The 57,671-nt window shown below is 69.4% G+C and carries 50 protein-coding genes (2 of these 50 only partly in view); 19 read left to right on the top strand and 31 right to left on the bottom strand.

What is annotated here, in order from left to right; translation table 11 throughout:
• The 6 genes in view from MARPU_RS05255 to MARPU_RS05230 are tightly spaced (at most 45 nt apart) and all read left to right on the top strand, a layout consistent with a single transcriptional unit that may run on beyond the window.
• A protein-coding gene (locus MARPU_RS05255; protein WP_025275122.1) for a TIGR04063 family PEP-CTERM/XrtA system glycosyltransferase crosses the window boundary here: on the top strand, positions 1-318 show its final stretch. Its footprint begins 897 nt before the window's first position; only the last 318 of its 1,215 coding nucleotides appear in the window; the start codon falls outside the window, past its left edge; its stop codon occupies positions 316-318.
• A gap of 39 nt (positions 319-357) precedes the next feature.
• A complete protein-coding gene (locus MARPU_RS05250) occupies positions 358-1,236 on the top strand; it encodes a protein of unknown function NKWYS (RefSeq protein WP_005220502.1) in 879 nt (292 codons plus the stop codon).
• 45 nt (positions 1,237-1,281) lie between these two features.
• Complete coding sequence (locus tag MARPU_RS05245) at positions 1,282-2,334, top strand: glycosyltransferase family 2 protein (protein WP_005220501.1); 1,053 nt, start codon at positions 1,282-1,284, stop codon at positions 2,332-2,334.
• On the top strand, positions 2,318-3,274 hold the full coding sequence (locus tag MARPU_RS05240; RefSeq protein WP_005220500.1) for a sulfotransferase family protein: 957 nt from the start codon (positions 2,318-2,320) through the stop codon (positions 3,272-3,274). The genes MARPU_RS05245 and MARPU_RS05240 overlap by 17 nt, the downstream gene beginning before the upstream one ends.
• Complete coding sequence (locus MARPU_RS05235) at positions 3,258-4,160, top strand: glycosyltransferase family 2 protein (RefSeq protein ID WP_005220499.1); 903 nt, start codon at positions 3,258-3,260, stop codon at positions 4,158-4,160. The genes MARPU_RS05240 and MARPU_RS05235 overlap by 17 nt, the downstream gene beginning before the upstream one ends.
• Positions 4,157-6,229, top strand: coding sequence for a sulfatase family protein (locus MARPU_RS05230; RefSeq protein WP_005220498.1), 2,073 nt, complete (start codon positions 4,157-4,159; stop codon positions 6,227-6,229). The genes MARPU_RS05235 and MARPU_RS05230 overlap by 4 nt, the downstream gene beginning before the upstream one ends.
• A gap of 9 nt (positions 6,230-6,238) precedes the next feature.
• Here MARPU_RS05230 and MARPU_RS05225 read toward each other — a convergent pair whose 3' ends face one another.
• The 21 genes from MARPU_RS05225 to leuA form a co-directional block, all read right to left on the bottom strand.
• A complete protein-coding gene (locus MARPU_RS05225; RefSeq protein ID WP_005220497.1) occupies positions 6,239-7,165 on the bottom strand; it encodes a glycosyltransferase in 927 nt (308 codons plus the stop codon).
• Positions 7,166-7,167: 2 nt separating this feature from the next.
• Entirely contained in the window at positions 7,168-7,938 is a 771-nt protein-coding gene (locus tag MARPU_RS05220) for a polysaccharide deacetylase family protein (RefSeq protein WP_043762492.1), read from the bottom strand.
• The gene (locus MARPU_RS05215; RefSeq protein ID WP_005220495.1) at positions 7,935-8,891 is read right to left on the bottom strand and encodes a glycosyltransferase; all 957 of its coding nucleotides are present in this window, start codon (positions 8,889-8,891) and stop codon (positions 7,935-7,937) included. The genes MARPU_RS05220 and MARPU_RS05215 overlap by 4 nt, the downstream gene beginning before the upstream one ends.
• Before the next feature lie 24 nt (positions 8,892-8,915).
• Positions 8,916-10,010, bottom strand: coding sequence for a glycosyltransferase WbsX family protein (locus tag MARPU_RS05210; RefSeq protein ID WP_025275120.1), 1,095 nt, complete (start codon positions 10,008-10,010; stop codon positions 8,916-8,918).
• 99 nt (positions 10,011-10,109) lie between these two features.
• Positions 10,110-11,168, bottom strand: coding sequence for a glycosyltransferase (locus MARPU_RS05205; RefSeq protein WP_005220493.1), 1,059 nt, complete (start codon positions 11,166-11,168; stop codon positions 10,110-10,112).
• Positions 11,169-11,301: 133 nt separating this feature from the next.
• Positions 11,302-12,156: an ABC transporter permease gene (locus MARPU_RS05200; RefSeq protein ID WP_005220492.1), complete on the bottom strand. Its 855-nt coding sequence runs from the start codon at positions 12,154-12,156 to the stop codon at positions 11,302-11,304.
• Complete coding sequence (locus tag MARPU_RS05195) at positions 12,153-12,581, bottom strand: hypothetical protein (RefSeq protein ID WP_005220491.1); 429 nt, start codon at positions 12,579-12,581, stop codon at positions 12,153-12,155. The genes MARPU_RS05200 and MARPU_RS05195 overlap by 4 nt, the downstream gene beginning before the upstream one ends.
• Positions 12,582-12,588: 7 nt before the next feature.
• On the bottom strand, positions 12,589-13,401 hold the full coding sequence (locus tag MARPU_RS05190) for a formyl transferase (RefSeq protein ID WP_005220490.1): 813 nt from the start codon (positions 13,399-13,401) through the stop codon (positions 12,589-12,591).
• Positions 13,398-14,636: a prenyltransferase/squalene oxidase repeat-containing protein gene (locus MARPU_RS05185; RefSeq protein ID WP_005220489.1), complete on the bottom strand. Its 1,239-nt coding sequence runs from the start codon at positions 14,634-14,636 to the stop codon at positions 13,398-13,400. The genes MARPU_RS05190 and MARPU_RS05185 overlap by 4 nt, the downstream gene beginning before the upstream one ends.
• Positions 14,633-16,036: a phenylacetate--CoA ligase family protein gene (locus tag MARPU_RS05180; RefSeq protein WP_005220487.1), complete on the bottom strand. Its 1,404-nt coding sequence runs from the start codon at positions 16,034-16,036 to the stop codon at positions 14,633-14,635. The genes MARPU_RS05185 and MARPU_RS05180 overlap by 4 nt, the downstream gene beginning before the upstream one ends.
• Positions 16,036-17,178: a glycosyltransferase family 4 protein gene (locus MARPU_RS05175; RefSeq protein ID WP_005220485.1), complete on the bottom strand. Its 1,143-nt coding sequence runs from the start codon at positions 17,176-17,178 to the stop codon at positions 16,036-16,038. Before MARPU_RS05175 ends, MARPU_RS05180 begins: the two co-directional genes overlap by 1 nt.
• Positions 17,175-18,398: a hypothetical protein gene (locus tag MARPU_RS05170; protein ID WP_005220480.1), complete on the bottom strand. Its 1,224-nt coding sequence runs from the start codon at positions 18,396-18,398 to the stop codon at positions 17,175-17,177. Before MARPU_RS05170 ends, MARPU_RS05175 begins: the two co-directional genes overlap by 4 nt.
• Positions 18,395-19,669, bottom strand: a complete 1,275-nt coding sequence (locus tag MARPU_RS05165) for a putative O-glycosylation ligase, exosortase A system-associated (protein WP_005220478.1) — start codon at positions 19,667-19,669, stop codon at positions 18,395-18,397. The genes MARPU_RS05170 and MARPU_RS05165 overlap by 4 nt, the downstream gene beginning before the upstream one ends.
• On the bottom strand, positions 19,666-20,781 hold the full coding sequence (locus tag MARPU_RS05160; protein WP_043762488.1) for a glycosyltransferase family 4 protein: 1,116 nt from the start codon (positions 20,779-20,781) through the stop codon (positions 19,666-19,668). Before MARPU_RS05160 ends, MARPU_RS05165 begins: the two co-directional genes overlap by 4 nt.
• On the bottom strand, positions 20,774-22,531 hold the full coding sequence (locus MARPU_RS05155; RefSeq protein WP_043762486.1) for an asparagine synthetase B family protein: 1,758 nt from the start codon (positions 22,529-22,531) through the stop codon (positions 20,774-20,776). Before MARPU_RS05155 ends, MARPU_RS05160 begins: the two co-directional genes overlap by 8 nt.
• 196 nt (positions 22,532-22,727) lie before the next feature.
• Positions 22,728-25,853: an efflux RND transporter permease subunit gene (locus tag MARPU_RS05150; protein ID WP_005220471.1), complete on the bottom strand. Its 3,126-nt coding sequence runs from the start codon at positions 25,851-25,853 to the stop codon at positions 22,728-22,730.
• Positions 25,850-27,082, bottom strand: a complete 1,233-nt coding sequence (locus tag MARPU_RS05145) for an HlyD family secretion protein (RefSeq protein WP_005220470.1) — start codon at positions 27,080-27,082, stop codon at positions 25,850-25,852. Before MARPU_RS05145 ends, MARPU_RS05150 begins: the two co-directional genes overlap by 4 nt.
• A 227-nt stretch (positions 27,083-27,309) precedes the next feature.
• Complete coding sequence (bioA, locus tag MARPU_RS05140; RefSeq protein WP_005220469.1) at positions 27,310-28,599, bottom strand: adenosylmethionine--8-amino-7-oxononanoate transaminase; 1,290 nt, start codon at positions 28,597-28,599, stop codon at positions 27,310-27,312.
• Between the two features lie 96 nt (positions 28,600-28,695).
• The gene (locus MARPU_RS05135) at positions 28,696-30,132 is read right to left on the bottom strand and encodes a GTPase/DUF3482 domain-containing protein (protein ID WP_005220467.1); all 1,437 of its coding nucleotides are present in this window, start codon (positions 30,130-30,132) and stop codon (positions 28,696-28,698) included.
• Positions 30,132-32,912 carry a DUF2868 domain-containing protein gene (locus tag MARPU_RS16525; protein WP_005220466.1) on the bottom strand — a complete coding sequence of 927 codons (2,781 nt, stop codon included), beginning with the start codon at positions 32,910-32,912 and terminating at the stop codon, positions 30,132-30,134. Before MARPU_RS16525 ends, MARPU_RS05135 begins: the two co-directional genes overlap by 1 nt.
• Before the next feature lie 180 nt (positions 32,913-33,092).
• Positions 33,093-34,760, bottom strand: coding sequence for a 2-isopropylmalate synthase (gene leuA, locus MARPU_RS05125; protein WP_005220465.1), 1,668 nt, complete (start codon positions 34,758-34,760; stop codon positions 33,093-33,095).
• Between the two features lie 421 nt (positions 34,761-35,181).
• Here leuA and MARPU_RS05120 point away from each other — a divergent pair, with 421 nt between their 5' ends.
• Together MARPU_RS05120 and MARPU_RS05115 are read left to right on the top strand one after the other, a co-directional pair.
• Positions 35,182-35,646 carry an Lrp/AsnC family transcriptional regulator gene (locus MARPU_RS05120; protein WP_005220463.1) on the top strand — a complete coding sequence of 155 codons (465 nt, stop codon included), beginning with the start codon at positions 35,182-35,184 and terminating at the stop codon, positions 35,644-35,646.
• 322 nt (positions 35,647-35,968) lie between these two features.
• A complete protein-coding gene (locus MARPU_RS05115; RefSeq protein WP_232229501.1) occupies positions 35,969-36,220 on the top strand; it encodes a hypothetical protein in 252 nt (83 codons plus the stop codon).
• Positions 36,221-36,236: 16 nt separating this feature from the next.
• On the opposite strand, the gene MARPU_RS05110 is transcribed toward MARPU_RS05115, so the two are convergent.
• Complete coding sequence (locus MARPU_RS05110; RefSeq protein WP_005220457.1) at positions 36,237-37,139, bottom strand: patatin-like phospholipase family protein; 903 nt, start codon at positions 37,137-37,139, stop codon at positions 36,237-36,239.
• Between the two features lie 19 nt (positions 37,140-37,158).
• Positions 37,159-37,902 carry a CDP-diacylglycerol--serine O-phosphatidyltransferase gene (gene pssA / locus MARPU_RS05105; RefSeq protein WP_005220455.1) on the bottom strand — a complete coding sequence of 248 codons (744 nt, stop codon included), beginning with the start codon at positions 37,900-37,902 and terminating at the stop codon, positions 37,159-37,161.
• A 168-nt stretch (positions 37,903-38,070) separates the two neighbouring features.
• Here pssA and hoxE point away from each other — a divergent pair, with 168 nt between their 5' ends.
• From hoxE to MARPU_RS05070, 7 genes are all read left to right on the top strand, one after another.
• On the top strand, positions 38,071-38,613 hold the full coding sequence (hoxE, locus tag MARPU_RS05100; protein ID WP_005220453.1) for a bidirectional hydrogenase complex protein HoxE: 543 nt from the start codon (positions 38,071-38,073) through the stop codon (positions 38,611-38,613).
• A 158-nt stretch (positions 38,614-38,771) separates the two neighbouring features.
• The gene (locus MARPU_RS05095) at positions 38,772-40,382 is read left to right on the top strand and encodes a NuoF family protein (protein WP_005220451.1); all 1,611 of its coding nucleotides are present in this window, start codon (positions 38,772-38,774) and stop codon (positions 40,380-40,382) included.
• A 17-nt stretch (positions 40,383-40,399) separates the two neighbouring features.
• Positions 40,400-41,131, top strand: a complete 732-nt coding sequence (hoxU, locus tag MARPU_RS05090; protein ID WP_005220449.1) for a bidirectional hydrogenase complex protein HoxU — start codon at positions 40,400-40,402, stop codon at positions 41,129-41,131.
• Positions 41,128-41,670 carry an NADH-quinone oxidoreductase subunit B family protein gene (locus MARPU_RS05085; protein ID WP_005220448.1) on the top strand — a complete coding sequence of 181 codons (543 nt, stop codon included), beginning with the start codon at positions 41,128-41,130 and terminating at the stop codon, positions 41,668-41,670. Before hoxU ends, MARPU_RS05085 begins: the two co-directional genes overlap by 4 nt.
• Positions 41,671-41,693: 23 nt before the next feature.
• Complete coding sequence (locus MARPU_RS05080) at positions 41,694-41,984, top strand: hypothetical protein (protein WP_005220447.1); 291 nt, start codon at positions 41,694-41,696, stop codon at positions 41,982-41,984.
• A gap of 28 nt (positions 41,985-42,012) precedes the next feature.
• Complete coding sequence (locus MARPU_RS05075) at positions 42,013-43,449, top strand: Ni/Fe hydrogenase subunit alpha (protein WP_005220445.1); 1,437 nt, start codon at positions 42,013-42,015, stop codon at positions 43,447-43,449.
• Positions 43,437-43,904, top strand: coding sequence for a hydrogenase maturation protease (locus MARPU_RS05070; RefSeq protein WP_005220444.1), 468 nt, complete (start codon positions 43,437-43,439; stop codon positions 43,902-43,904). The genes MARPU_RS05075 and MARPU_RS05070 overlap by 13 nt, the downstream gene beginning before the upstream one ends.
• 301 nt (positions 43,905-44,205) lie before the next feature.
• On the opposite strand, the gene MARPU_RS05065 is transcribed toward MARPU_RS05070, so the two are convergent.
• The 7 genes from MARPU_RS05065 to MARPU_RS05035 all read right to left on the bottom strand — a co-directional run bounded on the left by MARPU_RS05065 (position 44,206) and on the right by MARPU_RS05035 (position 53,889).
• Positions 44,206-45,669: a glycogen synthase gene (locus tag MARPU_RS05065; RefSeq protein WP_005220443.1), complete on the bottom strand. Its 1,464-nt coding sequence runs from the start codon at positions 45,667-45,669 to the stop codon at positions 44,206-44,208.
• A gap of 3 nt (positions 45,670-45,672) precedes the next feature.
• Positions 45,673-46,503 (bottom strand): hypothetical protein, encoded by an 831-nt coding sequence (locus MARPU_RS05060; RefSeq protein ID WP_005220440.1) that lies wholly within the window; start codon positions 46,501-46,503, stop codon positions 45,673-45,675.
• A gap of 6 nt (positions 46,504-46,509) precedes the next feature.
• On the bottom strand, positions 46,510-47,739 hold the full coding sequence (locus MARPU_RS05055; protein ID WP_005220437.1) for a polysaccharide deacetylase family protein: 1,230 nt from the start codon (positions 47,737-47,739) through the stop codon (positions 46,510-46,512).
• A 212-nt stretch (positions 47,740-47,951) separates the two neighbouring features.
• Positions 47,952-50,048 (bottom strand): glycogen debranching protein GlgX, encoded by a 2,097-nt coding sequence (gene glgX, locus MARPU_RS05050; protein ID WP_005220435.1) that lies wholly within the window; start codon positions 50,046-50,048, stop codon positions 47,952-47,954.
• A 114-nt stretch (positions 50,049-50,162) separates the two neighbouring features.
• On the bottom strand, positions 50,163-51,317 hold the full coding sequence (locus MARPU_RS05045; protein ID WP_005220433.1) for an MFS transporter: 1,155 nt from the start codon (positions 51,315-51,317) through the stop codon (positions 50,163-50,165).
• Positions 51,318-51,355: 38 nt separating this feature from the next.
• Positions 51,356-52,462 (bottom strand): chorismate synthase, encoded by a 1,107-nt coding sequence (aroC, locus tag MARPU_RS05040; protein ID WP_005220431.1) that lies wholly within the window; start codon positions 52,460-52,462, stop codon positions 51,356-51,358.
• Between the two features lie 77 nt (positions 52,463-52,539).
• Positions 52,540-53,889: a TolC family outer membrane protein gene (locus tag MARPU_RS05035; protein ID WP_005220430.1), complete on the bottom strand. Its 1,350-nt coding sequence runs from the start codon at positions 53,887-53,889 to the stop codon at positions 52,540-52,542.
• A 221-nt stretch (positions 53,890-54,110) separates the two neighbouring features.
• On the opposite strand from MARPU_RS05035, the gene MARPU_RS05030 reads away from it, so the two are divergent.
• The gene (locus MARPU_RS05030) at positions 54,111-55,070 is read left to right on the top strand and encodes a hydrolase (protein WP_005220428.1); all 960 of its coding nucleotides are present in this window, start codon (positions 54,111-54,113) and stop codon (positions 55,068-55,070) included.
• Positions 55,071-55,162: 92 nt separating this feature from the next.
• A complete protein-coding gene (locus MARPU_RS05025) occupies positions 55,163-55,573 on the top strand; it encodes a hypothetical protein (RefSeq protein ID WP_005220426.1) in 411 nt (136 codons plus the stop codon).
• A gap of 55 nt (positions 55,574-55,628) precedes the next feature.
• Here MARPU_RS05025 and MARPU_RS05020 read toward each other — a convergent pair whose 3' ends face one another.
• Complete coding sequence (locus MARPU_RS05020) at positions 55,629-56,645, bottom strand: DUF2333 family protein (RefSeq protein WP_232229500.1); 1,017 nt, start codon at positions 56,643-56,645, stop codon at positions 55,629-55,631.
• Between the two features lie 682 nt (positions 56,646-57,327).
• Between MARPU_RS05020 and MARPU_RS05015 the strand changes: the two genes are divergently transcribed.
• Both MARPU_RS05015 and MARPU_RS05010 read left to right on the top strand, forming a co-directional pair.
• A complete protein-coding gene (locus MARPU_RS05015) occupies positions 57,328-57,636 on the top strand; it encodes a DUF485 domain-containing protein (RefSeq protein ID WP_005220421.1) in 309 nt (102 codons plus the stop codon).
• Positions 57,633-57,671 carry the 5' end (the start) of a cation acetate symporter gene (locus MARPU_RS05010; RefSeq protein WP_005220420.1) on the top strand. 1,695 nt of this gene lie beyond the right edge of the window, so 39 of the gene's 1,734 nt are visible here — the first part of the coding sequence; the start codon lies at positions 57,633-57,635; its stop codon lies off the right edge, out of view. The genes MARPU_RS05015 and MARPU_RS05010 overlap by 4 nt, the downstream gene beginning before the upstream one ends.

Genomic DNA, 57,671 nt, shown 5'->3' with positions numbered 1-57,671 from the left:
CCCCGTCACTCGATCCGTCTCACCGAGCTGGTCACCCCGCTCAAGCCGCTCGAGGCGATGGCCCAGGGACGGCTGTTCGTCGCCTCGGACGTCGGCGGACACCGCGAGCTGATCCGCGACGGCGAGACCGGCCGACTGTTCCGCGCCGGTGACGTCGCAGCGCTCGCCACCGTGGTCGTGGAGATGCTCGAGACGCGCGAACGATGGCCGGCGATGCGCGCGGCGGGACGACGCTTCGTCGAGCAGACGCGCAACTGGCGCGCCAGCATCGCCCACTACGGACCAGCCTATGCCCAGGCACTCGGCCGCCAGGCCTGATCACGACGCGCGGCCGACGGCGACCTTTCGGGAGAGATGATGAAACTGAACCTGGAGCAGGCGCGCCAACGCCTCTACACCTGGCACACCCGCCACAAGAACCAGCGCAGCATCGCCGCGCTCGAGGCACACCTGGCCACACAGGAGCCGGCGCTGCTGGTCCATCAGATGGGCCGCGCCGGCTCGATGACCACGGTCAACACCCTGCGCGCCGCCGGACTGACGATGCCGGTGTTCCACACCCACTGGCTCAACCCGGCCAACATCCGCAAGCGCCTCGACCGTTTCGCCGGGGTGGCGGACCGGCGCATGCCGCTGAACGTGCGCGTCGCCCGCCGCGTCGGCGAAGAGCTGCAGCGTCACGGTCCTTGCCACCGCCCCTGGCACCTGGTCACCGTCTTTCGCGAGCCGGTGGCGCGCAACCTCTCGGTCTACTTCCTCAGCATCGAGGAGTTCATCCCCGACTTCTTCGCCCGCCACGCCCGCGGCGAACTCGACGACGCCGAGATCCTCACCACCTTCCTCGAGCGCTTCCCGCACGAGGAGCCGGTGCGCTGGTTCGACGAGGAGATCCGCGACACCTTCGGCATCGATGTCTACGCCCACCCCTTCCCCGCCGGGCAGGGCTATCAGATCATCCGCGCACCGGGCATCGAGCTGTTGCTGATCAAGGTCGAGCGTCTCAACGACTGCTACGCCCCGGCCTTCGCCGAGTTCCTCGGGGTCGACATCCCCGGGCTCGAGCAGACCCATGTCACCGAGGAGGATCCGGCCTACTCGATGTACAAGGACTTCATCGCCAATGTCCGGCTGCCGGCGGACTATCTCGACCGACTCTACGACACCGCCTTCGCCCGCCACTTCTACGGCGAGGCCGAGATCGCCCGACTCAGACACAAGTGGGGCGGCGATGACTGAGCGCAACCGCACACGGCAACCCCGCCGTCACCCGGGACGGGCACAATGCCGTCATCGCAACCCCCAGGCGCGACGCTCCAGGTGAACGCCCAGCAGAGCCGACACTACCCGTCACGGCCGGCGCTCGAGGTGCTGATCTGCACCCATCAGCGCGCCCGGCTGCTGGCGCGCGCGCTCGACTCGCTGGAGGCGGCGACGCGCCCGACGGACTGCCCGCTCGGCGTCTTCGTGGTCGCCAACGCCTGCAGCGACGACACCCCCAGACTGCTCGCCGAGCGCGCCGCCACGACCGACACCGCGCGGCTGCCGCTGCGCTGGATCGTCGATCCGGTCCCGGGCAAGAGCCACGCGCTCAACCTCGCCCTGCCACAGGCGCGCGCCCCGCTGATCGCCTTCGTCGATGACGATCACCGACTCGATCCCGGTTATCTGCTCGCCCTGGTCGAGGCCGCCCGCACCCAGCCCGAGGCCGAGCTCTTCTGCGGTCGCATCCTCCCCGACTGGGACGGCAGCGAACCGGCCTGGGTCCACGACCAGGGGCCCTACCGCATCTACCCACTGCCGGTGCCGCGCTTCGACCTCGGCGCCGAGCCCCATCCGGTGGTCCCCGGCAGCGCCACCCCGGGCGGCGGCAACCTCGCCATCCGTCAGGGGCTGTTCGCGCGCATCGGTCCCTTCCGCCTCGAACTCGGACCGCACGGTCACAACCTCGGTGGCGCCGAGGACATCGAGTGGGTCAAGCGCGCCGTGGCCAGCGGTGCGCCACTGCACTATGTCCCCGGGATGTGTCAGTACCACTATGTCGAGGCCGACCGCATGACCCTCGGCTATGTGCTGCGCAAGGCCTACGAGCGCTCCGCCTCGACCCTGCGCATCGCGCCGAGCGCGCACCCGCGCCGCTGGCCGCCGCGCTACATGCTGCGCAAGGTCGTCGGCTACGGGCTGCGCGCCCTGTTCGCCCTCGGCTGGCCGGCGCGACGCTTCTATCTCACCCGGCTCGCCGCCGCGCTCGGCGAGATCAAGGGGTTCAGCCAGCAGGTGCGTGACCCCCGCCCGGAATCACCGTCAGGGAGCGATCCGGATGCGCCCACTCGCTAAGCTCGCCAAACTGCGCGACCCCGAGATCCGCGCCAAGAACTGGCGCGCACTGCGCCTCGGCGCGCGCGGACGCTGGTGGGACCTGACCCGCCCGCGGGTGCCCGACCCGGTGTTCCTGGTCGGCTGCTCGCGCTCCGGCACCACCGTGACCTACGAGACCCTGGCCGCCGCGTCGCAGCTGCTGAGCCTCGGCTACGAGGTGCCGCGACTGTGGAACGGATGCCATGGGCCGCTCAACAACGGCTGGGCCTCGGAGGCGGCGGGCCGTGCCGACGCCCGCCCCGAACACCGCGACGCCGCGCTGCGCTTCTTCTACCAGCACCTGGGAGGCGGCTGGGTGCTCGACAAGACCTGCATCAACACCCTGCGCCTGCCCTATCTCCACGCCCTCTTTCCCGAGGCGCGCTTCGTCTTCATCCATCGCGACGGGCGCGACAACATCAGCTCGATGATCGATGGCTGGCGCCAGGGCCGCACCGATGGGGGCTTCGGGCTCGACCAGTTCTTCGGCCCATCCCCCGAGCCGGTGGCGATCAACGACGGCGAGTTCACCCAGTGGCACTTCTTCCTGCCCCCGGGCTGGCGCGACTACAACCACGCCAGCCTCGAGGAGGTCTGCGCCTATCAGTGGCTCAGTGCCAACCGCATGGCGCTCGACGCCGCCGCCGAGATCCCTGCCGAGCAATGGATCCAGATCCGTTACGAGGACCTGGTGGCACGACCGGAAGCGGTCTTCGCCGAGGTCTTCGCGCGACTCGGCATCCCCTTCGACGAACCGCTGCGCGCGCACTGCCGCGCCCTCGACCAGCGCCCCACCAGTATCGTCTCCGGCCCGCCCCAGCGGGCCAAGTGGCGCACCCGCAACCCCGAGGCGATCGCGCGCATCCTGCCGCGCATCCGCCCGCTGATGGAGGAACTCGGCTATGACTGCGACGCCTGAGACCCCGCGGGTGAGCGCGGTGATCCCGGCCTACGACGCCGCCGCGCACATCGTCGGCGCGGTCGAGAGCGTGCTCGCCCAGACCCTCGCGGGGGTCGAGGTGGTAGTGGTCGACGACGGCAGTCGCGACGCCACCGCCGAGCTGCTCGCCGGGTTCGGCGAGCGCATCCGGGTGATCCGCCAACCCAACGGCGGTCTGTCGAACGCCCGCAACCGCGGCATCGCCGAGGCCCGTGGTACCTTCGTCGCCTTCCTCGACGCCGACGACCGCTGGCACCCCGACAAGCTCGCCCGCCAGCTCGCGCGGCTCGAGTCCGACCCCGCGCTCGGCTTCTGCTCCACCCGTACCCGGGTCGAGGACCCGGCGGGCAGGCTGCTCAATCACTGGGACTGCCCCGGCGACGAGGCACTGCTCGAGACCCTGTTCCTGCGCAACGGCGCCGTCCCCGGCAGCGGCTCGGGGGTGATGGTCAGGCGCGACCTGTTCGCCCGGGTCGGCGGCTTCGACGAGAGCCTGCGCAGTCTCGAGGACATCGACATGTGGATGCGCCTGGCCGCGGTCAGCGGCTATGCCTGCATCGACGAGCCCCTGACCCTGGTGGTCAAGCACCCCGGGAGCATGAGCCGCAACCTCGCGGTGATGCGCGCGGCCGCGCTGAGGGTGATGCGCAAGAACCGCCACCTGCTCCCGCAGGCGACGCGCGGGCGGCTGTGGCGCGCGGGCTATGCCAGCGTGCTCGCCGACTTCGCCAAGTGGGAGTACCGTGCCGGTCAGCGCGGCCGCGCCATGCTGCACCTCGCCCAGGGGCTGGCGCTGGCGCCGCTGAGCCGGGGACGGATGCTGCTCGGGCTGCTCGCCGCGATGGGTGCGGGACGGACGCTTTGACCCCGACGCTCGCGCAGCTCGCCGCGACCGTCCACGGCGGCGCCCTGCTCGCAGCGCTGGCCTTCACCCTGGCGCTCACCCTCAAATCGGTCCGCGACTACACCACCGCCGGTCCCATGCTGCCCGCCGAGGTGGTGCGCCGCTTCCGCGGCTACGCCGTCTGGGCACTGGCACGGCTGGCCGTCTGGGCGCTGCTGGTCGCCGGCTACTGGGCGCTGGCCGGGGCGCTGTGGTGGCAGGGGGTCGCCACCCTGCTCGGTCACCAGACGGGGCTGCTCGGCGGGGCGATCGCCGCCGCCCTGGCGATCGCCGGCGCCACCCTGTGGCGCTTCGTCCACGCCCTGCTGCACAACCCCGGGCTGATCGTCGCCTCCTCGCACTATCGCATCAGCCGCTTCTATCCGTTGTGGTCACGACTCAGCCCGGCGCGGCTGCGGCGCATCGAGTGGGGACTGCTCGTCGCCGGGCTGGTGCCGATGCTGCTCGGGACGCTGGCCCCGGCGCGCGCCGGCGACCGGGCCGGGACCCTGCTGCTGCTCGCCACCCTGGCGCTGCTGCTCGGTCTCGCCGCGCTCGCCAGCCAGCGGCCACGCGCCCCGGCGCGCCGGGGGCGCGCCGGCAGCCGCGAGCGCCCCAACCTGCTGCTGATCGGCTGCGACACCCTGCGCGCCGACTGGCTCGGCTGCGCCGGACACCCGCGGGGTCTGACCCCCAACATCGACGCGCTCGCCGCCGCCGGCACCCAGTTCGCGCACTGCTACGTGCCCTGCGGGCGGACCGCACCGAGCCTGATCTCGTTGCTCACCGGCACCTGGCCGCAGACCCACGGGATCCGCGACAACTTCGTCGCCGACGCCGCAACCCAACTGCGGGTGCCGAGCCTGCCCCGGCTGCTCGGCGCGGCGGGTTATCGCAGCGAGGCGATCAGCGACTGGTGCGGCGCTGATCTCGGCAAGTTCGACTTCGGCTTCGACCGGCTCGATCTGCCCGACGACTCCTGGAACCTGCGCTATCTGCTGCGCCAGGGCCCCAAGGACCTGCGACTCTTCCTCTCGCTGTTTCTCCACAACCGGCTCGGTAAGCGGCTGCTGCCCGAGGTCCATGCGCTCGGCGGGGTGCCCTCGACCGACGCGCTCGGCGCCGAGGTACGCGCCCGGCTCAGCCGGCTGGCCGAGGACGAACACCCCTTCCTGCTCAACGCCTTCTTCTCCACCACCCACCCGCCCTTCGCTTGCGAGCATCCCTACTACACGCGCTATGCCGAGCCCGGCTACAGCGGGCCGTCGAAGTTCGCGATGGCGCGCCTCACCGACCCCTTCGAGATCATCCGCCGCCAGGGCGAGCCGAGACGCGAGTTCGACCTCGACCAGATCCTCAGACTCTACGACGGCTGCGTGAAGCGCTTCGACGACGAGGTCGGCGCCATCCTCGATCATCTCGGGCGCTGCGGACTGGCCGATCGCACCCTGGTGGTGATCTACAGCGACCACGGCATGGAGTTCTTCGAGCACGACACCTGGGGCCAGGGTAACAGCGTGCTGAGCGACCACAGCGCACGCATCCCGCTGATCGTGCGCGACCCGGGCGAGCGCGGCGGACACCGCGTCGAGGGGATCGTGCGCAGCGTCGACCTCGCCCCCACCCTGCTCGAGCGCTGCGGGCTGCGCCCGCCGCCGGCGATGGACGGGGTCTCGCTCGCCGCCTGTCTCGGCGGCGCGCCCGCACCCGCGCTCACCGCCTATACCGAGAGCGGGATCTGGCTGACCGACCTGCCGGGGATGCCCGAAGGCCATCTGCGCTACCCCGATCTGCTGGGTCTGCTCGACGTGCCCAATCACCGCAGCGGCACCCTCGCCATCCGCCCCGAGTACGCCGAGCTGGTAGTCCGTGCCAAGGACCGGATGGTGCGCGAGGGGCGCTGGAAGCTGACCTATCAGCCACTCGTCGAGGGCGCAATCTGGCAGCTGTTCGACCTCGAACACGACCCAGACTGTCGCCACGACCAGGCCGCCGCGTACCCCGAGGTGGTTGCGCGCCTCAGGGCGAGGCTCCAGCCCTGGCTGCACTGAGCGTCGCGCTCACTCGTGGCCGCGCGCGCGGGTGTCGTAGAGCCCGTGGATGGTACCGAGGAAGTGGTGGATCAGGATCTCGCGCCTGAAAGTCTCGTCGGCCGGCGCGGTGGCCAGCGCCAGCAGCCAGCGACCGACCGCGCGCGCGAGCTGCGGCAGCACATAGAGCGGCACGCCGAGCAATCGACGACGCCCGGGCAGGCCCCGCGCCTGGGCGAGGTTGCGACTGTTCTGGTAGCGCCAGCGGCGGAAATAGCGCCGCTCGAGACGGAAGGCCTCGACCTTGTGATGGACCCGCGCACGCGGCAGCCACACTACCCGCATCCCGGCGGCCAGCACCCGCTCGAACAGCTCGCCGTCCTCACCGCTGGCGAGCACCGCACCCTTGCGACCGCGGTTCACGTCGAACCCGCCGACGCGCTCGAACACCGCGCGGCGGAAGGCCATGTTGGCGCCATAGGGGGGCGAGTCGCCGGGGGTGAAGACGAAGGGGCCTCGCTCGTCCATGCGCACCGCGAGGAAGCCGTGGAAACGCGCGCTCAGCCAGGGCGGCGGCGGGCGCTCCCAGATCGGCGCGATATAGCCGCCGCAGGCGTCCGCCCGCTCGCGCTCGAGCCCGTCGAGCACCTGCTCGAGCCAGTCGGGCTCGGGCAGCACATCATCGTCGGTGAACAGCAGCACCTCGCCCCGGGCGCTGGCGATGCCCTGGTTGCGCGCATGGGAGAGCCCCTGACGCAGCTCGCTGACCGCACGCAGCCGCGACCAGCCCGCTGCGCGCGCGCGCAGCAACGCGGCGGTGTGGTCGGCGGAGTTGTTGTCGACCACCACCACCTCCCAGTCGCACCCCGGCGGCGTACGCAGTGCCGCCAGGGCGTCGAGGGTCTCGGCCAGGGAGTCGGCGCGGTTGTAGGTACAGACGATGATCGAGGCGTCCATGATCAGACCTTGCCGAGTAGACGGCGCAGATAGTAGCGAACCAGGGGCATCAGCCCGCCGTCGTTGGTGCCGAGGCGGATCTTGCGCAGTAGCATCCGCGGGCTGTCGTCGCCGTGGACATCGATGCGCCGCAGCCTCCAGCGATCCTCGCCGCGACGGTTGAAACCGCTGCGGGTGGAGAAGGCGAGACAATAGCCGGCGGCGCGCGCGGCCTCGGCGACCCGCTCGTCGACTGCGCCGAAGGGATAGGCGAGCGCCTCGACCGGCTCGTCGAGCAGGGTCTCGAGCCGCGCGCGCGAGCCCGTCAGCTCCTCGGCGAGCGCCGTCGCGTCGAGCGCGGTGAGCCGCGGATGGGTGCGCGAGTGCGACTGGAAGCTCACCCCGTGGGCACGCAGCGTGGCGATCATCGCGGCATCGAGCAGTGGATAGACTGGCCGCGCCTCATCATCCGTCGCCCAGCGGCTCTCGCCGCCGATCCAGTCGCTGACCAGGAACACCACGCCGGGCCAGTCGAGTTCGCGCAGCACCGGCAGGACATGGTGATGGAGGTCGCGATAGCCGTCATCGAAGGTCAGCAGGAAATCCCCCGGCTCGAGCCGCGCCTCGCCCGCCAGCCAGGCGGTGAAGTGCTCCAGGGTGACGGCATGGAAACCGGCGCGGGCCAGCGCGCGCAGCTGCGCGGCAAAGCGCGCCGGGGGGACGCAGAATCGCGACCCGGGCAGATCGACCCGGTGATACATCAATACCGGGCAACGCCCGGCCCCTGCGCTCACGACTCACCCCCGGGCGCCGGCTGCCCCCGGTCACGCGCCCCGATCAGGGCGCGATAAAGCGAACCGGGCAGTAGCGCGCCGAGGGCATGGACAATATCACCGCGCCCCAGCGCGCCGACCCGCAAGGCATGGCGGAACAGCCGCTGTGCCGAGACCAGATCGCGCCGCCACAGTGCGCGATAGGCCTGGTCGCGCAACTGACCGTCGATCAGCGCGCGCAACCGGCGCGCCGGGATCCAGTCGAGCAGCCCCGGGTGCTCGGCGACGAAGCGTCGCTGAACCTCCCAGGCATCGAGCACCTGACGCCACTTCACCGCGGAGATCTGGCCGCTGTCGTGCCAGCGATAGAAGGCGAGCACCTCGGGTACCCGCACCACTCGGTCGGTGAGTCCCAGCAGACGCAGCCACAGGTCGTAGTCCATCGCGGTACGACGGCGCTCGGAGAAACCGCCGACCCCCTGCACCAGCGCGCTCCGCACCAGCACGCCATGGATCGGCCAGGGACAGCTGCGCACCGCGTGCTCGAGCAGCGCGCGACGATCGCGCTCGGGCGGCACATGGGGCGCGGCGCGTATCCCCTCACCGACGTTCTGCCAGCCGCAGTAGGCAATATCCGCCTCGGCCTCGCGCAGCGCGCGATGGAGCCGCTCCAGGGTCTCCGGCAGCCACCAGTCATCGGCGTCGAGAAAGGCCAGATAACGCCCCTCGGCATGACGCAGGGCGAGATTGCGCGCCACATAGGGCCCGCGATTGGGTTGGCGCAGCAACCGGATGCGCGCCCCATAGCCCTCGAGGATGCGCAGCGAGTCATCGCTCGAGCCGTCGTCGACCACGATCAGCTCCACCGCCGGGTGGGTCTGGGCGAGCACGCTGTCGACCGCCTCGGCGACGAAGCGCGCGCAATTGTAGCAGGGCATGATCACGGAGATGCCGTCAGGCGCGTTCGGCTGCATCGCTCGGGGCTCCAGGGTCGGGGTTCAGGTCGCGGACGGCGCCGCGAGCTCCTCGCGGATCACCTCAAGCCAGCCGGTACCGAAGCGCTGGTCGGGTTCCACGTGGTTGCCCTCGGCCCATTCGTTCCAGGCCTTGAGGAAGACGATGCGTTCCTCTGGCGGATGCTCGGCGACCCGCGCGATGGCCTCGCGCAGGTGCGGGCGGAAACGCTCCGGGGTCGCCCCGTGGAGCACCAGACCGCGCATGCCGGAGCGCGGCGTGTTGTCCCAGTTTGGCAGCACTAGCGGATAGTCGCGCCAGGGCGCAGGACGGCTGCGCAGCAGGCTCGGGCGCATCTCCTCGTAGTCCCAGATGGTCAGCTGGTGACGGTTGCCGCGCAGCGCCAGACGCAGCTTGAGTCCGAGATAGCGCCGCGGGATGCGCCCGTCGCGCTGCGGCAGCACCTGCATGGTCGAGGCGTCGAGCCCGCGCTCGCGCGGGTCCCAGCGCTCGCTGCGGTGCGACACCCCGATCAGGTGCAGCCCGGGCAGCCCGGCGCGCTCGGCACGCTGGCGCCAGAAGGCGATCACCGCGGCGACGTCGGGGATCAGGTCGGGCTTGTAGATGACGAAGATCGGCTTGCCGTCGACCTTGAGATAGCGCGGATCGGTGAAGGCGCGCAACAGCCAGTCGAAGTGCGCGGCATGGTCGTCCCAGCCGGGATAGACCTGCTCGATCAGGGTCGAGTCGGTGCCCTGCCAGGCGGTGTTCCAGCTGTGGTTCGCCCAGCACAGACAGAAGGGGAAGTCGGGCTCGCCGGAGGCGAGGATGGCCTCGACCGGGCGCTCGAGGATACGCCGTCCACCGAACCAGTAGTGGTAGTAGCAGAAGCCCTCGATACCGTGGGCGCGAGCGAGATCGGCCTGGGCCTGGCGCGCCTCGGGCAGACGCAGGTCGTAGAAGCCGAGGTCGGCGGGCACGTGCGGCTGGTAGTGGCCGGGGTAGAGCCGCTCGGCGCGGGCGACATTGGTCCACTCGGTGAACCCCTTGCCCCACCAGACGTCGTTCTCCGGGGTCGGGTGGAACTGCGGCAGATGGAAGGCGATCATCCGCGCCTTCATCGCGCCCGCCCCCGGCATCGCTCGGTGCTGCTTGCTGGCCTCATCGACATCGACTCCTTGGCGCCCGTCACCACGGGCGCGGATTGCGGGTCGCGCGGCACACGCCGACACGACGACTCATGCCCCGCCCACCTGTCCGGCGCGCTCGAGGATCGCGCGCCAGGCGCCGAGCACCTCGGCGCCCTCACGCTCCGGGGCGTAGTGCGCATGGATGAACTCGGAGGCCGCGCGCCCCTTGGCGGCGAAGGTCTCGGGGTCGCGGTCGAGCCCCTCGATCACCCGCTCGACGGTGCGGGCGAAGCCGAGGATGTCGCCCTGCTCGATCGGATAGGAGAACTCGGGGCGGAAGAACTCGCGCCCGCCGCCGCCGTGGAACCCGACCACCACGCAGCCACAGGCCATCGCCTCGGCCGCCGGCAGACCGAAGCCCTCGGGGTAGCCGAAACTCAGGAACAGCGCCGAGTCCTGGTAGATCCGCGCCACCTCCTGCTGCGGCCGGTTGATGAAGGGCACCACCTCGAAACCGCGCAGCGCGTCGCGGAACTTGAGGATGTTGATCACCTGCATCGCGTCGGCGCGGTTCTTGATGCAGGAGAAGCAGAGCTGGCGTCGCTTCTCGCCGCGATAAGCGAAGCGCTCAGGATCGATCGAGAGGCGGAAGCGGTGCAGCGCAAGCGCGGGGAAGGCGTGGCGGAGATAGTCCTCGCCGTCCTCCGAGTTGACCAGGGTCGCCAGCACGTCGGGGTGCTGGTAGGGGGTGATGCGCCGCCCCGGATCGAGCGAATAACCGTTGAAGGTGAGATAGCAGTTCTGGTTGAGCACCACCTTGGGGATGCCGCGCCCCTGGGCGGCGGCCAGGTCCGGGCCGTAGATCTCCGGCACCACCAGGATGTCCCCGGCGCCGATCCTGGCGGCGCGCCCGCCACGGATCGGCAGCTCGATCACCGCCTCCGGGAGCAGCCGACGGCGCAGCCGCGCCAGCAGGCGCTCGACGCGGGTCTCGCGCCAATAGACGATGGCGGTGTCGTTGTCGAACCAGTCGGTGCGAAAGCCCGGGGTGCGATGCACCACGTAGGCCGGGATGCCGTGGGCGTTGAGGATGTCGACATGGCGATAGATCACCCGCACGCCACCGACCGGGTGGCGGTGCTCAGGACAGAGATAGTAGATGGCCATGTGGGTCCACGAGGTCGTCCGCGCCGCGGCCGTGCCGCGGCGCCTGGATGGCAAGGGAGTGCCCCGCGCAGCGCCGCTCGGGGCGCGCGTAGGATGGGTGCCGGGTGATGATGATCTGAGGGGCCTGCATGGCTCAGATCACGTCGGCGAAGCGCGACTCGGCGCGCTTGAACAGCCGGTAGGAGAGCGGCAACAGCAGCGCCGTCAGCAGCATGCCCGGCCACAGGCTGGCGAGGTCGGGGGCCTGGCCGTGGAGCATGGTGCGCTGGAAGGCGTCGATGATCCCGGCCAGCGGATTGAGGGTGTAGATCAGATAGAGCCAGTCCGACCAGGCCCCGGCGGCCTGGTCCTCGAGCAGACGCTGCTTGACCAGCGACAGCGGATAGATCACCGGCGAGAGATACATCGCGATCTGCAGCAACACCGGCAGCGCCACCCCGATGTCGCGGTAGTAGACGTTGATCGCCGAGCCGACCAGGCTGATGATCAGCGCCGCGAGCAGGGTATAGGCGATGATCAGCGGCACCCACAGCACCTGCCAGGTCGGGGCCATCTGGTAGTAGGCCATCAGCGCGGCGAGGATGGCGAAGCTGATCAGCAGCTCGATGAGCTTGGTCAGGGTCGCGGTGATCGGGAAGATCTCGCGCGGGAAGTAGATCTTGCGGATCAGCGCGGCGTTGCCGACCACGCTGTTGACCCCCTCGGAGGCCGACTCCTGGAACAGGATCCAGGGCATCAGCGCGGCGAAGGCGAGCACCGGATAGGGGATACCGCCGGTCTCGATGCCGACGAACCCCTTGACCACGCTGAAGATCAGCATCAGCAGCAACGGCTTGAGCACCGCCCACACCAGGCCGAGATAGGCCTGCTTGTAGCGCACGATGACGTTCTTCCAGGCGAGGGTCAGCATCAGCTCGCGATAGGCGTAGAGTTCGCGCCATACCGACACCCGTGCCGGCCCTCCAGGATGCCCCGCCGTCTCGCTCATGGCAGCTCCAGCATCTGCGCCAGCGCCTTCTGCCCCTGGGCCTCGGCATAGAGCGCCGAGGTCGGTGGCCAGCGCTTGAGCACATAGTCGAATTCGTTGATCGCCTGATTGATCAGATAGCGCCGCTTGCGCTGCTCGAAGGTCTGGTTGACCCGGTTGATGTAGACCAGCCCGGTGCAGTAATGATGGATGTGCAGATAGGTCTCCTTGCCGAGCGCCGCGCTCCACTGCTCCATCGCCGCGCGATCGCGGCTGAGCCGCGCCTGACAGTAAGGCGGCAGCATCGCGATCTCCAGCGCCGTCGGCTCAGCAGCGCGCGCCGGGGACGGCGCCAGCAGCACGGCGCCGAGCAACAGCAACCCCGCGCCGAGCAGCGCCGCGGCCCGCCCCCGACTCGTCTCGCTCACCTGATCGATCCTCTTCATGACATCCTCACTGTTCACTGGACGCGGCGGCCTCGAACCAACGAACCCGCGCCGGCAACGCCGGCAGCGGCGCGCGCGCCAGGCGGCGCGCCAGCGCGCGCTCGGCCCTCCAGCTGCGATCGCGCACCTGATAGAGCCGCCCCCGCCCCGGCTGCACCGCCCCCGGCAGGGTGCCGGCGCGCCAGCGCGAGAGCGCCTCGCAATAGACCTCGGCGCTGTCGCGCACCCCGCGCCAGAACAGCGTCAGCTCGTCGTCGTCGGGACGGACCTCGGGGCTGACATGGGCGATCAGCCGTCCGGTGTCGATCCCCTGGTCGATGAAGTGCAGGGTACAGCCGACCTGCTCGGGCTCGCCGTTGTGCAGCGCCCAGAAGGTACAGTCGGCGCCGCGATACTCCGGCGAGAGCCCGCCGTGGAGGTTGATCAGCGGGTAGCGCTCGAGCAGCGGGCCACGGATCAGGCTGGTGCCGAAGACACAGATCAGCTCGGGCGCCAGCCGCTCGGCGAGCGCGAGCAGCGCCGGGTCGCTGACGCTCGGCACCTCGTGCGCCAGCTCGGGCCGCGCGAGCGCCGGGGTGGCCTCGCCGAAGAAGAAGCGTGCCTCGGGGTTGCCGCTGTAACGACGACGATCGCGCAGCCAGCGCCACGCCTTGCGTCCGGCCACCGCCGGGCGCAGGTTGCGCAGCAGCTTCTCGCGCGTCCACTGGGTCGGCGCCTCGTGGACCACGGCGCAGACCTCGGCGCAGGCGCACAGCCGGTTGGCCAGATGGAGGTGGCGCGGCGAGCGCCCGCAGAGCACCATGACGCGCGGCCCGCTCATGCCCCGGCCTCCAGCGACGCGCGCTCGGGCAGCGGCGGCACGACCTCGTCGGAGCAGGCCATGATCAGCGCGTCGGCGAGGAACTTGGTCGCCCAGTTGGGGTACTCGAAGCGCGAATAGCGCCCCCAGATCGGCAGCGAGCCGGCCAGCGCGCCGTCATCCGGTGCGCCGTCGCCGCGCAGACGCTGGTTGCGCGCGAGGAACCCCAGCGAGCGCTCGATCGGGTCGCGCCACGCGCCGACGACCCCGAGCTGCTCGAGCCGCTGCCAGTTGAGCACGATCTGCGCAACCCCGGTCAGACAGCTGTAGCGCGCCGCCGGTCGCCAGTCCTCGGCGAAGGCGCCGGCGATCCAGCCATCGGCGCGCTGCGCCCGCACCAGCGCCCGTGCCGCACAGGCCGCCGACTCGACCAGCTCGGGGGCGTCGGCGAGCACCCCGCCCTCGAGCAGGCCGCGCATGGCATAGGCGATGTTGTGGATGAAGGGCGCCTCGCCGCGCCGGAAGGCGTTCTCGCGCCACCAGCCACTAGGGGTCGCCTGCGAGCGCGCCCAGTGCAGGTTGGCCAGCGCCGCATCGACCAGCCCCGGCTCGCCGCTGGCCAGCCCGGTGCGCAGCAGCGCCCAGGCGGCGCGGGTGTTGTAGACGTGGGGGATGGCGTTGTGCACGCTGCGCCGCCAGCAGCCATCGGGGTCCTGACGCGCGACCATCCAGTGCGCCGCGCGCACCGCCGCGGCGAGACAGTCGTCACGACCGAGCTGCTGATGACCGGCGAGCAGGCCGTGCATGATCTGTCCGGTGTTGAAGATCACCGGGGTGCTGCCGGGCTCGCCGAAGTGTCCGGGGAAGGCGCCGTCGGGCAGCTGCAGCCCCAGCTCCCAGTCAAGGATGCGCCCGGCGCGCGCGGTCAGCTCGGGGCGATCGAGCACCCGCGCGGCGGCGAGCAGGGTCTCGACGATATAGCCGCTGGTCTCGGGATAGCTCGGCAGCCAGCCGTCCTCGAAGCTCCACCCGGCCGAGACCCCGCCGGCATCGGCGCACCCGTCGCGTCGGTCCTGGGCGCGGCACAGCCAGTCGATCGCCGCGCTCAGGTGCGCGCGCCGATCGCCCGGGGACTGGGCGGCGGGGCGCAGCAGATCGGCGGCGATCAGGCGCAGATGGGTCGGGCGCCACAACCGGTAACGCCTGGGCAGCCCCAGCAGGGTGAGCAGGGACGGACCCTGCGGACGGGACGTCATCGACTGGACTCCTCCTTCTCCTCGGCCCCACCGAGCGGCGGCGAGACCCGACTGACGACATAGCGATGCTTGCCCGAGGCCTCGGGGGCGATCGCTGCGACCTGCTCGATATCGACCCGCACCGTCGCGCCGAGCCGCTCGGCGAAGGCGGCGAGGATGGTCTGGCGCGAGGCCTCGCGCCAGCGCGCGTTGGTCACCAGCTGGACCTCGACGACATCGAGCGCGTGCTGGATGACCTTGAACTCGGCCACCCCCTCGACCGCGCGCAGGATGTAGATCACCGCCAGGGCGTGCATCACCGTGCCGTCGGGCTTGACCACGAAGTCGGTCGAGCGTCCCAGCACCGCGTCGATGACGTGCAGTCCGCGCCCGGCGCGACAGGGCTCGGTGCTCAGCCGCACCCGGTCGCCGGTGCGGTAGCGGATGAAGGGCTGGGCCTCGGAGCAGAGCCCGGTGATCACCGCCTCACCCGCCTCGCCCGGGGCCACCGCGCGCCCGGCGTCGTCGAGCACCTCGAGGATCAGCCCCTCGCTCAACAGCAACAGCTGACCGGCGGGCGTCTGGTGCGCGGTGAAGCCGATATCGCGACTTCCGAACTCGTTGGCCACGGGCACGCCGAACACATCGCGTATGATATCACGCTGATGCGGATAGAGCGGCTCACCGGTGGCACAGACCACCCGCAGGGCGCGCAACCGGGGGATGCGACGCCGCGCCCGGGCATGCTCGGCGAGCAGCGCCAGGCTGCTGGCATAGCCGTAGATACAGGCCGGGTCGAAGCGTTCGAGCGCGCCGAGATAACGGTCCATGTTGGCCGTCGACATGGCGAAGGCGTCGAGCACCAGCTGGTTGAGCAGACGATCGCGCAGCTGCTTGACGTGATCGGTGCGCGAGAGTTCGACCGGCGCGCCCCAGAGATAGACCTCGGGGTCGCCGACCTCCACCCCCCACCAGCGTCGCGCCCGCATCCGCCCCGCCGCGTCGGCGGCCTGACGCGCGCGACCGAACACGAAACGCAGCGGCGTACCGCTCGACCCACCGGTGTTGTAGGGTTGAGCCCCGCCCGGCACCTCGGCCCAGCGCATCCGCTCGCCGGCGAGCTGGGCATCGCGCTTGTCCATCGTCGGGATGCGCGCGAGGTCCTCGGGGGCGAGTTCGGTGGCGGCATCGACCGCGCCGAGACCGACCGCCGCCAGCCGCTCGGCGTGCCACGGACAGTGGGCGTTGGCGATGCCGAGCAGCCGTGCGAGCCGGCGCCGCTGCACAGTCTCGATGGCCTCGCGCGACAACCACTGGCTCTGCTCCAGCTCATCGAGCATGGCAAAGGTCGGGCGCCCCAACAGCCGCTCCTGGAGCGGATAGACCAGGCGGCGCGAGAGTGCAGCGGGTGTCTTGATCATCACAGTGTCCGGGTCAGCTCGGCGACCCGCTCCCAGGAGAACGCGGCATGGGCGCGGGCGGCCGCCGCCTCGCCCATGCGCGCGAGCAACAGCGGGTCGCCGAGCAACCGCGCCAACGCGGCGCTCACCGCCTCGGCGTCGGCGCCCTCGACCCTGAGGCCGGTCTCGCCGTCGAGCACCGCCGCACCGGTGCCACCGGCGCGCCCGGCGAGCGCTGGCGTGCCGCAGGCGGCAGCCTCGAGAAAGACCATGCCGAAGCCCTCGGTGTCGCCGTCGATCTCGCGGTTGGGCATGGCGAACAGATCGGCCGCGGCGTACCAGCACGGCAGCGCCTCGGGGGCGACGTGACCGAGCAGATGGACGCGCTCGGCGCAGCCGTGACGCGCGGCGAGCGTCTCCAGATAGTGCTGGTCCTCGCCGATGCCGATCACCGCGTAATGGACGTCGAGCCCCTGCGCGCACAGCGCGGGCAGCGCCTCGATCACCCGATCGAAGCCCTTGCGCCGGCTCAGCCGCCCGACCGAGAGGATCAGCCGCGCGCCCTCGCCGAGCCCCAGCTCGGCGCGCTCCGGGCGGGCGTCGATCGCGGTGTGGAAGCGCGCCAGGTCGACACCGGGATGGATCAGCCGGATGCGCGTCGGGCGCACCCCCAGCTCGAGCAGGCGCTCACGGGTGAAGTCACTGTTGGCCACCACCCGCTCGGCGCGGCGATAGACCCAGCGCATCGCCCACAGCCGGCGCGGATAGCGCGACCAGGTGGTGATCTCCTCGCCGTGGGCGTAGACCACCAGCGGGCGGCGGATCAGTCGCGCCAGCAGCCAGGCAACCAGCCCCTCGGGCAGCACCCGACCGGCATGCACGGCGCTGAAACGCGCGCGCGCGATCGCCGCCAGACCGCCGCGCAACAGCCCCAGATAGCGCGGCAGCGAGGCCGGGCGCAGCCAGCGCGACTCGCGCATCGTCACCCGATGGACGCTGTTGGGCTGGGTGCGGTCGTAGTCCGCGTCGCCCGGCACCCGCGCGGTGACGATATGGGTCCCGGCGCCACCGAGGCGGCGATAGACCTCGGCGAACCACACCGCCGTGCCCCCCTTGGTGGGCATGTACAGCTCGCTCAGTACCAGATAGCGTGCATCCGTCATCCGTGCTCCTCTCCTCGGCGCCACGCGCCCAAGACCGCCAGCAACGCCCAGGCCGGCAGCGCCAGCCCGCTCAACCAGGCGAGCTTGCGCAGCCGGTCGACGCGCGCGGCGCGGCGCAGCCACACCTCGAGCCGGCGCGCGCGATCGCGCACCAGCCACTCCGCGCCCGTCGCCTGTCCAGCGGCGAGCGCCTCGGCGGACATGAAGCGCAGCCCGGGCCAGCGCGCGCGCGCCTGCTCGAGCAGCGTTTCGAGCGCGGCGTAGGCGCTCTCGGCCTGCTCGCCGGTGAAGTTGAACCTGTGGGTCTCGATCAGCGCCGGGCGTCCCAGCGCGAAGTGGCGCGCAAGTTCGTCGCACAGCCGCTCGGGGCGGTGACCGAGAGCGGGCTCGAAATAGAGATCGCGCACCAGATAGCGCACCCCGCCGGCGCCGCGCTCGCCGTTGAGGATGTCGCGATCGCAGCCACCCGGCTGTCCGGCGCGGTCGCGCCCGGTGAGACGCCGTCCCGGGGTGATGATCACCCGCACCCCGGCCTCGGCCCAGGCGCGCTCGACCTGCTCGGTCCAGACGAAGGTCGGCGGCACCGCGACCAACGGACGCGTGCCGAAGCTGGTCTCGAAACAGGCGACCTCCTCGGCCACCGCCGCGCGGATCTCGGCCTCGGGCAGCGGGCGCGAGGGCAGCGTGGTGACATCCGTCCAGCGGCTCTGCAGCGCCGAGGGCAGGCGCTCGGTGTCGCTGCCGGCGGCCGTCTCCAGCCAGTCGCGGACCTCGGCGTCGCGGCGCGCGGCCGTCAGCAGGCTCTGCGGCCAGTAGTGCTCCATGCCGTGGAGCTGGAGCGCGAGCACCCCGCGCGCGCGCCCGGCGAGCAGCACCTCGCGCATCGCCACACCGTCGCTGTCGCACAGCCGCTGACGTCGGTAGCAGCTGATCTCGCCGGCGCGGATCGCGGCGGTGTCGGCGATCGCGAGCACTGCGCCGATGGTCATCACCGCCGCACGCCCCCAGGCGTCGCGATGGCGCGCGAGCAACTCGATGAGACGTTCGAGCGCGGCGACATGGGACGCCGGCCCCGGCCCCCAGTCGTCGCTCTCGATGATCAGCACCGGGGCGGCGAGCATCGGCTCGCGCCACAGCCGCAGCAGACGCCGACGATAGACGAGGAGGATGGCGCACCAGGCGCAGAGCAGCAGCACAACCAGCGTCGACACCAGGCTCATCGGTCCAGCCCCCGTGCCAGTGTCGGCGCGCGCCGGCCGAGCGGTGGCGCACGCGCCGGCCCATCGGGCTCGAGCGCACGGCGCACCAGGATCTTGGTCATCACCACGATCACCACCAGGTGATAGTACATGTCGAAGTACTGCAGCCCGAGGAAGGCGCCGGCGACCATGTAGCCGATCAGGCTGACCTGGATCATCGCCGCGAGATCACGCGCCCACCGAAGTTCGGGCTGGCGCTTGGCGTTGCGGATGATCCAGCTCGCCGAGCGCCAGGTGAGCAACAGCAGCAGCAGGAACAGCCCAAGCCCCACCCAGCCGTGCTCGCCGAGCATACCGAAATAGATGCTGTGCGAGTCGCGCCCGCCCCAGACCACCAGCGCGCGCATGCCGCCACCGATGAAGCGGTGCTGGGCGAGATCGATGGCGTTGTGCCAGGCGCGCACCCGCTCCGAGGCCGACTCGTCCTCCTCCCAGTGCTCGATGGTCTCCATGCGCTGGAACCACTCCTCGGGCATCACGTAGAGCAACACCAGCGCCAGCGGGATCATCGCCAGGATGGCGGCGAACTTCTGTCGCGACTTGAGCAGGAAGAACAGCATCATCGCCGCCAACCCGAGCAACGCGCCGCGCGAATGGGTGCCGACGATGGCGATCAGGGTGAGCACGATACCGACCAGCAGCCCTATCCGCGCCCACACATGCGTCATCTGCGCACGCATGTAATAGAGCAGCGGCACCGTCATGATCATCGCCAGACCGAGCGAGTTGCGATCCTCGATGAAGCTACCCGTCGGGCCGAGCACCGAGTTCGAGCTGCCGCCGGTGAGCACGAAGACCCCGCCCTTGAAGCCGTAGAAACCGATCGAGAGTGCGATCACGTAGATCAGCAACCGCACCCGCTGCGGATCGTTGATCAGCATCAGGGTGACATAGGTCATCAGCATGATCCGCCAGACCTTGTCCCACTGCGGCCAGGCCAGCCAGGGATAGAGCGAGAGCGCCGTGGTCATGAACATCCACAGCACCAGGATCAGCAACACCACGGTCTCGCGCGACCAGGGCAGCGGGTGGCGCTCCTTGGAGGCGATCATCGCGGCGAAGGTCGCCAGCGCCACCATCATCGCGAAGGGCATGGTGGTCGAGAACCCCCAGGCGAGCCGGTGCGGGTTCATGTAGCCGAGCCAGGACCACACCAGGATGCCGACATAGGGGCGCGAGAGGATCACCGGCAACAGGCCGAAGATGATCAGGGTGATGGCGATGTCTCTCACTCGCCGCACCCCTCCCCACCGGCGACCCGGCGATAGAGCGCGAGCCACAGCGGCCGCACCGCCGGCCAGGAGAAGCGCTCGGCCGCACGCTGCCCGGCGGCGACCAGCGCGGCGCGGCGCGCGGGGTCGGCGAGCAGGGCGCAGGCCGCCTCGGCCAGCGCCTCGGGATCACCCGGGGCGACCAGCACGGCATCGACCCCGTCCTCGACCAGATAGGGCAGCCCGCCGACCCGGGTGCTGACCACCGCCACCCCGCTCGCCCAGGCCTCGAGCACCGAGTTGGGGGTGTTGTCGACCCGACTGGGGTTGAGCATCAGGTCGGCCTCGGCATAGAGCGCGGCCATCTCCGCGCGCTCGAGCCGACCGCTGAAGGTCACCGCCGCGGCGATCCCCAGCGCGCGCGCCTCGGCGGCCAGCGCCGCGGCCTCGGGCCCGGTACCGGCGATGGTCAGGCGCGCCGCCGGCCAGCGCGCGCGGATGCGGGCGAAGGCGCGCAGCGCGGTGGTGTTGTCGTAGATCGCCTCGAGGTTGCGGGTGACCACCAGGTGCGGCGCCTCGGGGTGGCGCACAGCGGCGGCGCGCACGGCGAAGCGTTCGAGATCGACGATGTTGGGCACCACCTCGGTCTCCAGGCCGTAGGGCGCAAACACCGCGCGCAGATAGCCCGAGGGCACGGCGATGGCCGCGGCGCGACGCATCAGCGGCACCACCCAGCGCGCCTGGGCGCGCAGGAAGGTCTGTGCCTCGCCGCCGCGATAGTTGATCACCGCCGGCAGCCCGCGGACACGGGCGATCAGCAGCGCCGGGGCGGCGAAGAGGTGCCAGGACCAGCCGGAGTTGGCCATCAGGTGCACCACCCCGCCAGCGCCCATGGCGCGCCACAGCCGCCACAGATAGGGCACCAGGCGGAACAGCGCGCGCACCACCGGCAGCCGTCCGGCCCAGACCGGACGGTAGGGGGCGTTGACCTGCACCAGCTCGACCGCCAGCCCCTCGGCGCGCAGCAGCTCGGCGAGCTGGCGGGTCTGGTTGGCCATGCCGCCGGCCGGCGGCGGCAGCGGCCCGACCAGGACGATGCGCGCGGGACTGTCGGCCCCGGACGGCTCAGTCATGGAGCCGCACGACCCGGTCGGGCTGGGCATCGAGCCACTCCTCGAGCGTCACCAGCACCCACAGCATCTTGCCGAAATAGGTCGCGTGCTCGGCCTCGTGGGCGCGGCGCAGCCGCTCGACATAGCCCGGCTGCAGCCAGCCGCGACGCTGGCTGTCGGCGAGACGATCGGAGACGCGCTCGCGCAGCGGTCCGTGCTCGCGCACCCAGACCCCGAACGGCAGGCCGAAGCCGTGCTTGCTCTTGTCGATGATGGCATCGGGCAGATAGCCCTTGAGCGCGCGCTTGAAGAACCAGCGCAGATAGCCCCGGCGCACCTTCCAGTCGGGCGGCACCTCGCCGGAGAACTCGACCATGGCGTCGTCGATCAGCGGATAGCGCACCTCGACCCCGGCCGCGGCGGCCATCGCCGAGACCTTGCGCAGGTCGTTGTCGGCGAGGGTGAACTTGAGGTCGAGATGGAGCATGCGATTGATATAGCTGTCACTGGCCGCGCGATTGTAGGGATCGCGCAGCAGCGCCGCCGGCGCCTCGGGGTCGATCGCGGCGAGGAAGTCGGCGGTGAACATCTCGGCGAGCGGCTGGCGGTGGACGAAGTTGTAGGACTCCATGCGCTCGGGCAGCGGGATGCGCGCCTGGCGCACATAGCTCTGCAGCTTGCGCCCGCCCCACCAGGCTCCCATCCCCGGCAGCGCGGCGAGCGGGTCGATCAGCCCGCGACGCAGCGGCGCCGGCAGCGCGGCGTAGAGCTCGAAGACGCCCTGCTTGGCGTAGCGCTCGTTGCCGCCGAAGATCTCGTCGCCGCCATCGCCGCCGAGCATCACCCGGTAGCCGTCCGCCGCGGCCAGACGCGCGCAGTGATAGGCCGAGACCGCCGATTCGTTGGCAAAAGGCTCGTCGTAGGTGGTGGCGATCAGCGGGATGGTGGCGAGGACGTCGTCGGGGGTCAGGTAGTACTCGCGCGCGTCGAGCCCGAAGTGGCGGGCGGCGAGCCGCGCGTACTCCATCTCGTCGAAACCCTCGGCGGCGAAACCGATCGAATAGGTGCGCGCCGGCGTGCCCTGCAGCTCGGTGAGCACCCCGGCGACGGTGGAGCTGTCGGTGCCGCCGGAGAGGAAGGCGGCGACCGCGTCCTCGCCCCGGGCACGCGTCATCGACTCGCGCAGCAGCCCGTGGAAACGCGCGCGCTGCGCGGCGAAGTCGTGGCGGGGCGCGTCGCGATAGGCCAGACGCCAGTAGAAGCCGCGCGCCACCCCGCCACAGGCGTCGATCTCGACCCACTCGGCCGGCAGCAGCTTCTCGACACCGTGGAACACCGTCCCCGGCGCCGGCACCTGGTAGAAGTAGAGATAGTGAAACAGCCCCTGGGGCGAGAGCGCGGCGGCCACCTCGGGGTGGGCGGCGACCCGGTCGGCGCGGGTGGCGAAGACGGCGCCCCGAGGCCCGACGGCGAAGGCCAGGGAATGGATACCGAGCCGATCGATCGCCAGGGTCAGGGTGCGGCGGCGGCGATCGAGCACGGCCAGCGCGAAGGGGCCGTGCAGCTCACCGAGCAGCGCCCTGCCCCGCTCCTGCCAGCGCGCGAGCAGCGCGCGCGCGGTGACCGGAGCGGAATCATGCGCACTGCGTGGACGACCGACGATCAGCACAAGCAGGCCGTCCGACTCGGCCAGATCGGCCCCGGATCGACCCGCAAACCCACCCTCGGCAACACAGCGCTGCGCCACCTCGGCGGCACTGCCCTCGAGCATGGCTGCAAGACATCCCTGAATCTCCGCCACCGGCCGTTGCTCGGCCGGCATCCAACCGCAACACTGCTGCATGGTTCGATCCCTTCGCATCACCTGAGCGCTTCACCCCGAATCCCCAGTCACGCCGCAACCGGCGGCACGGGGCTGATGGCCGAAGCCTACTGCCCTGGCCTCGTCCTTGGCAAACACAGCGTGCTCAGGCGGGCCGCACGCGCAGCGCCTGCAACCGGGCATGGATGCTCTCGTGCACCGACAGCAGCGCCGGGATCACCAGCAACACCAACAGGGTCGCGAAGGCCAGACCGAAGGCGATCGAGGTCGCCATCGGGATCAGGAACTGGGCCTGGACCGAGGTCTCGAAGAGCAATGGCATCAGCCCGGCGACCGTGGTCATGCTGGTCAGCAACACCGCGCGCAGACGCTGACAGGCGGCCTCGACCAGCGCGTCCTGGCGCCCCAGCCCCTGACCGATCAACTGCTGGTAGAACTTCACCAGGATGATCGAATCGTTGATCACGATCCCGGAGAGGCCGAACATGCCGAACAGCGACAGGATGGTGACGTCGATGTCGATCAACCAGTGCCCGAACAGCGCCCCGGTCAGACCGAAGGGGATGGCGGCCATCACCACCAGCGGCCAGCCGTAGGAGGCGAACACCCAGGCGAGGATGATATAGATCAGGATCAGCCCGAGCAGCAGCCCCTTGCGCATATCCCCCAGGGTCTCGCGCTGATCGGCCGAGCGTCCCTCGAACGAGTAGCTGATACCGTGTAGACGCTGCAGCTCGGGCAAGGGCCCGGCAGCGAGCGACTCGAGCACCGCGCCGACCTCGCTGACCTCGGAGTCGACATCGGCCGAGACCTCGACGGCGAGCTTGCCGCCGGCATGACGCAGGATCTCGAAGCCACGGCGCGAATCCCACTCGGCCACCGCGCTCAGCGGCACCGCCGAACCGTCGGGCAGGCGCACATTGAAGCGATAGAGCGCGCCGAGCTGGTCGCGCTCAGCGCGCGGCAGGCGCACCCGCACCTCGACCTCGTCGGCGCCGTCCTGGAAGATCTGCACCAGCTGACCGTCGAAGGCGTTGCGCAGCTGGCGCCCCAGGTCCTCGACGGTCAGCCCCAGCGCCTCGCCCGCCGGCGAGAGCCGATAGATGATCTGCTCGCGCCCATAGGCCATGTCGTCCTCCACCTCACCGACCCCGGGCATGCCCTTGAGCGCCTCGGAGAGCGCCAGCGCGGCTTCCTTGAGGGTCTCGGCCTCGGCACCGTTGAGCCGCACCGTGAGATCACGCCCCGGCGGTCCGGCCCGGCGCGAGGTGATGGTGAAGGACTCCAGCCCCGGCGGCTGCTCGATGCGCGCGCGCCAGGCGCGGATGAACTCGGCGTTGCGCACCGTGCGCGCATCGGTCGGGGTGAGCTCGACGCGCAGCCCGCCGAGCTGATCGGCGGTCGAGCCGGCGCTCTCGGGCTTGCTGCCGTGCAGCGCGATGGCCAGGTTGACCAACCGCCCCTGATCGAAGCTCGCCTCGGTCTCGCGCAGGGTGTGGTCGAGATGTTCGAGGAAGTCATCGACGCGCGCGCGCGGCGTGCCGGCGACGAAGGTCACATTGGCATTGATGATCTGACTCTCGGGCGTGGGGAAGAAGACGAAGGTCATGCGCCCCCCGGCGAGCAGGCCGACGGCGATCATCAACAGCGCCACCGCCGCGCTGATGGTGGCGAAGCGGTGCTCCACGGCGTGCGTCACCAGCGGGCGGAAGAACTCGTCGCGCAGCCGCTCGAAGCCGCGATCGAGACGCGCGCGCAACGACCCCGGCTGGGTGCGATGGGCGTGGACGAAGGCCCCGCGCAGGTGCCCGGGCAGCACCAGCATGCTCTCGAGCAGCGAGGAGAGGATCACCGCCACCACCACCAGCGGGATGGCGCCGAGGATGTTGCCGATGATCCCGCCAACGAGCATCAGCGGCAGAAAGGCGGCGATGGTGGTCAACGACGAGGCGAGCACCGGGGCGAGCATCCGCCGCACCCCGCCCTCGGCGGCGAGCAGCGGATCCTCGCCCATCTGGTGATGAGCCTGGGCGTCCTCGCCGACGACGATGGCATCGTCGACGATGATACCGAGCGCCATGATCAGCGCGAACAGGCTCATCATGTTGATGCTGCCGCCGGCGAGATAGAGGATGAACAGGGTCGCCATGAAGGAGACCGGGATGCCCCAGGCGACCCAGAAGGCCACCCGCCCGCTGAGAAACAGGAAGAGGATGGCCACCACCAGGATCAAGCCCCCGGCGCCATTGCTCACCAACAGCATGATGCGGTCGCGGATCAACTGCCAGGCGGCGTCGTAGACCACCAGCTCGACCCCGGGCGAGAGCGTCGGGCGGGTGTCGGCGAGCCACTGGTCGAGCACCTGCGCCGCCTCCAGCGAATTGCCGAGCTCGGCGCGCTGCAGCACCATCTCCACCGCCGGACGGCCATCGACGGTGAGCAGCAGCTGACCGTCGCGCGGCACCCGCTCGATCTCGGAGACATCGCCGAGATCGATCTGCAGCACCTCCTCGGTCACCACCGGCAGGTCGGCGAACTCCAGCGGATCGCGCCGCTTGTCGAGGCTGCGCAGCTCGCGCGCGGCCTCGGCGCGACCGACCTGACCGGCCGGCAGGTCGCGGCTGAAGGCGGCCACCCGATCGCCGATCTGCCCCAGGCTCAGGCCGAGCTGCTCGAGACGCTGGTGGTCGACCGCGATGCTGATCTCCTCCTCCGGCAACCCGCGGATGTCGACCTTGTCGATCCCGCGATCGAGCAGCTCGGACTCGAAGCGGCGCACCAGATGACGCAGCTCCTCGGGGCGATCCGGGCCACTCACCAGCAGCCGCGCCACGGTCTCGTAGCGGGTGGCGAGCGCCACCTCGGGTTTCTCGGCGTCCTGCGGCAGGTTGCGGAAGTTGTCGACCAGCCGCCTGACCTGATCGAGCGCGAGCAGCGGGTCGGTGTCCTCGTCGAACTCCAGGGTGATCGCCGAGATCCCCTGCGAGGAGGTCGAGGTCAGGTCACTGAGTCCATCGACGCTACGCAGACGCTGCTCGAGCGGGTTGGTGATGCCATCCTCGACGTCCTCGGCACTGGCCCCGGTCCACACCACCCGGACGCTGACGATGTCGAGATCGAAGTTGGGGAAGAACTGGATGTTGAGCCGATCGAGGGCGAAGATGCCGCTGAGGATCATCATCACCATCAGCAGGTTGGCCGCGACCTTGTGGTGTGCAAACAGCCCGATCAGATCGCTGCGATGTCCCGTTGCCCGACGCGCCCGACTCACTGATGCGCCTCCACCCGCAGCCCGTCGACGGCGTTGGGCATGTGGGTGACCACCAGCGGGTCACCGGAGACGAGTTCGGGCGCCGCGACCAGCAGCCGTTCCTCGCCATCGGGCGCGAACCAGCTCCCCAGGGTGCGCACCGCGACCGCGCGCATCCGCCCATCGACGAAGGTATAGACCCGGTTGCCGCCGTAGACCGCGGCGAAGGGCACCGCCACCACCGACTCGCGCAACGGACGCTCCAGGCGCAGGGTGAGCATCTGACCAATACGTAGCCACTCGGCCCCTTCGGTGAGGGTAAAGAGCCCGTCGATGCCGCTCGGATCGGCCTCGCCGGCGAGCCGTTCGAGCACCAGCCCGACACGACCGCCATCGACCAGCGCCGAGGCCGGCAAGGAGCCGGCGTTGCGCAGCGCGGCGGCAAGCTCGGCCTGATAGGGCGCGGGGATGCGGGCGCGCACCTCGAGCCCGGCGAGCGGATAGAGCGAGAGCAGCACCTCGTCGGTCTTGACCTGATCGCCCACAGCGACCTCCACCGCGCTGACCACCCCGGCGTAAGGCGCGACCACGCGCGAGCGGGCAAACGCCAGTCGCGCCTCCTCGTACTCGGCACGGGCCTGTTGCAGCCGCGCCTCGAGGGCGCGCCGGCGTGCCGGGTAGTCGGCGATGCGCATGCTGCGTTCGCTCACCGCCAGACGCTGACGGGCCAGGTCCTGCTCGGCGAGGTCGAGGTCGTTCTGCGAGCCGACCTGACGCCGGGTGAGGCTCTTGGCGCGCGCCACCGCGTCCTCGGAGAGTTCGAGCAGGCGGCGCTCCTGTTCGAGCGCCGCCCGATCGCTCTCCTGACCGTTGCGCTCGCTCTCGAGCTGAGCCTCGAGCTCGGCGACCTGGGCGCCGGTGCGGGCGAGCCCCGACACCAGATCGCGCGGATCGAGTTCGAGCAGCAGCTGACCGGGCACCACCCGCTCACCCTCGCGCACCAGCACCCGCGCCACCTGCGCCGAGGCCGAGGCCGCCGCGCGCAGCAGGTCGGGGTTCTCGACCTGGCCGTAGAGTTCGAGCATCGGCGCCAGCGCACGCGGCTCGACCGGCTCGAGCGCCACCCGCCAGACCCGCTCGCGGGTCTCGGTGACCGGGCGATCGGGGCGGGTTTGCTTGAGGTACTGGAAGACACCGAAGCCGACGGCGAGGATCAGGACGGGCAGCAACAACTTGAGCAGACGATTCACGGTGTCCCTTGGTCGATTGAGCTGGGGTTGGATGCGCCGTCATCGGCGCCCGGGGCGACGATGACCAGGCCGGCGGGCGGTCTCACCCTCCGGGAGGGGCATTGTGCCGAGGCGCAGGCCGCCCTGCTACGGCAAATGTGGTGGATGCCATTTGTTTCCACGATTACCGCCACCGCCACCAGATCAGGGCAGCGGTGGACGGAAACAACGCCAGGACGGCAGCGAGATCAGTCCGCGGCCGAGTCGGCGACCACGGCGACCACCGCCGCGCAAAGCGCCTCGAGCTCCTCGGGGGTGATCACGAAGGGGGGCATCAGATAGATCAGCCGACCGAACGGGCGCACCCAGACACCACGCTCGACGAAGCGACGCTGGATCTCGCGCATCGCCACCGGCTCGATCATCTCGACCACGCCGATCGCGCCCAGCACCCGCACCTCGGCCACCCCGGGAAGCGCGCGCGCCGGCGCCAGACCACGCTCGAGCCCGGCGGCGATGGCCGCCACCCGGCCCTGCCAGTCATCCTCGAGCAGCAGCCCGAGGCTGGCATTGGCCACCGCGCAGGCAAGCGGATTGCCCATGAAGGTCGGCCCATGCATGAAGGCGCCGGGCGCGGCCGCGGAGATGGTATCGGCCACGCGCGCGCTGGCGAGGGTGGCGGCGAGCGTCATGTAGCCGCCGGTCAGCGCCTTGCCGACGGTCATGATGTCCGGGGCGATGCCGGCGTGCTCGCAGGCGAACAGCCGCCCGGTGCGCCCGAAGCCGGTGGCGATCTCGTCGGCGATCAGCAGCACGTCGAAGCGATCGCACAGCGCCCGCACCTGCGCCAGGTAGTCGGCGCTGTAGAAGCGCATGCCGCCGGCACCCTGGACGATGGGCTCGAGGATCACCGCCGCCAGCTCGTGCTGGTGGCGCTCGATCAGCGCGGCGAACTCGGCGATCGCCGCCGGCGTGCAGGGCTCGCCGTAGCGACACTCGGGCGCCGGGGCGAAGACCTGCTGCGGCAGGGTGGCGCTGAACAGGTGATGCATCCCGGTGACCGGATCGCACACCGACATGGCGTTGAAGGTATCGCCGTGATAACCGCGACGGATGGTCAGCAGACGATGGCGCTCGGGGCGCCCGGCGGCCTGCCAGAATTGCAGCGCCATCTTGATCGCCACCTCCACCGAGACCGAGCCCGAATCGCAGAGGAAGACGTGTTGCAGCGGCTCCGGGGTGATCGCCACCAGTCGCTCGACGAGCTGCGCCGCCGGCTCGTGGGTGAGCCCGCCGAACATCACGTGCGCCATGCGCTCGAGCTGATCGCGCGCGGCCTGGTTGAGCACCGGGTGGTTGTAGCCGTGGATCGCGCACCACCAGGAGGACATGCCGTCGATCAGCTCGCGCCCGTCGCTCAGCTCGATGCGGCAGCCGCGCGCGGCGCGCACCGGATAGACCGGGTCGCGATCGCGGGTGGAGGTATAGGGGTGCCAGGCATGGGCCTGATCGATGGCGAGGATGTCGTTGGCTTGCATGGTTGGTCGATCGCACGGGCCGCTTTGGATGGAGTGAAGGACACACCGCCCGCGCGCGGCCCTGCTCGCGGACGGGATGAAGCCATGACATGTCGGCTACATGTCGGCGCGGCTGTCGATCCGACTGGTGGCGACGCCGGAGAGGATCTCCTTGATGATCTCGCGACAGGCCGCCTCGCGGTCGCAGTCGCGGCCACGGCGCGCGGCCTGGAAGAAGCGCGCCAGCTCGCGCTGCTGCGACTGGGTCAGCTCCTCGGAGAAGCCACGGCGCACCGCGACGCGCTCGGGGACCTTGTTCGCGGCCTCCTCGTCGGCGGCCTGACGGCCATGCGCCCAGTTCATCGCCCGCGCGCTGTAGAGCACGATGCGATCGAGCAGCACGAAGGGGAAGCGCGGGTCGGAGACCGGCCCCATGGTGAAGCGCTGGGTGCCGGGGGCGCGCTCGATATCGAGCTTGGCCAGCGCCTTGCCCCCGACCAGCCCGAGCACGCCGCCGGTGAAGGCGCCGATCAACGCCCCGGCACCGAGCGAGTGACCGGCGGCGGCGAGATCGACGGTGGCCCCGGAGGCGGCGCCGGCGGCGACCCCGACCATCGCCAGCTGACGCCGCGACAGCCCCAGTGCCTGACCGACCTCGTCGGAGAACAGATCCTGGTTGAGGATGGAATCCGGCGGCAGGTTCCAGACATGATGGCGGAAGTTGGCGCGGAGCTGCTCCTGGGCATCGAGTTCGAGCTGACGCAGCCCCTGCTCGAACGCGGCGGCGACCTCGTCGCGGATGCGCTCGCGCCCGCTCTTGAACACCAGTTTGCCGTTCTTGACGGTGCGGGTGACACGATAGGAAAGCGCATCCCTGAGCAACTGCAGGATGGTGTTGACGGCCTGATCGGTGCGCCGCGCCCAGTCGCAGGCGAAGGCGTCGATCGCCTCCTCGACGCGTTCCTCCCAGCGCTGATCGATGCTCTTGAGCGCCTCGAGCAGCTTGATGCGCTCGCTGTAGGTGGCGCGATGGGCGTTGAACTCGCGCACCGAGTTGAACGCCTTGCTCAGCGCGTCCTGCCACTGTGCCATGTGACGATTCTGGCTGGTGAGGTTGTTGAGGATCGCCATGCGCGGTCGCCCGGTGAGACGCAACAGCTCGATCTCGACCCGGTCCTTCTCCTTGATGCGCTTGGAACCATCGACCACCAGGATGACTCCGGCGCCCTCGGCCACCGGCTGCAGCAGAGCGCAGTCGTGGGCGAACAGCGGATCGCGCTGATGGGTGTCGACGAAGGCGCGCGCCAGATCGCCCACCGACTCGTTGGCCTGGAACCACTCGAGGATGGCATTGGGGTTCTGGAAGCCCGGGGTGTCGATGAACTCGACCACCGTGCGACCATCGATGATCACCGGGTAGCTGGTCGACTCGGTGGTGGTGCCGGCGCGCTTGTCGATCGCGATCCGGTCGTTCTCGGTGAGGGTAGCGACCACCGAGGACTTGCCCGCGTTGGGGTGTCCCATGATCGCCAGGCGTGGGATCTTCACCGCCATCAATCTTCTCCATCCTGCGGCTGCGGCGCCAGCATCTCGAGACGCAGATAGGGGTCGGCCATCTGCTCGATCTTGCGCTGCCAGTCGGTGTAATCGAAGGTGCCGAGCGGTGGCAGGCGGTCCTCGTCCTCAGGGTCGCCGACCAGCGCGAGCAGCATCTGTGCCTGGGTGCCGGCGGCGGCACGCAGCTCGCGCAGGAACACCAGGTTCTCGGTGATCGGCGGCTGCGAGCCGTCCTGGATGATGGCGATGCGCGCCGGCGGCGCCTCCCAGGCCCCGTCGGTCACCAGGGCGAGCGCCTCCTCGGTCATCTGGCTGCCGGCGCCGAAGGGCGCCCGGGCGCCGATCCGCCAGCCGGTGTGCTGCGCGAGCAGCGCGGCCAGTCGCGGCTGGTCCTCCGGCTCGAGCACGTCGTCGATGTCGACATGGATCAGCAGCAGACAGCCGTCGGGGGCGAAACGCGGCCCAGCGTCTGTCGCTACCGGCACCACTGGTGCCGGTTCCGATTCTGGCTCAGGCTCAGGCTCGGGCTCGGGCTCGGGCTCAGGCTCAGGCTCAGGCTCAGGCTCAGGCTCAGGCTCAGGCTCAGGCTCAGGCTCAGGCTCAGGTTGGGGTGTCGACTCGGGCTCGGGTTCCGGCACGCGTTCCGCTTCTGACGTGGGCTCTGCGGCCGACTCGACGAGCGTCGTGGCCTGCGTCTGCGGGGGCTCGGGCGCTCCTTCGGACTCGGCGGTCGTCGTCTCCGCCTCCGGCTCGGTCTCGCCCTCGGTCACCTCGACCCCTTGCTCAGATTCCGGCTCAGCGACGGGCTCGGGCGCCTTGTCCTCGACCTCGCGCTCATCCGCCTCGGGCACCGCAGTCGAGCGCACCTGACCCACCGACGAGACGGCGTCGGACACGATCGACGATTGCGACGCCGCCTCGACCGACTGCGCGGCGAGCTCGGTCGTCGACGCGGCCTCCGGATCGGGCTCGATGAGACGCTCGGCCCCGGTATCGCCAACCCTCTCCTGCCCCTCTCCCGACTCAGATGCCGCGTGCGGCTCTGGCTCGGGTCGGGGTGTCGGCTCGGGCTCGGGTTCCGGTTCTGGCGCAGGCTCCACGACCGGCTCGACTTCCGACCGGGGGGGCTCGGTCACTCCCTCGGGTTCGGCGACCACCTGCGCTGCCTTCGGTTCGGCCTCAGGCTCGGTGACGGACTCGGACGCCGAGGTCCGGTCCTCGACCGGGGGCTCGGCGAGCTGCCCGGATGCCGCGGGCGTCGCTTGAGTCTCAGACGTTCCCGCTACGGTCTCGGCGGTCGAACCCACCGCCTCGACCTCGTCCATGGACGGTGCCGCGCTCGGGGCTGGCGGCGTCACCGGCATGGTCGGGACCGCCGGGACCGCCGGTCGAGCGGCGGTCTCGGGCGCAATGACCGCCGGCGGGGGCGGGGTCTCGTCCACCGGTGGCGATTGCGGCGGCACCGGAGCGCGCCGCTGCGCCGGATCGCGCCAGGGCCGAGCGACGTGCAGCGGTACCTTGGCGCGCGCCTCAGTCTGTTCCTTGGGCTTGAGCGCGCCGGGGGCGACCGGCGCCGGGATGTGCATCTCAGCTCCGCCCTCGCCACCGACCCCGGTGAAGTCGAGCCGGGGGGTGAGCATCCGCGCATAGAGCGCCTGGGTACGGCCATGAGTGAAGGGCAGCCGCTCCAGCGACAACCGCAGGACCAGGCGCGAGACCCAGTAGAGCAGCAGCCGCGGCAACAATCCGTAGGAGATCACCGCCAGCACCAGAAACCAGCGCCAGGAGCGCAGATGCTCGGGATCGGGCCGGGCCGCCGAGGACATCGCCCACTGTTCGAGATAGATCCGCGAGCCCTCGATCTGCTCCAGGGTCGGATAGCCGACGCCCTCGCCGAACAGCCAGCCCCAGGGGGTGGCGACCAGCTGCACGAGGTCGTGGATGGTCTGCGGGTGCACGGCGAGCGCCGAGCCCCAGCCGAAGGCGATGTCGGTGAACCACTCGAGTACCACCGTGCAGAGGATCACCCCGAGGTTAAAGGCCACCCCGAAGAGCTGTGCCGGGATCAGCAGCGGCAGATAGGCGATCGGGCCGTAGAGCGCATACTGCGCGCGCAACAGCCCCTGGGTGGACTGGGCACGTTCGCGCACCTCCTCAGTGCTGTGCGCCAGGCGCTGGTGCTGCAACCAGCCCGCGCCCTTGCTGAGCAGGGGCTGGATGAGACGGGTCAGCAGCGAGAGGTCCTGGCCGATCGCCGCGCCGGTGCGCACCCGGCGCGTCACCCAGGTCGAGACCAGGGCGACGACCAGGGCGAACTGTACGAACACCAGCAGGAACAGGTACCAGGTGACGCTGACCGGCTGCAGCCCGTCGTAGTTGAGCAGCGCCGAGGCCACCGCCACGCCGAGCAGGAAGCCGGCGCCGCCGAGCAACAGGTTGCCCAGGCGCTGCGCCGAAGCGAAGGCCGCGCCGGGCAGCAGCGCGCCCATGCCGGCGGGCTCGCGCGCGCGACGCTCGGCGAGCCAGCGACGCAGGCTGGCGCGACGGTGTTGCTGGGTGTGGGGCTCGGCGCCGTCGAGAGACGCCTGGATGTGCTCGAGATAGAGCGCGCGATCGCGCTCGGTGAGCCGCTGACGGGCGGTGGGCTCGTCGCGCAGCGCGCGCTCGTCGGCGTCGAGATAGTATTCGAGGTCGATCAGGTCCGGGACATCCCAGCGCGCAGCGGCGTCCGGGGTGTGATCGACCGGGGATTCGCTTCGGTGATGTCGGAGATCCATGGGCTCAGACTGCCGCTCCGTAGTCCAACCGGTTACTCTACGTCGGTTGCGCGGCGAGATCCATACAGGGGGGTGCCCCATGCACCGCCTCGGCGGAGCGTCTCCGATCCCGCCACCGGGAGCGGATCATAACCCGTGCACGCCATGCCCGTCATATCCTTGACGGGCATGGCGTGCCGGTCAAGCGGCCTCGGCCCGGGCCAGCGCGGCGCGATTGAGCGCCTGGAGCACGGCGCGCAGCGAGGCGGTCACGGTGTCGCGATCGGTCGCCACGCCGCTGACCGGCACGCCGTCGACCTCGAGCTGGACATAGGCCACCGCCTCGGCCTCGGTGCCGCCGTCGAGCGCGTGCTCCTGGTAATCCCGCACCCGCAGGCTGCGGTCGAAGCGGCGCGCGCAGGCGTCGACGAAGGCGGCGATGGTGCCTTCGCCCTCGCCGCACCAGCGCTGCTCGCCCTCGCCGGCGTCGATGCGCGCCTCGACGCGGTCCTGGCCGGGGTGGTCGAGCTGATAACCGATCAATCGTGTCGGTCCCTGCTCGCGCAGATAGTGCTCGCGGAACAGCGCGTAGAGGGTGGCGGCGGCGAGCGCCCCGCCGTGGCGCTCGCTCTCGCGCTGCACCACCTGGGCGAACTCGACCTGCAACCAGCGCGGCAGGCGCAAGCCGTAGTCCTGTTCGAGCACGAAGGCCACCCCGCCCTTGCCCGACTGGCTGTTGACGCGGATCACCGCGCGGTAGTCACGGCCCAGGTCCTGCGGGTCGATCGGCAGATAGGCGACGTCCCAGGGCGCGTCGGGGCGCTGCCGGGCGAGACACTTGCGGATCGCGTCCTGATGGCTGCCGGAGAAGGCGGTATAGACCAGCTCGCCGAACCAGGGGTGACGCGGATGCACCGGCAACCCGGTGCACTCGGTGCAGACGGCGACGATCTCGGCCGGATCGGAGAGATCGAGCTGCGGGTCGATGCCCTGGCTGTAGAGGTTCATCGCCAGGGTCAGCAGATCGGCGTTGCCGGTGCGCTCGCCGTTGCCGAACAAGGTGCCCTCGACACGATCGGCGCCGGCGAGCAGCGCCAACTCGGCGGCGGCCACGCCACCGCCGCGGTCGTTGTGCGGGTGCACCGAGAGCACCACCGCCTCGCGTCGTGACAACCGGGTGGAGATGTACTCGACCTGATCGGCGAAGACGTTGGGGCTGGCGACCTCGACGGTGGCCGGCAGGTTGATGATGCAGGGGCGATCGACCGTCGGCGCCCACTCGGCGAGCACCGCCTCGCACACCTCGAGGGCGTAGTCGGGCTCGGTGGCGGTGAAGCTCTCCGGCGAATACTCGAAGGTCCAGCGCGTCTCGGGATGACGTGCCGCGGCCTCGCGCAACAGCCGCGCGCCGTCGCGGGCGATCTCGATCACCCCGGCGCGGTCGCGCCCGAAGACGCGCTCACGCTGTACCGGCGAGGTCGAGTTGTAGACATGGACGATCGCCCGCGGCGCCCCGGCGAGCGCCTCGAAGGTGCGCTCGACCAATGCCTCGCGTGCCTGCACCAACACCTGGATGGTGACGTCCTCGGGGATCTCGTCGTGCGCGATCAACCAGCGCACGAAGTCGTAGTCGGGCTGGCTGGCGGCCGGGAAACCGACCTCGATCTCCTTGAAGCCGAGCTTGACCAGCAATCGCCACAACCGCTGCTTGTGCGCGACATCCATCGGCTCGAGCAGTGCCTGGTTGCCGTCGCGCAAATCGACGCTGGCCCAGCGCGGGGCCTGTTCGACGATACGGTTCGGCCACTGGCGATCGGGCATGGCCATCGCCGGGGACGGCCGGTAGCGGCGATGATCGAAGCGGGTCATGCGGCTCTACTCCTTGGCGGGGATGCCCCGCCGCTGACACGCGGCGGGGCGGGACGCGGGCCGTGCGACGACGGCCCGCGAATGAATCGGGGCCGGTCTTTCCCGGCAGTCAACCCTGAGGGCCTGTGAAGTGACGACCTCGCGCTGTCGTCGCGCAGAGACAGGGCGAGCGTCGTCTCCTGTGCCCGGTCCCGGTAAGGACCCTCGGCCGCTCTCGTCCTGGTTGGGACATCGAGCCTGTTTCGGCGCGCGCCTGGTGGGCGTCTGCCGGTGGTTGGCGGCTGGTTGGCCGACGGTTGTAAGTCTACGCCGGCGGCCCCGGCAGAGGATTGCGAATTCGCGCCGATAAAGCAGCTTTTGCGCAATAAAATGCCAACATAAAAAATTAACAGGCAACTGAAGACGCAATCTTGGAGCTTCGATGAAACTCGATCGCTATGACCGCCGGATCCTCGCCGAGCTGCAGGACAACGGACGCATCAGCAACCAGGACCTCGCCGAACGGGTCGGGCTCTCACCCTCGCCCTGTCTGCGCCGGGTACGCGCGCTCGAGGCCGCGGGCATCATCACTGGCCATCGCACCCTGGTCTCGCCCCAGGCGCTCGGACTCAACCTGCTGGTGATCATCAGCATCTCGATGGACCGCCACACCCCAGAGCGCTTCGAGCGCTTCGAGCAGGCGATGGCGGCGATGCCCGAGGTCCTGGAGTGTCTGCTGATCACCGGGCGCGACGCCGACTATCAGCTCAAGGTGATCGTCCCCGACATGGAGGCCTATCAAGCACTGCTGATCGAGCGCATCACCCGTATCGAGGGGGTCTCCGGGGTGCACTCGAGCTTCGTGCTGCGACGGGTGCTCGAACGTACCCAACTGCCGGTGGATTGAGCGCGCGCAAAACCCTTACATTTTCCACTGTTCAAATCGCCGCCAGGGCCGATAACAAGGCATGGTCCGTGCTCCGTCAACGGCAAGGCAGCGCACGCGCCGTCGCGACCACAGCGGCGGCCCCGCGCCGGATCCGGGGTCAGCCGCGCCGAGTGGGCTGACCACCCAGTCAGCATCCACGCAACGAGCAGATATCATGTGTAACGAAACATCGAGCAGAGGCACCCATTCCTGGCCGCTCGAGCCGCTTTCGCGACGCAGCGCCGGCCTGACAGCCCTGTCATTGCATGACGAGAATGTCCGTTTCGCCACAACCCGCGGGGTGAGCGAACACAACCGCAGCGCCAACTTCGTCCCCGGCTATCTCGACAGCGTCAGCGGCGAGTGGGTGCTGTCGCGGTTCCGTGACGGCTCCCCGGCACCGGTGCATGTGCTCGACGGCCTGCCGCCGACCTGGGTGGCGCGCCGCGATGCCGCAGGCAACGTGGTACAGACCCGTCCCGGGATCGTCTCGGGGTTCGTTCGCGACGGACTCTTCTATACCCGCGAGGAGGCCGTGTTGGCGCTGTGCTGAGAGCAGCGCCCCGAACTCAGTGACGCGCCTCGCGGACGGCCTGCTCGGCGAGGGCGTGGCCGAGTTCGATCAACTCGCTGGCGCGGTGGAACTCGTGCGCGGCACAGGTATCGCGCGGCACATCGATCACCACGTCGGGGCGATAGGCGGCCAGTTGCACCGCGGCGATGCTGTTCTGCATGGTCTCGAAGGAGCGGTTCATCAGCTCGAACATCCCCAGCTTGTCCTCGTCCTCGCGGGCGAGATCGAGCCCGATGGCGTCGAGAAACTGGCGAATCCGCTGCTCGTAACCGATCTCTGCGGGGGGCGTGGCCGAGGCCTCGGCATCATCCCGGGGCTCGACCTGGGGGCGTGGCACCTCGGGGGTGGGCTGGGCATTGAGGTTGACCGCGATGGTCAGGTCGGTGAGGTCGCGAAAGGTCGGTGCGATCGGCACCGGATTGAGCAACCCGCCATCGACCAGGGTCTTGCCCAGATAGCAGTGCGGGCGGAACACACCGGGAATCGAGATCGAGGCGCGGATAGCGTCGAACAGCGCGCCGCGCGAGATCCACACCTCTCGCTGACGGTCGAGGTCGGTGGCCACCGCGGTGAAGACGATCGGCAGGTCCTCGATGGCGAAGTCACCGACCATCGCCCGCAGGGTGTCCATGATGCGGTTGCCCTTGATCAGGCCGTCGCCGCTGAAGGCGAAGTCGAGGAAGCGCAGCACGTCGGGACGTCGCAGCGCACACACCCAGTGCTTGTAGGCGTCGAGTTCGCCGGCGGCGTGGATACCACCGACCAGCGCACCCATCGAGGCGCCGCTGATCGAGGCGATCCGATAACCGTGGGCATTCAACCACTCGATCACGCCGATGTGCACCAGGCCGCGCGCGCCGCCGCTGCCGAGCACCAGGGAGACGAGCTGTCCCGACACCGCGGTTACCCCTGGGCGCTCACTGACGCCGCCGCGCGCGACGCTGACGCAGACGGATCTGGGTCCAGGCCGGACCCGAGAGCGCATAGCTGACCGACATCACAAACAGCACCAGCGGCGGGTTGATGTAGACCACCGCGAAGCTGAGCATGATGACCACGGCGAGCAGGAAGGGCACGCGCCCCTGCAGATTGACCTGCTTGAAGCTCTGATAGCGGAAGTTGCTCACCATCAACAGGCCGGCCCCGGCGGTGAGCAGCGCGGCGAGCCATGACAGGCTCGCCCCATCGATCCCCAGGTCCGTGCCCAGCCACACGCCAGTGGCGATGATCGAGGCCGCCGCCGGACTCGCCAGTCCCTGGAAATAGCGCTTGTCGGCGATCCCGACCTGGGTGTTGAAACGCGCCAACCGCAGCGCGGCTGCGGCGGTATAGACGAAGGCGGCGAGCCAGCCGACCTTACCCAGCCCGGAGAGCGCCCAGTGATAGGCGACCAGCGCCGGGGCGACGCCGAAGGCGACCATGTCCGAGAGGCTGTCGTACTCGGCGCCGAAATCGGTCTGGGTATGGGTCAGCCGCGCGATGCGCCCGTCGAAACCATCGAGCACCATGGCCGCGAGCACCGCCAGCGCGGCGGCCTCGAAACGCCCATGGGTGGCCGAGAGCACGGCATAGAAGCCCGCGAACAGCGCGGCAGTGGTGAACAGGTTGGGCAGCAGATAGATGCCGCGGGCCCGTTTGCGGGATGCGAGCGTTTCGTCCATAGTCTCCTTTGTCTGGATGCGCAGCAGGACTTGCACTGGCGCGAGTATAGCCGGGAGCCGACCCCGTCCGAAAGCGAGGAGCGGCACGCGCATCCGGGTGCGATCGTCCGGGGACAGACACCGAACGCGCTCGAATCCACGCACCGTCGTCAGACGGACGGAGGGGACATGAGCCTGCACCGACCCAAGCCGCCGCTGCCCAGTGACGACACCCGCTGGAAGCTGGTCAACGCCACCATGCGCCGCAACGGCTATGCCGATCACGCCCTGATCGAGACCCTGCACAGTGTCCAGGACGCCTTCGGTTATCTCGACGAGACCGCACTCAGGTTCGTCGCCGCCTCACTCGACGTCCCGCTGAGCAAGGTCTTCGGTGTCGCCACCTTCTATCATCTGTTCCGACTCAAGCCCAAGGGACGCCACACCTGCGTGGTATGCACCGGCACCGCCTGCTATATCAAGGGAGCGGGCGTGCTGGTCGATGCGCTGCGCGCGCATCACCAGGTCGAACCCGGCGAGACCACCGCCGACGGCGCACTCTCGGTGCTCACCGCACGCTGTGTCGGCGCCTGCGGGCTGGCCCCGGCGGCGGTGGTCGATGGCGAGGTCGTCGGCAAGCTCGCCCCGGAGGCGCTGCTTGAGCGGCTCGAGCAACTCGAACACGCGACGACCGCACCCGCGCCACCACCACGCGCCCGCGCGCCGGCCTGAGGCGACGACCTCAGCACAGGGGACGGCCGGGCACCGTCGGGGTGCCACCGACCAGTCAGCCACCGAGATAGCCAACCTCAAGAGGAGAGCGGGACCGGGGCTTGCCAGCGAGCCGTGCTATCCCACCCGGCCACAGCCGGGCTCCCCGCGACAGAGCGATGCATCTGGACGATCTCGCCGAACAGGCCGCCACCATCCGCACCCGCGACGCGGAGACCGAACACGAGATCCGGGTGTGCATGGCCGCGAGCTGCCAGTCCTCCGGGTCGGGACAGGTGCTCGAGGCACTGCGCGCCGGGGTCGAGCCACAGACCCAGAGCTGTCGCGTCAAGGGGGTTGGATGCATGGGCCTGTGCTCGGCCGGCCCACTGGTGGCGGTGGCCCCGCCGGGGACCACGCTGAACGCCTCGCGTCTCTATCGCGACGTCGCCCCTGCCAACGCCCCGGCGATCCTCGACAACCTCGGCAAGCCGGATCCCATCGAGCGACTGCACTGCCCCACCGACCAGCCCTTCTTCACCGCCCAGCACCGCATCGTGCTCGAACACTCGGGCCAGATCGATCCCGACAGCCTCGACGACGCCATCGCCGTCGGCGGCTACAGCGCCCTGGTGCGCGCGCTCACCGAGCTGACCCCGGCCGAGGTGCTCCGCGAGGTCACCAGCAGCGGGTTGCGCGGGCGCGGTGGCGGCGGCTACCCGACCGGGCTGAAGTGGTCGACGGTGGCGAAGATGCCGGGCGGGCAGAAATATATCGTGTGCAACGCCGACGAGGGCGACCCCGGCGCCTTCATGGATCGCGCGGTGCTCGAGTCAGACCCGCACCGGGTGATCGAGGGCATGGCCATCGCCGGCTATGCCGTCGGCGCGAGCAAGGGCTATGTCTATGTCCGCGCTGAGTATCCGCTGGCCGTCGAGCGGCTCACCAACGCCATCCGCAAGGCCAAGCGCGCCGGCTTCCTCGGCAGCCAGATCGCCGACACCCAGTTCGGCTTCGAGATCGAGATCCGTCTCGGCGCCGGCGCCTTCGTCTGCGGCGAGGAGACCGCGCTGATGGCCTCGATCCAGGGGCTGCGCGGCCAGCCGCGGCCACGCCCGCCCTACCCCGCCGAGGCCGGACTGTGGGGCTGCCCGACGCTGATCAACAACGTCGAGACCTTCGCCAACATCGCCCCCATCGTGCGCGAGGGCGGCGACTGGTTCGCCGCCCTCGGCACCGAGGGCTCCAAGGGCACCAAGGTCTTCGCGCTCGCCGGCACCATCGTCAACACCGGGCTGATCGAGGTGCCCATGGGCACCCGCCTGGCACACATCATCGAGGTCATCGGCGGCGGCATCCCCGGCGGCGGTCGGGTCAAGGCGGTACAGACCGGCGGCCCCTCGGGCGGCTGCATCCCCCGCGCCCATCTCGACACCCCGGTCGACTACGACAGCCTCAAGGGGCTGGGCACCATCATGGGGTCGGGGGGGATGATCGTGATGGACGAGCGCTCGAGCATGGTCGATGTCGCGCGCTACTTCATGGAGTTCTGCATGACCGAGTCGTGCGGCAAGTGCGTGCCCTGTCGCACCGGCACCCAGCAGATGCACGCCCTGCTCGAGCGCATCGCCGCCGCCGAGGCCGGGCGCGCCGAGCTGGCGCTGCTCGAGGAGCTGTGCGAGGTGGTTCAGGCCACCAGCCTGTGCGGGCTCGGTCAGACCGCGCCCAATCCGGTGCTGAGCACGCTACGCTATTTCCGCGACGAGTATGAGTCGCGACTCGTCGACTGAAGGCACGGGAGAGGAGCATGCCAGGTCCAGCCAGCCAGCCCAAGGTCCGCGTCGTCACCTTCAGGATCGACGACCAGGACCTCTCCGCCCGCGAGGACGAGACCCTGATCGAGGTCTGTCGCGAGCACCGCATCCCGATCCCCAGCCTCTGCTATCTCGAGGGGCTCTCGACCTGGGGCGGGTGCCGCCTGTGCATGGTCGAGATCGTCGGCCAGCCACGCCTGGCCGCCGCCTGCTCGACACGGGTGATCGAGGGCATGGAGGTGCGCACCGACACCGAGCGGCTGCGCCGCTACCGCCGCACCCTGGTCGAGCTGCTGTTCGCCGAGCGCGCCCATGTCTGCTCGGTGTGTGTCTCCAACGGTCACTGCGAGCTGCAGACCCTAGCGCAGCGCTGCGGGGTCGACCACATGCGCATGCCCAGACGCGCCGTCTCCTACCCCGTCGACAGCTCGCACGAGATGTTCCGGCTCGATCACGACCGCTGCATCCTCTGCACCCGCTGCGTGCGGGTGTGCGACGAGATCGAGGGTGCTCACAGCTGGGACGTGATGGGTCGGGGCAGCGACTGTCGGGTGATCACCGACATGGCCCAACCCTGGGTCGAGAGCGAGACCTGCACCAGCTGCGGCAAGTGTGTCCAGGTCTGTCCCACCGGAGCGCTGGTCAAGCAGGGCACCTCGGTCGGCGAGATGGTCAAGGACCAGCACTTCCTGCCGATCCTCGCGCGTCGGAGGCATCCACGATGAGCGCCACCCCCAGACTCAAGGTCGCCACCGCCTGGCTCGACGGCTGCTCGGGCTGTCACATGTCGCTGCTCGACATGGACCAACGCCTGATCGAACTGAGCGAACGCATCGATATCGTCTACAGCCCGCTGGTCGATACCAAGGTGCTGCCCGAACGGGTCGACGTCGGCATCCTCGAGGGCTCGATCAGCAACGCCGACGACCTCGCGCTCGCCCGCCGCTTCCGTGAGCACTGCCGGGTGCTGGTGAGCCTCGGCGACTGCGCGGTCAACGGCAACGTGCCGGCGATGCGCAACCACTTCCCGCTCGAGCAGGTGCTCGCCCGCGCCTATCGCGAGAACGTCACCCTGCAGCCACAGCTGCCCGATCGCGGGGTGCCGGCGCTGCGCCAGCGCGTGGTGCCGATCCACGGTGAGGTCGCCGTCGACGTCTTCGTCCCCGGCTGTCCCCCGAGCGCCGAGGCGATCTGGCAGGTGCTCGCCGCCCTGCTCGAGGGGCGCGACCCCGACCCCAGCGCCTTCACCCGCTTCGGCGCCTGACCAACCCCAGGAGACCATCGGCCATGCCCGACCCCGAGACCGAACAAGGCGTGATCGTCGCCCTGCTCGAGCGACTGCGCACCCAGCGCCTGCCGCGCGCGCTCGACATCAAGGCCAAGGTCGAGCGTGGCGAGGCGCTCGACACCTTCGACCTGAGCTTTCTCGAGGAGGTCTTCGCCGACGCCCGGTCGCTGCAGCCACGCTGGCGCGATCACCCCGAGCTGGGCACGATCATCGCCTCGATGATCCATCTCTACCACGAGATCACCACCCGGGCGCTCGCCAACGAGCAGGGGCACGAGACGGGCACCTGAGCCGGCACGCCACGAGGGAGAGGACACCATGAGCCGCACCATCACCATCGAGCCGGTCACCCGCATCGAGGGACACGCCCGGATCAGCCTCCAGCTCGACGACCAGGGCGAGGTCGCCGACGCGCGCTTCCATCTCACCCAGTTCCGCGGCTTCGAGAAGTTCTGCGAGGGTCGGCCCTATCGCGAGATGCCGGCGCTCACCGCACGCACCTGCGGGATCTGCCCGGTCAGTCACCTGCTCGCCTCCAACAAGGCCTGCGATCATCTGCTCTCGGTGAGCATCCCGCCGGCGGCCGAGCGGCTGCGCCGGGTGATGAACCTCGCCCAGCTGGCGCAATCGCACGCGCTCTCCTTCTTCCATCTCTCCTCGCCCGATCTGCTGCTCGGCTGGGACGCCGACCCGGCCAGCCGCAACATCTTCGGGGTGATGCGCCAGCACCCCGAACTCGCGCGCGACGGCATCCGGCTGCGCCAGATCGGCCAGCAGATCATCGAGACCCTGGGCGGCAAGAAGATCCACCCGACCTGGGTGGTGCCCGGCGGGGTGAGCACGCCGCTCGGCGCCGAACAACGCGACACCATCCTCGCCCTGCTCCCCGAGGGGCTGGAGATTGCCAAGCGCACCTACGACCTCTACAAGGGACTGCTGCCGCGTTTCCGCGATGAGGCGACGCGCTTTGGCAACTTCCCCACCCTGTTTCTCAGCCTGGTCAGCCCCGAGGGACGGCTCGAGCACTACGACGGGCTGTTGCGGGTGAAGGACGCCGCGGGCCGGATCCTCGAGGACCAGGTACCGCCGCACGAATACCCCCGGCTGATCGGCGAGGCGGTCGAGGACTTCAGCTACATGAAGTTCCCTTACTACAAGCCGCACGGCTATCCCCAGGGGATCTATCGCGTCGGCCCGCTGGCACGGCTCAACAACGCCGACGCCTGCGGCACCCCCTATGCCGACGTCGCCCTCGCCGAGTTCCGCATGCTGCAGGAGTCCGGACCGGTGAGCAGCAGCTTCCACTATCACTACGCGCGACTGGTCGAGATCATCTATGCCCTGGAGATGATGGAGCGACTGCTCAGACACCCCGAGATCCTCGACACCCGGGTCCGTGCCCGCGCGCGCAGCAATCGCGACGAGGGCATCGGCGTCGCCGAGGCCCCGCGCGGCACCCTGATGCACCACTACCGCATCGACGAGGCGGGGCTGATCACCTGGGTCGACCTGGTGATCGCCACCGGACACAACAACCTGGCGATGAACCAGAGCATCCGCCAGGTCGCCGCGGCCTATGTCGACGGCAACGATCTGCGCGAGGGCATGCTCAACCGCGTCGAGGCGGTGATCCGCTGCTACGACCCCTGTCTGTCCTGCGCCTCGCACGCCGTCGGCCAGATGCCGCTGGTCATCGAGCTGCGCGATCACCGCGGCCAGCCGCTCGACCGCCTGGAGCGCACATGCCAGTCCTGATCCTCGGCTACGGCAGCCCGATCCGCGGCGACGATGCCTTCGGCCCGCTGCTCGCCGAACAACTCGAAGCGGAGGCGAGCGATCCGCGCCTGCGGGTCCATGCCCGTCATATCCTCACCGCCGACCTGATCCCGGAGCTGCTCGACTGTGACCGGGTGATCTTCCTCGACGCCGCACTCGACACCGCGCCCGGCGAGATCCGTTGTCAGCGTCTCGACCCGAGCCGCGCCGGCGGATCGAGCATGGCCCACTTCCTCGACCCGCGCGAGCTGCTCGCCTGGTGCGAGGCGCTCTACGATCACCGCCCGACGGCCTGGCTGCTCTCGGTCGGCGCCGCCTCGCTCGACTACGCCAGCTATCGGCTCTCGCCCGAGGTCGCGCGGATGATCCCGGCGGTACGCACCCACATCGAGCGCCTGCTCGAGCAAACGCCGAGCGACGAGTCGCGCCCATGAACCACGGGGTGTGCGCCAGGGCGGCAATCGAGCGGTCGCTCGATGCCCCTTGGGGTCGGAAAAGCGGCGACAGTCAACCGTACCAAGCCCTGTCGACGCGCCAACACGCCCGCGACCGGTCTTGACGCGAAACTCGTACCGGTCTGCATCGACAAACGCATCGCAATTCGAGACGACAGCGACCCTCGAGGCGATCGCCACGCCGAGGGTGGCTGAGTCCACGACCAATCGGAAGGGGCTGGCTGCCGTCTCATCCGTCCCGAGCCAAGCGCGAACAACAGGCCGCCCCCCGGCGTCGGGATCACGCGCCGAGCAGCCCGCGATAGAGGTCGAGATAACGCGTCGCCGGACGCCGCCAACTGTGATCGGCACGCATCCCGTTGTCCCTGAGGCGATCGACATGCTCCGGGTGATGGCGCCACAGCCAGACCGCACGCGCCAGGACCCTATGGACCGCCTCGGTCGTCTGCGCCTCGAACAGATAGCCGTTGCGCTCGCCGGCAGGGCGGTCGCTGTGATTGGCGTCGATCACGGTATCGGCCAGACCGCCGACCCGACGCACCAGGGGAAGGGTGCCGTAGCGCATCGCGATCAACTGGGTCAGTCCGCAGGGTTCGTAACGACTCGGCACCAGGATCATGTCGGCACCGGCATAGATGAGATGGGCCAACTCCTCGTCAAAGGCGAGTTCGAGATGGGCATCGGGACAGTCGGCCAGGGCCTCACGCCGAGCGGCGAAGCGCGCGGCCACCGCCGGATCCGGCGCCGAGCCGAGCAGCACCACCTGACAGCCGAGCGCGAGCGCGCTGTCGATCCCGCCGAGGATCAGCTCGACCCCCTTCTGCGCATCGAGCCGGCTGACCACGGCGAGGATCGGCGCGGCGCGCGCGCGCAACCCCAGACGTCGGCGTAACGCCTCAGCGTTGCCGGCCTTGAGCGACAGGGTGTCAGGAGCATAGCGGACGGGGATCAGTGGATCGGTCTGCGGATCCCAGACCGCGTCATCGATACCGTTGAGGATGCCACCGAAACTGTCGCCACGAGACTGCAACACCCTCTGCAGCCCCATGCCCTGCTCGGTGTGCAGCACCTCCCAGGCATAGCGCGGCGAGACGGTGTTGACGAAGTCGGCGCAGTGGATGGCGCCACGCAGCAGATTGGCCCGTCCCGGCACGGCGGGGTCGTCGAGTGGACCCGGATCGAGCAGCGCCCCGACATCGACCCCGAGACGCGTCAGCACCGCCGGCTCGACCAGCCCCTGATGAGCAAGGTTGTGCAGGGTGAGACAGATTCGAGCGGAGACGTCGCCGGCATCCGGCACGGCCCGTTGCAGCACCGGCAACAGCGCGCTCTGCCAGTCGTGACAATGGACGATGTCGGGCCGCCATCCGGGGCGACGCAGCAGCGCATCGGCCGCACGCGCGAACAGCGCAAAGCGCAGCCCGTCGTCGGGCTCGCCATAGATACGCGAGCGACTGAACCAGTCACCTGCCGGATCGATCAGAACGCAGTCGAGCCCCTCGACCCGCAACCGCCAGCAGGCGCACTCGAGCACGGCCCCGTCGAGCGGGATCGACAGCGGCTCGTCGAGCGGCTCGAGCCGCGAGACGAAAGGCTCCGCCAGCAGCCCGCGATAATAGGGCAGCAACACCTGGACCTCGACGCCGGTCGCGGCCAGGGCGCGCGCCAGCCCCTGGGTGAAGTCGCCGAGCCCGCCGACCTTGGCAAGGGGCGCGCACTCGGCGCCGACCATGACCACGCGCATCGCTCAGTCCTCCTCGGCGCGCGGCGCCAGCGCCGGCGGATGCTGCGCCAGGATCGCGCGCAGCAGCTCAGGGTCGTCGACCCGGCACTCGAACTGGAAGCGCCCCCCCGGTCCCACCCGATACGGCTGACCGAACAGATCGATCTCGCGCCCCGGCGGCGCCCAGCCCGAGACACACAACCGCGCCTCGACCATCACGCCCTCGGCGCGGGGCGAGGGTCGCGCATACTCCAGCCTCGGCGGGACCTCGTCGACCAATCGCGCATCATCCCGCTCCGGCACATCGGCAGGTGCAGCGACCGACACCGAGGCGGCGACAGCGCGCCGCGCCACCACAGCGCGCCGCACACGTTCGACATCGACATCGAGCCCGAGTCCATGCGCGAAGGGCTCGGAGCGGGCGATCATCACCCAACCCTCGGCGCCGTCGGAGAGTCCGAGTTCGGCGCAATAATCACCGCTCGGCGGTCTCTCCGCGAGCACCATCCTGCCATCCGCGCCACCGCTCACCCGTGTCCGCACCACCCGCTCCGTCACCAGCCGGTCGCCGGTGCCCGGGGCTGCGCGCAGCAGCCGCACCACCGGACTCGCCCCCCCGGGACCGAAGAGCGCGGTAGCGCGCGCCACGTCGGTCGAGGAAAGGCTCCAGCTCGCCCCGACACCACCCGCAGCACGCTCGAACAGCACCACTTCGCTGCCACGCCGCAACGCAGGGAAGTCCATCGGCGCCGGATCGGCCATCACCGCACCGGCCTCTTCGCCGGGACGCGCCCCGACTTCGTCCGCGCGGGAGTCTTGGTGGATATCGATCGCTGTGCGCTCCTCTTCAAGCAAGGCCCATCAGACCTCGGCATCGGTCAACATCAGATCGTTCGAGCGATACGTCGGCGGCGGCGCCGAACCGTCCTCTCCCGCGAATGCCGCCAGCGTGCGCGCGGCCGCCTCGAGGCGCTGATACAGATACGGCAACCAGGATTCGCCCCAGTACAGATAACAGCTGGTCTCGGCCTCGAGGATCAACTGCCGAGCGCGCGCCAGATGGCCATCATCGTCATCCTCGCGGCGTTCACGCAACAGACTCCAGTAACGCTCGCTCAGTCTCGCCAGTTCGGCCACCGCCGCGCGCTGCATCCGGCTGCCGGTCCAGCGCGAGAGTTCGGCGCCGACATCGGCATCGATGTTCCAGCAACCCGCCTGAACCCGCGCGTGGACGCGTGGATGGAAGGCATCGAGATAGCATCCGAGCGACACCGGACGGATCATGCTCTCGCCATCGCGCCAGCGCGCCATCTGCGGCGCGAAGAAGTGACCGAAGAAACCCGCCTGCTCGTGGGTCTGACGCAACCAGACACCATTCTCGCCGTCGCACCAAGTGGTGAGCAAACGCGGCTCGCGGGGGCGTGGCGAGCGTGCGGCACGGAGGCAGACCTCGCGCTCGAAGCCATCAGGCTCCAGCCCCGACTGCTGCGCGCCGGAGAGGGCACGATCGCGCGGCACCACACGGATGCAGGCGCCATCATGACAGGCCAGATAGGGACGCAACACGTCGCTCATGCCATCGGCCGGGCGCACATGGCCACCGTCGACCACCACATAGTCGTACCCGGCCTTCACCAGCGCCGGGATCATCTCCATGGTGAAGGCCAGCTCCGGCGGCCAGAACCCACGCGGCGCGCGACCGAAGGCGCGCTCCACCAGGGCCCGCCCCCGTGCCAGTTGCTCGGCCCAGTCGGCGCGCGCGATCAACGGGAAGATCGGGTGCGAATACCCCGTTCCCACCAGCTCGATGTTGGTCGCCCGACGATATCGATCGAGCATCGCCGGGATGTCGACGACGGTGCGATAACGCGCGACCACCTCGGGATCGAGCAACTGCTCGAGCAGCACCCCGGAGAAACCGACGTGTAACACCGAGACATCGCGAAAGTGCTCGGCATAGCGCACCACCCGTTCGTAACAACGGATGATCTGCTCGGCCTCCCAGGGGCTGGCCTCGATCAGCAGGCGCAGATTACCCGGGGGTTGGTGCATGTGGAGCCCGAGTGCGTGGGCGATATTGGTGACGGTCATCCAGGTCTGAACAGCGGGTCGACGGGGCCCGCGACATCCACGGGCTACAGCAATCCCACATTAAACAATGGGGCGGGGTGGGTAAAGCGTGGGATAGCGGCCAGCGGCCAGCGGCCAGGAGGATTGAACCGCCATGGCGCAAAGAGCGCGAAGCAGGAAAGAGCCACCAGCCGTCAGGACCCTCGCCACTGGAGGCTGACGATCGACGCGCCCTACTCGCCCCGCCCTTCGAGCACCACCAGGCTACGACCGCGCACCAACAGCACTGAAGCCGGGTGCGGCGGCTGGAGGTCGGGCTCGATCAGGTCGGTCGGTGAGGCACTGGCGGTGTCGAGCGCACGGAACCAGGCGATGCCAGGGAGTTGCGGCAGGGTGAAGCGACGCGCGCAGGGTTCCATGTTGATGGCCACATGCAGCACCGGCTCGGTCTTGCGCAGTGGCGCCAGGGTGAAGGCGAGCACCCGCGCCTGCGGATCGTCCCAGGGCGGCTGATCGGGCTCGAGGCCGTGCCAACGAATGTCGGGTAGCCCCGCGTCCGAGCGCGCCCGACCGTTGAGGAAACGGCGTCGGCGCAGACTCGGGTGACGCTGGCGCAACGCGATCAGCCCGCGCACGAAGCCCAACATGCTGGCGTTGCGCTCGACCAGCGACCAGTCGAACCAGTTCTCGGCGTTGTCCTGACACCAGGCGTTGTTGTTGCCGCCCTGGGTGCGCAACACCTCGTCGCCGGCGAGCAGCATCGGCACGCCCTGGCTGAGCAACAGCAGCGCGAGCAGGTTCTTGGCCTGACGCCGACGCAGCGCCAGCACCTCGGGATCCTCGGTCTCGCCCTCGATGCCGCAGTTCCAGCTCAGGCCGTCGTCACTGCCGTCACGGTTGTCCTCGGCGTTGGCGAGATTGTGCTTGCGGCCATAGGAGACCAGGTCCCAGAGGGTGAAGCCGTCGTGACAGGTGACGAAGTTGACGCTGTTGAGCGGATGGCGGAGATTGGCCTGATAGAGATCACTGCTGCCAGCGAGCCGGGTGGCGACCTCGGCCACCAATCCCGGATCGCCGCGCACGAAGCGACGGATCACGTCGCGATAGCGACCGTTCCACTCCATCCAACGATAGCCGGGGAAGCTGCCGACCTGATAGAGCCCGGCGGCGTCCCAGGCCTCGGCGATGATCCGGCTAGTGGCCAGGGTGTCGGAGAGTTCAATCCCCCACAGCACCGGCGGGTTGGCCAGCGGCTGGCCGTCGGCGTCGCGCGCCATGGCGCTGGCCAGGTCGAAGCGGAAGCCGTCGACGTGCATCTCGCGCACCCAGTACTCGAGCGCGTCGATGATATAGCGCGCCACCAGCGGGTGGTTGGCGTTGACGGTGTTGCCGCAGCCGGTGAAGTCGAGATAGATACGCCGATCGAGCACATCGAGACAGTAGAAGGTCTCGTTACCGAAGCCCTTGAAGGTCAGGGTCGGCCCCCCCGCCCCGCCCTCGCTGGTGTGGTTGAAGACCACATCGAGGATCACCCCGATCCCGGCGCGATGCAGTGCCTTGACCAGGTCACGGAACTCGCGCCGATGGCAGCCGGCCTCGGGGTCGACGCAATAGCCCGGGTGCGGCGAGAAGAAGCCGTAGCTGCTGTAGCCCCAGTAATTGCGCAGCCCCGCCTGCCACACCGCCGGCGGCACGTCCTGCTCGTCGAAGGCCATCACCGGCATCAACTCGACATGGGTGATGCCGAGCGCGCGCAGATAGGGGATCTTCTCGATCAGCCCGAGGAAGGTCCCCGGGTGCGCGACCCCGGCGCTGGCGTGACGGGTAAAGCCGCCGACGTGCAGCTCATAGATGATGGTCTCTTCCCAGGGGCGGCGCAGCGGGGTGTCGCCCTCCCAGTCGTACTCCTCGGCGAGCACCACACCACGCGGCGAGTCGTGGGGGCGCACGCCCTCGACCTGACGGCGCCAGCGGTCCCAACCACAGACGTTGACCGCACGCGCCCAGGGGTCGACCAACTCGACCTCAGCGTCGAAGCGCCAACCGTTGCCCTGCGGATCGAAGGGACCGTCCATGCGCCAGGTGTAGTGGGTCCCTGGCGGCAGGTCGACCACCAGCACGTGCCAGGAGAAGAAGGTGTGATTGACCTCGGGGTCGAGACGGATGACCTGGAAGGGCTCGGCGCTCTCGGCGCCGGCATAGAGCAGCAGCTCGGCGCCGCTGGCATGACGGCTGAACACCGAGAAGTTGACCCCGGCATCCTCCACGGTCGCCCCCGGCGGGTGACGGTGCCCGGGCAGGGTGTGATAGGGAGCATTGAGAGCGACCATGACGAAGTGCGCGGTCCCGGTTGCAGATGCTGCCGGGCGAGGCAGCGGAAGAGGTGACGCGACCTCGGCGTCACAGGCACCGTGAGCATAGCACGCGCGCCCGCCCCGACCGCCTCAGGCGTGTCGCAGCAGCGCCGATGACGGACGATCCACCCAGCCCCAGGCCAGCACCCAGGCCAGCGCCGAGGCCAGCGCCGCGCCCCCGAAGGTCGCCAACGCACCGGCATCCTCCCACAGCAACCCACCGATCAGGCTGCCGGCGGCGCCGCCGGCACCGAAGCTCAGCGCGCTGTAGAGCGCCTGCCCGCGCCCCTGAGTACGCCCGGGGAAGGCATGGTGGACCCAATGGATCGCCGCGGCGTGGAAGGTGGCAAAGGTCGCGGCATGGAGCAACTGGGCAAGCACCTGCAGCCACAGCAACTCGACCCAGGCGCCGATCACCAGCCAGCGCACCACCGCCAGGGCCAGACTCCAGAGCAGCACCCGACGCGCCCCGAAGCGCTCGAGCAAGCGGTGCATCACCAGGAAGATCGCCACCTCGGCGACCACCCCCAGCGCCCACAGCCCGCCGACGGCGTCGGTACCGTAGCCGTTGGCCTCGAGATGGATCGAGTAGAAGGCGTAATAGATGCCGTGGGCAAGCTGCATCAGCAGGCAGGTGGTGAAGAAGGCGAGCACGGCGGGCCGGCGCAATAAGGCGCCGATCCGGGGTTCGGCGTCCTGGGCACGCACCGGCGCACTGTCGGGGATCATCAGACTGGTCAGCCAGATCCCGAGCAGCAGCGCCAGCACCCACCAGGGCAGGATCGCGAACGACTGCGCGTGTAGCGCCATCCCCAACGCCACTACCACCAGCACGAAGCCGACCGAACCCCACACCCGCACCAGCGCGTAGCGCGTCGGCCGACGGCGAAGATGATTGAAGGTCACCGCCTCGAGCTGCGGCAGCGAGGCGTTCCAGAAGAAGCTGAACAGCGCCATCGCCAGCGCCGTGGCCCAGAACCCCTCACCGATGAAGATCAGCCCGAAGAGCACGACCGAGAGCAACGCCGCGAGCCGCACCAGCGGCATCCGCCGACCACTGCGATCGGCCAGCTGTCCCCAGACCAGTGGGGCGACGATCTTGGTGGCATAGAGGATCGCCAGCAGCTGGCCGATGGCCAGGGCATCGAAGCCGCGATCCTGCAGATAGAGCCCCCAATAGGGCACCAGCGCCCCGAGCGAGGCGAAATAGAAGAAGTAGTAGCCGGAGAGACGCCAGTAGGGCATGAGGGTGACTGAGGCGCCCTGCGGGCGCCCACGCGGACTCAGGCGCCGGGCGCGCGCGCGGCGATCGGCGGGATCGGCGCCTGGGTAGCGGCGTTCTGGGCGCGATGACGCAGCAGATGATCCATCAGCACGATCGCCAGCACCGCCTCGGCGATCGGCGTGGCACGGATCCCCACACAGGGATCGTGACGCCCCTTGGTGACCACCTCGACGGGGTTGCCGTCACGATCGATCGAACGCCCGGGGATGCGAATGCTTGAGGTCGGCTTGAGCGCGATGCGCACCACCAGGTCCTGACCCGAGGAGATGCCACCGAGCACCCCACCAGCATGGTTGGAGAGGAAGCCTTCCGGGGTCATCTCGTCGCGATGCTCGCTGCCGCGCTGCTCGACACAGGCGAAGCCGTCACCGATCTCGACCCCCTTGACCGCGTTGATCCCCATCATCGCGTGGGCGATATCGGCGTCGAGACGATCGTAGATCGGCTCACCGAGGCCGCTGGGCATCCCCTCGGCGACCACGGTGAGCGCCGCACCGATCGAGTCGCCGGACTTGCGCAACGCGTCCATGAACTCTTCGAGTTCGGGCACGCTCTCGCGACACGGCCAGAAGAAGGGGTTGGACTCGACCGCCGCCCAGTCGAAATCGCGCGGACGGATCGGGCCGAGCTGGGAGAGATGACCGCGGATTCGCACCCCGGCGTGCTCGGCCAGATACTTCTTGGCGATCGCCCCGGCGGCGACCCGCACCGCCGTCTCGCGCGCCGAGGAACGACCGCCGCCGCGATAGTCGCGATGACCGTACTTCTGGTCGTAGCAATAGTCGGCGTGGCCGGGACGATAGCGGGTGGCGATCTCGGAGTAATCCTTGGAGCGCTGGTCCTCGTTGCGGATCAGCAGCCCGATCGGCGCCCCGGTGGTACGGCCCTCGAACACCCCGGAGAGGATCTCGACGGTGTCGGACTCGCGCCGCTGGGTGGTGTGGCGCGACTGCCCCGGCTTGCGCCGATCGAGATCGCGCTGCAGATCGGCCGCGCACAGCGCCAATCCGGGCGGACAGCCGTCGACCATGCCGCCGATGGCCGGCCCGTGGCTCTCGCCGAAACCGGAGACGACGAACAGTTTACCGAGACTGCTTCCAGACATGATCGGGATCCAGGCAACGAGAAGGGTTCAGGACAATGCAACAGGCCACGCCGAGCACGCCGGCGTGGCCCGGCGGATCAATAGGTCGGCGGCGCCACCACGTCGTCGGGGTTGAGCCAGGCATTGCCCTTGGCCAGCACCTCGCGACTCAGGGTGCTGGTGGCCTGGTGGAGCTTGACCCCGTTGACGATATAGTTGTAGCGCGCGCTCAGGTACTCGAACTCGGCCTGGAACAGGTTGCGCTGGGCGTTGAGCACGTCGACCTGGGTCCGGGTGCCGACCTCGAGCCCGGCCTGCGTCGACTCCAGCGCCGAGCGCGCCGAGACGATCGAGGCCTGACGGGCCTTGACGTCCTCGATGCTCGAGAGGATGCCGCGATAGGCGTCCTTGACCTGCTGGCTGACCTGACGACGGGTCTGGTCGAGACGGTCCTGGGCGGCGCGGAAGTTGTAGCCGGCCTCACGGGTACGCGAGCTGACCGCCCCACCCTGGAACACCGGGATGTTGACGCTCAGGCCGACGAAGCCGGTGTCGGAGTCAGTGTCGAAGGTCGCGTCGGAGCGCGAGATATCGTAGCCGGCCTGGAGGTTGACCGAGGGGTAGTGACCGGAGCGCTCGATCTCGATGCCCTTGCGCGCGGCGTTCGCCGCCTCGCTCGCGGCGACGATGCCGTAGTTGCTGCGCAGCGCGGTCTTGGCCCAGACGTCGATCTCGTTGGGCTCGGGCGGCGAGAGCGGCAAACGGTCGCCGAGCCGCGCCAGCGGCACCTGGATCGGGCCGACGATGGTGCGCAGCGCTTCCCAGGCGTTGTCGAGATCGTTACGCGCGGTGATCAGATCAGCACGCGAGCGGTCGTAGGCGGCCTGGCTCTCGTTGACGTCGGTGATCGCCACCAGACCGACCTCGAAACGCTGGCGCGACTGTTCGAGCTGACGCTCGTTGGCGCGCAGCAGCGCCTCCTGCACGGTCACCGCGTCGGCCGCGCGCAGCACGTTGAAGTAGGACTCGGTGGTCTCGACCATGAGTTCGAGCTGGGAGTCGCGGAACTCCGCCTCGGCCTGGGCGATGACATGATCGGACTGCTTCAGGGTCATCCAGCTGGCGCGGTCGTAGACGGTCTGGTTGACCACCGCCTGCAGCCCCTGGGTGCCGTATTTGTCATAGCGGTCGAAGCTGCCGAAGGTGCTGGTGCCGCTGCTGTCGACGCTCTGGTAGTCGACGTCGCCCTGCACGCTCAGGCTCGGCAGCAGCAGTGCCTGGGCCTGGGGACGGGCCTCGCGGGAGGCGAACAGACGCTGTTCGGCCTCGCGCAGGGTGGGCGCGCTCTGCGCGGCCATGTCGTAGATCTGCAGCAGATCCTCGGCCTGGCTCAGCGGCGCGATCCCGCACAGAAGAGCCGTGATCAGGGTCGGAAGGGTTTTCCGCATCGGATTTGGTTTCCTGGGTGCAGACCCGCGCACGACGGCTGGACATCGTGTTTGGATCCAGAGGCGATGGTTCCAATCGAGACGGGATTCCGTCATCATGCTTGGATTGCAGTATAGGGGAGAAGCGGGTTCGCCCTCAATGCGTGGGCGCCCTGCCCCGACCGGACGTCCCCGCCCCGCGCAGACCGCCCGCCGCCCCGCTCACGAGGATTCCCCCAACGATGGCACGTCTCGTCGCTAGCGACTTCCGTCCCGCCTGGTGGTTGCCCGGCGCCCATCTGCAGACCGTCTGGCCGGCACTGATGCGCCGACGCCCGCCGCTCGACCTGACCCCGAGACGCATCGAACTCAGCGACGGCGACTTCATCGATCTCGCCATCGGGCGGCCTCTCGGTCCACGGGTGGTGGTAATCCACGGACTCGAGGGCAACCTCGAGTCGCACTACGCCGGCTCACTGATCCACGCCCTCGAGGGCGCCGGCTTCCAGCCGGTGTTCATGCATCTGCGCGGTTGTTCGGAGACACCCAACCGGCTCGATCGCTCCTATCACTCGGGGGCCTCGGGGGATCTCGCCGAGGTCCTCGATCAGCTCGCCGCCGACCCCGAGGGTGAGGCGCTGGCCGCGGTCGGCTTCTCGCTCGGCGCCAACCTGTTGCTCAAGTATCTCGGCGAGCGCGACAGCGTACGGGTCGGCGCAGCGATCGCCGTCTCCGTCCCCTTCGTGCTGCGCGACGGCATGCTGCGCTTCAATCGTGGGCTCTCGAGGATCTATCGTCGCTATCTGCTCGACCGGCTCAAGGCCAACCTGCGACGCAAGTTCGCCGATCGCCCCCTGCCGCTGGCGGTCGATCTCGACCGGATCCGCGACTTCAACGACTTCGACGACCAGATCACCGCACCACTCAACGGCTTTGCCGGGGTCTTCGACTACTACAGCCGCTCGAGCTGTCGTGGCTACCTGCGCGGGATCACCACCCCGACATTGATCATCCACGCCGCCGACGACCCCTTCATGTATCCGTCCACGGTCCCGCTGGCACACGAACTCGGCCCCGGCGTCACCCTGGAGCTGAGCCGCCACGGCGGCCATGTCGGCTTCGTCTCCGGCAAGCACCCTTGGCGCCCGGTCTATTGGCTCGAGCAACGTATCCTCGCGCAGCTACGCGACCTGCACGACTGAATCGATCCACTCTGTCCCGGGTATCGCCGAGCGGCGTTCGGCCCGGGGCTTCTATGGTAGTCTTCGCCAATTTTCGAAGGAGAGTCCCGCCAATGCCGCTTGCATTCGCCCCCATCCTTGCCGCCGCCCTGCTCGCTCTCGCTCTGGGTGGCTGCGCCACCCCCGAGACCAACAGCGACTTCAAGGCCCAGGACCCGCAGTCACAGACCTGTCTGGCACGTTGCGAGATCGCCCGCACCCAGTGCGAGCAGCGCCAGCAGTTGCGCGAGACCGAGTGTCAGACCCATGTACGCATGGTCGGCGAGGACTACGAGACCTGCGTCGCCAATCGCGGCACCGGCTGCCTGAAGCCCGACGTCTGTCTTGGCGCAGACCTGCGGATCTGCCGTATCCAGCACGAAGAGTGCGTGAGCGCCTGCGCGGCGAGCCACCGCGCCACCACCGCACCGAGCGATGTCGAAGCGGCAGCGTCCGCTGAGAAAGAAGAGCAGGCCGAGAGCTGAACGCCCCCGGCCAGGTAGGATGGCGAACGGGCGGCGATCGTGCCGCCCGCCCCGTTCAGCCCATCTCGAGCAGGGCGCGCAGCTCGATGATCGCCGCGTTGGCCCGTGAGATGTAGGAAGCCATCACCAGCGAGTGATTGGCCATCGGGCCGAACCCGGTACCGTTGAGGATCAACGGACTCCAGATCGGGCTCTGCGTCTCCTCGAGCTTGCGAATGATCTGGCGCAGCGAGACCAGCGCGTTCTTGTTCTCGAGCACCGACTTGAAATCACCCTCGATTGCCTGGAGCGTGTGGAGCAACGCCCAGGTGTAACCACGCGCCTCGAAGAAGACGTCGTCGATCTGATTCCACGGCGTCTTCTGCACCCGCTCCTCGGGAGCTGCCGTCGACTGGCGTGCGCTCGGATCGCCGGCCAGATCGGTGTTGAGCTGGCGCTGGCCCACGGCATAGGACAGACGCTGCGCAAGACTCCCCAGACGCTTCTCCACCAGCCCCAGATACATCGTCAGGTTGTCGGCGCGGGCGAAGAACTGACCATCCTGAGCGCGCTCGTCGGAGAGTCGCTCAAGATAACGATAGAGCGCATCGACACCCTTGCGGTACTCGGACTCGCTCGAGGGCAGGATCCAGGAGTTGGAGTTGTAGTTGAACTGCGGCTGAGCAACCTGCAGGTCGACGTCCTCGATCGACTGCGACTGGGCTCGACTGAGGTGATTGCGCAGCGAATCGGCCAGGTCGCGCACCTCGGTCAGGGCGCCGAACTCCCAACTGGGGATGTTGTCGAGATAGACCCCGGGCGGCATTACATCATTGGTGAGATAACCGCCGGGCTTGTCGAGCAAGGTTTCGACGATGCGGATGGCGGTGGCCGTGGTCAGGGTGCCGGGAACCAGCAGGCTCTCTTCGCCTCCGACCATTTCCAGGGCATTTTCGCGCACGTCGAACTCGCCCGGCGAGCGCGACCAGATGATGCCGAGCACCAGCACCACCAGCAGGTAAGTGACCAGGAACACCCCACTGGTCCACCAGATGCCCTTCTCGCGCCAGATGCGCGGATCATAGAGTTCCATCAAATTCTTGGCTCGTCGACTGGTCGCGGCCCTGAGGCCGGATAGATTCAGGTCCATCACTTGACTCCTTACTGACTGAAAGTCTGACAAGGACGCAGCCCCCATGGCGGTACGGGGGACAGCGTCCCGGAATTCGTCGTACCGCGGCCCGGGCTACGCGATGCGCGACCCGACGAGCGAGAGGCCCGCGCCCACCTCGAGTGATTGCGGACAGACAACCGGGCGTGTCGGGCGCAACCCGCCCTGACATCGAACCCGACCCTACCATTCTCGCCCCGAGACCGGCCCCGGGTCCATGCGGTGTTGCCTAGAGACTGCACCATGTGCCGAACGTTCCCCAAGACACATGCGCTATTGCCACCGGCAACCGCCACGGTCGTCAGCGAGCGCGCATGGAAGACACGTCTCGTCCACCTTTGATGCTGTGTGCACCGGTGCAGTTTCACAATCCACCCGATTGAGATAACGCATCAACTTTTTGTTGACATCGGTGTTGAATGGCCAAGAGAATCGATCTTTCCTTTTATTTTGTGCGGAAAGCGACAACCGCACCGCGTCCCCGCTGAGCTGGACCCGAAACACAGACATCGAGCGCCGAGCGGCACTGGTCTGGGGCTGCAGGCAGCGGCGCGCGGCGCCGAGTCGAGGCACAGACCCCACTCATCGTGTTTCGGGTAAACCCATGCAACGAGAATCGATCGACGCCATCGAGGCGAATCCGCGCTATCAGGAGCTGGTCAGATCACGCAAGCGCTTCGCCTGGGTGCTGACTCTGCTGATGCTGAGCATCTACTACGGCTTCATCCTCACCATCGCCTTCGCCCCTGAACTCCTGGCGATCCCGGTCGCCGAGGGCGCAATCATGACCATCGGCATGCCGCTCGGCGTGATCATCATCCTCAGCGCCTTCCTGCTCACCGGCATCTACGTGGCGCGCGCCAACGGTCACTTCGACCGCCTGACCAAAGAGATCCAGGAGGAGGCACGATGAAACGTCTCGCACCCTGGGGCGTACTCGCCGCCCTG

The sequence above is a fragment of the Marichromatium purpuratum 984 genome, assembly GCF_000224005.2.
Taxonomy (GTDB): Bacteria; Pseudomonadota; Gammaproteobacteria; order Chromatiales; family Chromatiaceae; genus Marichromatium; species Marichromatium purpuratum.
Note: the sequence above shows the minus strand (reverse complement) of the source record. Positions and strands in the feature narration are given on the sequence as shown.

Excerpts from the sequence above, each read along its gene's own strand:
- MARPU_RS05160 (WP_043762488.1), bottom strand. The coding sequence starts at position 20,781 with ATGACTGAGCCGTCCGGGGCCGACAGTCCCGCGCGCATCGTCCTGGTC.
- MARPU_RS05020 (WP_232229500.1), bottom strand. The coding sequence starts at position 56,645 with ATGGAACTCTATGATCCGCGCATCTGGCGCGAGAAGGGCATCTGGTGG.
- bioA (WP_005220469.1), bottom strand. The coding sequence starts at position 28,599 with ATGCAAGCCAACGACATCCTCGCCATCGATCAGGCCCATGCCTGGCAC.
- MARPU_RS05120 (WP_005220463.1), top strand. The coding sequence starts at position 35,182 with ATGAAACTCGATCGCTATGACCGCCGGATCCTCGCCGAGCTGCAGGAC.
- MARPU_RS05030 (WP_005220428.1), top strand. The coding sequence starts at position 54,111 with ATGGCACGTCTCGTCGCTAGCGACTTCCGTCCCGCCTGGTGGTTGCCC.
- glgX (WP_005220435.1), bottom strand. The coding sequence starts at position 50,048 with ATGGTCGCTCTCAATGCTCCCTATCACACCCTGCCCGGGCACCGTCAC.
- hoxU (WP_005220449.1), top strand. The coding sequence starts at position 40,400 with ATGCCAGGTCCAGCCAGCCAGCCCAAGGTCCGCGTCGTCACCTTCAGG.
- MARPU_RS05240 (WP_005220500.1), top strand. The coding sequence starts at position 2,318 with ATGCGCCCACTCGCTAAGCTCGCCAAACTGCGCGACCCCGAGATCCGC.
- MARPU_RS05055 (WP_005220437.1), bottom strand. The coding sequence starts at position 47,739 with ATGACCGTCACCAATATCGCCCACGCACTCGGGCTCCACATGCACCAA.
- MARPU_RS05065 (WP_005220443.1), bottom strand. The coding sequence starts at position 45,669 with ATGCGCGTGGTCATGGTCGGCGCCGAGTGCGCGCCCCTTGCCAAGGTC.
- MARPU_RS05195 (WP_005220491.1), bottom strand. The coding sequence starts at position 12,581 with ATGAAGAGGATCGATCAGGTGAGCGAGACGAGTCGGGGGCGGGCCGCG.
- MARPU_RS05200 (WP_005220492.1), bottom strand. The coding sequence starts at position 12,156 with ATGAGCGAGACGGCGGGGCATCCTGGAGGGCCGGCACGGGTGTCGGTA.
- MARPU_RS05035 (WP_005220430.1), bottom strand. The coding sequence starts at position 53,889 with ATGCGGAAAACCCTTCCGACCCTGATCACGGCTCTTCTGTGCGGGATC.
- MARPU_RS05170 (WP_005220480.1), bottom strand. The coding sequence starts at position 18,398 with ATGAGCCTGGTGTCGACGCTGGTTGTGCTGCTGCTCTGCGCCTGGTGC.
- leuA (WP_005220465.1), bottom strand. The coding sequence starts at position 34,760 with ATGACCCGCTTCGATCATCGCCGCTACCGGCCGTCCCCGGCGATGGCC.
- MARPU_RS16525 (WP_005220466.1), bottom strand. The coding sequence starts at position 32,912 with ATGGATCTCCGACATCACCGAAGCGAATCCCCGGTCGATCACACCCCG.
- MARPU_RS05245 (WP_005220501.1), top strand. The coding sequence starts at position 1,282 with ATGCCGTCATCGCAACCCCCAGGCGCGACGCTCCAGGTGAACGCCCAG.
- MARPU_RS05250 (WP_005220502.1), top strand. The coding sequence starts at position 358 with ATGAAACTGAACCTGGAGCAGGCGCGCCAACGCCTCTACACCTGGCAC.
- MARPU_RS05075 (WP_005220445.1), top strand. The coding sequence starts at position 42,013 with ATGAGCCGCACCATCACCATCGAGCCGGTCACCCGCATCGAGGGACAC.
- hoxE (WP_005220453.1), top strand. The coding sequence starts at position 38,071 with ATGAGCCTGCACCGACCCAAGCCGCCGCTGCCCAGTGACGACACCCGC.
- MARPU_RS05070 (WP_005220444.1), top strand. The coding sequence starts at position 43,437 with ATGCCAGTCCTGATCCTCGGCTACGGCAGCCCGATCCGCGGCGACGAT.
- pssA (WP_005220455.1), bottom strand. The coding sequence starts at position 37,902 with ATGGACGAAACGCTCGCATCCCGCAAACGGGCCCGCGGCATCTATCTG.
- MARPU_RS05155 (WP_043762486.1), bottom strand. The coding sequence starts at position 22,531 with ATGCTCGAGGGCAGTGCCGCCGAGGTGGCGCAGCGCTGTGTTGCCGAG.
- MARPU_RS05095 (WP_005220451.1), top strand. The coding sequence starts at position 38,772 with ATGCATCTGGACGATCTCGCCGAACAGGCCGCCACCATCCGCACCCGC.
- MARPU_RS05205 (WP_005220493.1), bottom strand. The coding sequence starts at position 11,168 with ATGGCCATCTACTATCTCTGTCCTGAGCACCGCCACCCGGTCGGTGGC.
- MARPU_RS05185 (WP_005220489.1), bottom strand. The coding sequence starts at position 14,636 with ATGACGTCCCGTCCGCAGGGTCCGTCCCTGCTCACCCTGCTGGGGCTG.
- aroC (WP_005220431.1), bottom strand. The coding sequence starts at position 52,462 with ATGTCTGGAAGCAGTCTCGGTAAACTGTTCGTCGTCTCCGGTTTCGGC.
- MARPU_RS05135 (WP_005220467.1), bottom strand. The coding sequence starts at position 30,132 with ATGGCGGTGAAGATCCCACGCCTGGCGATCATGGGACACCCCAACGCG.
- MARPU_RS05085 (WP_005220448.1), top strand. The coding sequence starts at position 41,128 with ATGAGCGCCACCCCCAGACTCAAGGTCGCCACCGCCTGGCTCGACGGC.
- MARPU_RS05045 (WP_005220433.1), bottom strand. The coding sequence starts at position 51,317 with ATGCCCTACTGGCGTCTCTCCGGCTACTACTTCTTCTATTTCGCCTCG.
- MARPU_RS05180 (WP_005220487.1), bottom strand. The coding sequence starts at position 16,036 with ATGATCAAGACACCCGCTGCACTCTCGCGCCGCCTGGTCTATCCGCTC.
- MARPU_RS05175 (WP_005220485.1), bottom strand. The coding sequence starts at position 17,178 with ATGACGGATGCACGCTATCTGGTACTGAGCGAGCTGTACATGCCCACC.
- MARPU_RS05025 (WP_005220426.1), top strand. The coding sequence starts at position 55,163 with ATGCCGCTTGCATTCGCCCCCATCCTTGCCGCCGCCCTGCTCGCTCTC.
- MARPU_RS05190 (WP_005220490.1), bottom strand. The coding sequence starts at position 13,401 with ATGAGCGGGCCGCGCGTCATGGTGCTCTGCGGGCGCTCGCCGCGCCAC.
- MARPU_RS05235 (WP_005220499.1), top strand. The coding sequence starts at position 3,258 with ATGACTGCGACGCCTGAGACCCCGCGGGTGAGCGCGGTGATCCCGGCC.
- MARPU_RS05080 (WP_005220447.1), top strand. The coding sequence starts at position 41,694 with ATGCCCGACCCCGAGACCGAACAAGGCGTGATCGTCGCCCTGCTCGAG.
- MARPU_RS05015 (WP_005220421.1), top strand. The coding sequence starts at position 57,328 with ATGCAACGAGAATCGATCGACGCCATCGAGGCGAATCCGCGCTATCAG.
- MARPU_RS05225 (WP_005220497.1), bottom strand. The coding sequence starts at position 7,165 with ATGGACGCCTCGATCATCGTCTGTACCTACAACCGCGCCGACTCCCTG.
- MARPU_RS05210 (WP_025275120.1), bottom strand. The coding sequence starts at position 10,010 with ATGCCGGGGGCGGGCGCGATGAAGGCGCGGATGATCGCCTTCCATCTG.
- MARPU_RS05215 (WP_005220495.1), bottom strand. The coding sequence starts at position 8,891 with ATGCAGCCGAACGCGCCTGACGGCATCTCCGTGATCATGCCCTGCTAC.